This is a genomic window from Brevibacterium sp. Marseille-P9724, from assembly GCF_902500275.1.
Taxonomy (GTDB): domain Bacteria; phylum Actinomycetota; class Actinomycetes; order Actinomycetales; family Brevibacteriaceae; genus Brevibacterium.
In genome coordinates this window covers 1-55,521 of the sequence record NZ_LR722990.1, presented here as the reverse complement: position 1 = coordinate 55,521, position 55,521 = coordinate 1, and the positions used below count along the sequence as shown (strand labels likewise).

The following is a 55,521-nucleotide window of genomic DNA, read 5'->3' as shown; positions in this document are numbered from 1 at the left end:
AGAGATCATGGGCCGGGCTATTGAAGAGCTCGGCTGGAAGCGCAGTTCCTATGTCATTTCGACCAAGCTGTTCTGGGGCATTGAGGACAACGTCAATCTCAAGAACACCCTCAACCGCAAGTATCTGATGCAGGGCATTGACGGCTCGCTTGAGCGCTTGGGGCTTGACTTCGTCGACCTTGTCTTCTGCCACCGTCCAGACCCGGAGACGACCCTGGAGGAAACGGTGTGGGCGATGAGCGACATCGTCTCCAGCGGCAAGGCTCTCTACTGGGGAACCTCCGAATGGTCTGCCGAGGAGATCCGCGGCGCCTACGAAATCGCAGAGCGCCACCACCTGCACAAGCCCTACATGGAACAGCCGCAGTACAACCTGCTCAACCGCACCCGCGTGGAAGACGAATACGCGCGCCTCTATGACGACATCGGGCTGGGCCTGACCACGTGGAGCCCGCTTGCAGGCGGCATCCTCACTGGCAAGTACCTCGACGGCGTTCCCGAAGGTTCACGTGCGACGGCGCAAGGCCACAGCCATTTGGCCGAAGAGTCCGCAAAGCGGGAAACTGCTGACCGGGTGCGCCGCGTTGTCGACATGGCCCGCGACCTCGATGTCACACCGGCGCAGCTGTCATTGGCCTGGCTGCTCAAGAACCCGCGTGTTTCGACGGTCATCACGGGAGCAAGCTCCGTCGAACAGGTCAAGGACAATATGGGTGCGCTCGCGGCCAAGGAGCGCCTTGACGAACGCTCCAAAGCTCAGCTGGACGAGATCTTCAGCTGAATCCGTAAGGCAGAGTGCTCTGCAAGGCGGGGTGCTCTGCACGGACAGTGCCGAAGCATCCGGCTGCCCGGCAGGCTTTACGCACCCGGTGCAGGGTCGATCTGCCAGCGGGTCAGCGGCTCTGCTTCGGCCGTCAGGGCTGACCGGTAGGCGGCTTCACCCGCGGCGTGCACTTTGATGAACGCCGTGATGCGCGACAGAATGCGCGGGTCGTTGATGATTCCGCTGTCGTGTCGGCCGGCAATCCGGGTGAGCATCGCGCGCTGCCGCGACTTCTTCATGCTGGTGTAGATGGGCCGGGCGTGTTCGCTCATGGGTGCGACCGTGTCGTTGCTGCCGCCGACAATGAGCACCGGCGCTGTGACCTTGCTGAAGCCGCGCTTGGCCCACGGGTTGAGGGCGACGACCGCGGAGACGCTTTCGCGCTCCGCGGCGATCAAGGATCCTCCCCCGCCCATGGAATAGCCGACGAAGGCGGTCTTCGCAGGGTCGATGACGCTTGCCCATTCACCGCGGCCGCGTGCGTCGTCGAGTGCGCTGAGGATCTGTTCGGCTCGGTTTTCCGGAAACGCCTTCGGTTCGATTGAACCGGCGGCAAGAACCGCACAGCCGTGGGTGGCAAGCCGTTTGCCGATGATGTGCATTTCCTCCGCCCTGCCCGTATAGCCGGGGAAGGTCACGACCACGGGGCAGCGGTTCTGCGGTTCTCGGGGCCAGAAAAGGGTGGCAGCGCCGTAGCCGGGTGTCCTGACCAGGCGCGACTGGAGGAGTTTGTGGGGTCCGGGAACGCGCACATCAGCGGCGGAAGCGCTGACCGCACCGAACTGTCCCGGCTGTGTGCGGGCAGCGGGCATGACTGTCAGTGCGGCGGCTGCGAGGCTGCCGAGTGCAAATGATCGTCTGCTGACGAACCTGCCGGACATGGCACTCCTGGAATGTGGGGAAGACCCATTCAATGTAACGCCCGCCTGCTTGTTTTCGGCTGAAGTGCCGACCGGGCGTGTTGGTCCGCCCGGCTGTCTGGGGAGGCTCAGGACTGACGAGGCGCCGCCTGCTTCCGCTCGGTCCGCGCCTTTTCGATGAAGGCCCTAATGAGTTCGGGATCCTTCACTCCCCGACTGGATTCCACGCCGGATGACACATCGACGCCGATCGCCCCCGATGAAGCCGCAGCTTGCGCGACGTTGTCGGGTGTCAGGCCTCCGGCGAGGACAAACGGCCCGCGGTCGCGTTCGTGCAGCTGTGTTTGGTCCCAGCGCTGGCCTGCACCCGGCGCGGGAGCATCAAGCAGCAGGAGGTCCTCGCAATAGGCGCCGCTGTGCGCGGCCGGGTCATGGGCAAGCGATACGGCACGCCACAGCTTCAGTTCGGGAGCAGCCGCACGAGCCGCGACGAAGTCAGCACGCTCGTAGTGGCCGTGCAGCTGCAGAGCATCAGCTCCGATCCGCTGGGCCATGCGTGCAGCGTCAGCCGCGTCCATATCGAAGACGACTAGCACAGCCAGCGCTGAGCCCGCCCCGTGAATCCAGGTGACAATCTGTGCGGCGGCAGCCTCGTCCACGTGCCGCGGCGAGGGCCCGTAGTGCATGATGCCCAGCGCATCCGCACCGGCGTCGACGGCAGCCTGCACGTCTGCGCGTGTTTGCACACCGCAGATCTTCACAAAGAGAGATTCGCTCACGGTACTTTTCCTGCGCTTTCGTGTTCGCCGTCGACGTAGACCCAGCGACCGGCGCGTGTCACAAAGGACGAACGTTCACGCATGGTGCCCACCTGGCCGCCCGCACGGTAATGGGCCGCGAATTCGACGATCCCCGACTGATCCCCCACTGCCCCATCCACCGTGTCGAGGATGTCAAGGGAAGTCCATTCCACCTCGGGATCGGGCTGTGTATCAGTCGGCCTAGTGCGGGGGTGCCACGTGCGGAACAGGTAGTCGGCATCATGTAGGGCAAAAGCCGTGAAACGCGAGCGCATGAGCGCTTCAGCCGTGTCCGCTGTGCGAGTTCCCTCGAGCAGGGGCAGACAGCACTCGCTCAGGCTGCTCCCCCGGGGCAGACCACCGCACGGGCACATTTGAGAGGCAGTGTGCAGAATCATCAGCTGGTTTCTATGATCCGGTCGTTTTCGTCTTGGCCCGAGCCTTCCGCGCGACGCCCGCCGATCTTATCGACGATCATGGCAATCGCACCGTCGCCGGTGACATTCGCCGCAGTTCCGAAGCTGTCCAGCGCAATGTAGGCCGCGAACATGAGACCGACTTCCATCTGCCCGAAGCCGAGCATCTGAGTAAGCAGACCGGCAGCCGCGGCAATCGCACCGCCTGGAACGCCCGGCGCTGCGATCATCATGACGCCGAGCATAAGGATGAACGGAAGATATGTGAGGAACGCCGTGTCACCGCCGGTGATCATGAGGACTGCCATGGAGAAGCAGGTGATCTTGATCATCGAACCCGACAGGTGGACGGTCGCGCACAGGGGAACGACGAAACCGGACACGGTGTCCGACACCCCGTTTTTCTTCGCCGAGCGCAGGGTCACCGGGATCGTCGCGGCAGACGATGCCGTGCCAAGTGCGGTGAAATAGGCATCGCGCATGTTCCACAGGGATTTGAGCGGATTGCGCCCGGCGATCGCTCCGGCCGCGGTGTACTGGATGAGCAGCATCAGCACGGTCAGCGCAAACGACACGATGACCACCAGCAGGAACTTCTGCACCACGATGATGGCTGCACCGCTGTGGGAAAGGTCCGCGAAGATGCCGAAGATGAACAGCGGCAGGGCCGGGACGATGACGTTCCGAATGAGGCTTTCGACAATCGAGCGGAACTCGATTGCGCCGCGGTAGAGAACCCGGCTGCGGAACCCGGTCAGGCCAGAGCCGATGATGATCGCCAGAACGAGGGCGCTCATAACACCGATGACGGGTTCGAGCACGATTTCGGTGGCGACTTCCGCAGCTGCCGTCGGATCGGCGGCATCGACTTCGGTAGGTGCGCTGACCACCGTGAAGTAGGGTTCGAAGCCGTCGCCCTCTGCTTCTGCAATGCCCTTGATGTCAGTACCCTCCAGTGAGGAGCGGAACAGCCAGCTGGCGGTGAAGTAGGCCAGCAGGCCCGCAATGAAGGTCGAGGTGTAGGCGATTCCCGCGGTGAGGCCCAGCTGCTTGCCTCCCCCTTTGCCCAGTTCCGCAATTGCCGGGGCTACAAGACCGAAGATGATCAGCGGCACCACGAACGCCAGCAGTCCGGAGAACACGGAATTGTAGGTGGCGAAGATTCCGCCGAGCCATTCCGGCAGGATCGGGCCGGTGAGGATTCCGAGGACGATCGCGATGACGATCCACACCAGAAGCGGGAGTGAACGGGACAGCTTCATTGGTCGTTGTGCTTTCTGCGGTGGGCAAAGAGGCGGATGAGGGGAATACACAGGATTCTAGGAAAACCCTGTGCGGCTGGTGCACTCAGCCACCGCTGGACTCGTCTTCTTCTGCGACCCGTTCGGCCTCTTCGACCATTTCGTCGTGTGTCATGCCGCGCTGGCCGGGCTGACGACGATCAGCCAGTGCCTTGTCCGTCGGCGACTGCGGCATAACGCGGGTGCCGACGGTGCCGGGCTGCTGGCGACCGTGAATCGAAGCGCCGGCGGTTTCTGGCATGAACCATGTGGCCACCAGACCGATGACGCAGGCGAGGATCATGTAGTACGCCGGGAACAGGAGGTCGCCTGTTGCTTTGACGCCGGCTTCGTTGATCAGTCCGGCCGTGCCGCCGAGAGCCGACACTGACAGGTTGTAGGTGACCGAGAAGCCCAGCAGGCGCACATGCGCGGGGAACATCGCGGGGAAAGTCGCCGAAATCGTCGCGAGCATCGGCACGTAGGCAATACCGAGCACTGCGAATCCCACGAGGGCAAAGCCGAAGCCGAGCGACATCATCTTGAACATGGGGATGGCGAGGACACCCACCGCGATTGTGGTGAAGAACCACAGCGGACGACGGCCGAATTTGTCCGATGCCGCACCGAAGATCGGCATGAACAGCACGATGAACAGCTCGCCGACGAGGATCACGATGAGCGATGTCTGCGAATCCATGCCGATCTGCGCCTCGAAGTAGGACGGCATGTAGGTCAGCAGCGTGTAGTTGACCATGTTGACGGTTGCGACCAGCGCAAACAGGATGATGACGTCGCGGCGGTACTCCTTGAACACCGCGCGGAAGCGGTCCATTGTCGAGGTGTCGTCCTCTTCCGGATCTTCCTGGATTTCGTTGAACACCGGGGTGTCCTCAAGCTTCGAGCGCAGGTACCAGCCGATGAAGCCCATGGGCAGTGCGATGAGGAACGGGATCCTCCAGCCGAAGGAGTCCATCTGCTCCGGGGTCACGGTGAACTGGATGATGAGCATGAGTGCCGCACCGATGACATAGCCGGTCAGCGAGCTCGCTTCGAGGAACGAACCGAAGAAGCCGCGACGGCGGTTGGGAGCGTACTCAGCCATGTAGGTGGCGGCTCCGCCGTACTCACCGCCGGTGGAAAAGCCCTGCACCAGACGCAGGACGATGAGCAGGATGGGCGCCCAGATGCCGATCGTCTGATAAGTGGGCAGCAGGCCGATGAGGGTTGTTGCCCCGGCCATGAGCAGAATCGTGGCGGCCAGCACGCCCTTGCGGCCGATCTTGTCGCCCATGGGCCCCCAGAAGAATCCGCCCAGGGGTCTCGCCAGGAAGGAAATGGCGTACGTCGCCATGGTGGCCATGATCTGGTATTCGCCGAGTGCATCGAAGAAGTGATGGGCAATGTACGTTGCGGCGATCGCGTAGACGCCGTAGTCGTACCACTCGGTCATATTGCCGATGGCCGAGGCTGCTGTTGCCCTGCGGACGGTCTTGGGGTCTGCGGCGTGATCTTCGGCTTCACGTGCGTAATCAGATGCGAGCAGTTCCGACGAGTCACTGGACGTACTCATACAAACCTTCCTGTTTGAGACGTCAGTCACTGTAGCGAAGAGCGACGATGTTGGCTAAAACGAGAGGTCTACACGGCTGGTTTTGATCACCTCGCGCGCAAAGCCGTCAAACAGCGCCTGCGCATTGCGTGCGCTGTCTGCTTCAACGCGGTCTGCGTGTTCAACAAGAGCGTCCTTGTCAAAGCCCAGCTTGGCCAGACCGTCAGCTTCCCAACGGCGCACCGAGTCAGCGGACGCCTCAGGATGGAACTGCATGCCCCACGACCGTCCAATGCGGAAAGCCTGGATTTCGCACAGTTCGCTGCTGCCCAGCAGCTGGGCTGTGGTCGGCAGCTCGGTGATGCGGTCCACGTGGCTTTCGATGAAGTGGGCTTTCGGCCCCACCTTGCCGAACACGGGGTCATCGGCAGCATCTGAGGTGAACGTGATTTCGGTTGCGCCCTTTTCGGGTGCCCCGGTTTCGGCCTTCACCGTGCCGCCTGCCACGTGGGCCAGCAGCTGGCCTCCCAGACAGATGCCCAGCTGCGGTTTGTCGGCATCCCACGCGGCGCGTACGAGTTCAGCTTCACGCTCCAGCCACGGAGCCCGGTCGGTTTCATCCGGCATGTACCCGCCGCCCAAGTAGACGAAGCCGTCATAGTCATTGACCACTTCCGGGCCTGGAATGTCGTTGACAGTGCCGTCGGGTCCCGGTCCGATCCGCAGATCAAACTCGATGTGGTGGTCAATGAGGCGTGGGAGCAGTCGCCTGGGCTGTGAATCGATGTCGTTGACGATGATGAGGATGCGGGCCACGATGCTCACTCTCCCGAGCGCAGGAAGCTGCGGTAGCGGTCGTCGTGAGCTTCCAGCACGCGCAGCGCATTGTCGAAGCCGAGCTTTTCAAGGTCTTCTTCTGACCAGGAACGCGAGCGCAGTTCGTCGATGAGCGCCGGATAGGTGCTGGCATTGTCCAGCCCGGTGGGGAAGGAATCCGTTCCGCAGAAGTCCGAGCCGATGCCCACGTGATCAATTCCGATGCGTTCGCGCACGTAGTCGATGTGGTCGGCGACTTCGCTGATTGTGACTTCCGGGGCTGTGCCCGTTTCGCCGTCTTTGACCCACTCGTATCGGTCCTGGGACACGAAGGAGGGCACGAAGGTCAGCATGTGCACTCCCCCGTTGGCCGGCAGTCGGTCGATGATGTCATCGGGCACATTGCGCGGGTGCGAGCACAGGCTCATAGCGTTTGAGTGGGTGAAGAGCACCGGCAGGTCGGTCATGCCAAGCACCTGGTCCATGACACTGGGCGCCACGTGAGACAGGTCCGGGATCATGCCGATCCGGTTCATCTCCGTGACCACTTCCCGGCCGAAGTCGCTCAGTCCCCCATGCACCGCCTCGTCAGTTGCGGAGTCTGCCCAGCTGTGGGTGGTCGACCACGTCAGTGTCATGTAGCGAGCGCCGAGCTTGGCGAACATGCGCAGGGCACCAAGTGATTCGTTGATCTGGTTGCCGCCCTCAACACCGAGCAGACCGCCGATGCGCCCGGCAGCTCGCGCTGCGCGGATGGCTTCCGCTGTTGTCGCCCAGGCGAGGTCAGCCGGATAGGTGCTGATCATGCGGTCAACGAGGTCGATCTGCTCGAGTGTCCAGCGGACAGCTTCGTCGCCCTTGATGGCCGAGTCGACGAACACCGACCAGAACTGTGCGGCGACACCGCCGTCGCGCAGCTGCGGAATATTGGTTTCGACAACCGCGTCGGGCCGGTCGAGATCAGTGACCGATGAGCCGCGGGTTTCGCGCAGCAGATACGGGAGGTCATTGTGGCCATCGAAAATGGGGATGAGTGGAGACGACATCGCGGGTCCTTTCTTCAGTCCGGATGGGGTTAGTCAGGCGTGCAGGTGGGCGCTGATGAGACCGCCGGCTTCGCGCATGATCGGCATGACTTCGAGCACTCGGTCCTCATCTGCCGCCCAGTTGGCGAAGACAGCGTAGGCCACGCGGCGTTCGCGCGTGAACGCGATTCCGGTGTCGGCCCGAACGCTGGAGTCGGTGCCGGTCTTGTTCACAATCCATTCGCCGCGCGTGTAGTAGTAATGCGCGAGCGGATCGGGTTCGAAGTAGGACGCCACCATCGACGTATCCGCCCCAGCGCCGAGCCAGCGGCGCATCATCTCCGAGGTCATCGGGTCGAACAGTTCGTCACGTGACAGCCGCGCCATGTAGTCGCTCAGTTCATAGGCGGTGCCCGATGACAGACGACGGGGTGCTCCTGCCGGTCGCGGCCAGCGCAGGAAATCGTGCAGAGCGGAGTCTTTGTAGCCCAGTGCTTCGATTTCCTTGGCCACGCGGTCCAGGCCGACCCGAGAGATGAGCACGTTTGTGGCGAAGTTGTCACTGAACGCTCCGATGAGCATGCCAACGTCGTGGATTGTGAGGTCCGGCTGGTCCAACAGGTACCAGATGCCGGATTCGTCGACGCGTTCGGCGGCGTTGCGGGTCAGCCGTTCATCCAGTCGCAGTTCGCCGTTGTTCTTCATCTTCAGCGCTGCGTGCAGCAGGAAGATTTTGGCGATCGAGGCGGTTGAGAGCACCCGGTGGGGTTCGTGGCTGAATACCTCTTCGCCCGTGTCGATGTCGATTGCACGTGCCGAGAATTCAACTCCGTCAAGACGTGTGAACAGATCCGCTGTCATTGTGCTGCCTTTCTCCGGCGCTGTTGGCAACCGGCTGTTTAGACGACGTTAAAACTATGCGAAGAGGCTCATGACCTGGCCGGCGGCCAGACCGAAGAACGTACCGGCGAATGCCCCGATGAGGGCGAAGAGAACGCCCACGGGAACAAGTTCGCGGTTGAAGGCACCGGCGACGACGGGGGCGGACGCCACACCGCCGATGTTCGCGGTCGAAGCGACAGCCAGGCTGAACAGCTCCGTTTTGGTGAGTTTGGCGTAGATGATCATGAGGACCATGTGGATGGCCACAACCATGAGCCCTGCGAGCAGGTAGATCGGCGCTTCGAACAGCGATGTGAAGTCCGAACCGGCTGCGATGACGCCGATGATGATGTACAGCATGATGTACGCGACGTCCGAAGCGCCGGCCATCTTCCCGTACCGGGTCGAACCGATCACCAGACCCACGATGCTCACGATCAGGATGGTCCAGGTTGTCGAGTTCACGACGACGCCGATTTCCGGCAGCTTTCCGCCGATCACGGTGGCCAGCGCCGAACCGAACAGCCCGATCGCCAGCACACGCAACAGTGCCACGAGGTCCATTGTGTCGGCATCAGATGCGCTTTCCTCGGCGCCTTCAGCGGTCGATGCGGCATGTGAAGACAGGGCCGCGGTGTCGGCCTTTGTCCACGCGTTGAACTTGTCGGATACGCCGACGGACGAAAACATCACCAGCAGCCACAGGGAGTACACGATGGTGTCGACGATGAGCACGTGACCGAAGATGTTCTCCGGTGGGTTGAGGATGCCCTGCACGGCAGCCATGTTCGCCGAACCACCGGTCCACGAAGCCGCGAGTGCTGCCAGGCCCTTCCATGCTTCGGCATCCAGCACACCTTTGAACACGGCGAAGGTGATGATGAATCCCAGCATGATCGAAACTGCGGTCGCAGCGTAGGTCAGCAGCAGCTTCGGTCCCAGTTTGATGATCTTTCGGACATCGCACTGGAACAGCAGGAGCATGATCATCGCCGGCAGCAGAGCGTCTTTGACTCCTCCGCCAACAGCGTCGATCGAATCAGACTCACCGAAAACCCCGACGGTGTTCAGCAACGCTGCTATCAGGTAGAGAAAGACGAATCCAGGTACGTACCGGAAAACCGGAAGCCCGCGGGCTTTGTCCAGGTAGACGAGAATCGCGGCTATCGCAATGAGCAGGCTGATGAACAGAAAACCGTCAGTGATCATGGCTGCTTAGGGCTTCACTCCTCGCTCGGCTCTATCGTCACAGTGGGCATTGTGCCGTCTTCCGGTGCGCTCAGCTTGGCGCGCACGCCCAAGGGTATCGAACCGGCGTGCGGGTGATGGCCCAGTTCGACCTCCCACACGACCGGCACCCCCGCCTCACCGAAGTACTCCCGCAGAAGCGCCCTGCGGTCGGCATCTTCACCGCAGCTCTCCCACGAACCCAAGACCACCGCACCGGCGCGTTCAAGCCAGCCGATGCGCTTGAGCTGCAGAAGCAGGTTGTCCAGGCGGTACACGTCCTCGTCAACGTCTTCCAGAAAGAGGATGCCCGGCTGATCGGGCGCTCCCGGCTGGAATTCGGGTGCGCCGACCCCGGCAGCGAGCAGACTGAGATTGCCCCCGTAGGTGATTCCCGTGAACTCACCGGCCGTGAGAGTCTGTGCGGACTTGCCCAGGCGGATCTGCTCATCTGACCACGACGAGAACAGCCAGCGTTTGATGTCGGCGCGCACGCGTTCACTGTCACCGAAAACAGCATTGCCGACCATGGGACAGAACAGCGTGGGCACTCCCACGTGGTGCGCCCAGGCCTGGTGCAGGGCGGTGATGTCGCTGGAGCCCGTCAGCAGCTTTGGTCGGCCATCGGGCCTCAGAGCGCTGTCGGCCATGCGCCCGAAGTCGATTTCGTCGAGCAGACGCATGGCTCCATAGCCGCCGCGCAGTGCGATGATCGCCGCCGCTTCAGGATCACACCAGGCTTCCACCAGGTCGCGGCGGCGCTCGTCGTCGCTGCCGGCCAGATACGAGGCGCGAGCGTCGACTTTGCGGAGGTTCTCACCGACCTGCACGTTAAGTCCCCACTGTTCAAGCGCTGCGATTGCCGGTTCGACCGTGCCTTCGGGAGCCGGTCCCGAGGGGGCTACGAGCCACACTCGGTCGCCCGGCGCCAGCGGAGCCTGTTCAGCGAAGGGATTGCGATCAGCCATCGGCGGCGCCTCCTGTTTCCGGTGGTTCGGTGGTGTTTGATGAAGCGGCGCTCACCTGTGCCGCGGGTGCCGGTGCGGTGTTCGACTGCGCGGCCCGCTCAGCGCGGAAGCCGGGCACAGCTGCCAGCAGTCTGCGCGTGTAGTCGTGCTGGGGGTCCAGAAGAACGTCCTCAACCGGACCGTGCTCAACGATTTCACCGCGATACATGACCGCAACCGTATCGGCGATGTTCCAGGCCAGACCGAGGTCGTGGGTGATGACAAGCGCGGTCAGCCCGATGTTCTTCTTCAAAGCCAGGAAAAGAGACAGGATCTCACCGCGCACCGAAGCGTCGAGGGAGGCCACCGGTTCGTCGGCAATGAGCACATCGGGCTCGAGTGCCAGCGCGCTGGCAATAACAACGCGCTGGCGCTGCCCGCCGGAAAGCTCCTGCGGGATGGGCTCGAAGAAGTCCTCCCCGGGGGTCAGCTCCGCAGCTTCCAGGCTTTCGCGCACCCGCGCCCGTTCGTCACCGGTGAACTTCTGCACGCGCAGGCCTTCGGCGACGGACTCATAGACCGAGCGCGAAGGGTTCAGCGATCCCGACGGGTCCTGCAGAATCATCTGCACGTCGCGCCGAAACCTGCGCAGACCGCGCTTGGTGCTCGGCAGGGACTCGCCCTGGAACAGAAGCTCTGATCCGCTGTCGGGCGGCTGCAGGCCCAAGAGCGTGCGCGCAAGCGTAGTCTTGCCCGAACCGGACTGACCGACAACAGCAAGAATCTCAGAGCGGTGCAGCTTGAGGTCAACGTTGTTGACGGCCTTTGTCAACCGCCCGCGAGCCTTAAAGGTGACGTTGAGGCTGCGCGCCTCGAGCACCACCTCGTCAGTCATGGTGTGGGGAGTTTCGACGTCAACTCGGGCCGGGTTGCGGGTGATCGGGTTGAGCCTTGACGCAGGGTCGCCGATGGTGGGGAACGCATCCGCCAGCTGCTGGGTGTAGGGCTCCTCCGGCTTGCTGCAGATCTGCTCGGCGGGGCCGATTTCAACGATTCGCCCGCTCTTCATAATCGCGATCCGCTCACACGCCGTGGCAAGCACGGAGAGGTCGTGCGAAATCATCAGCAGCGAAATTCCGCGAGCCTCGACGAGTTCTCGCAGGCGCGTGAGGATCTGCGCCTGGACGATGACGTCGAGTGCCGTGGTCGGTTCGTCGGCAATGATGATGTCGGGATCGCACGCCAGCGCCATTGCGATCATGACCCGCTGCTTCTGGCCACCGGACAGTTCGTGCGGATATGCCTGGGCGATCTGGGCGTCGAGGTCAACCTGTTCCAGCAGGCTCACCACACGCGCTTTGCGCTCAGCTTCGGACCGCCATTCGTCTTTGACGTGCAGGTTGAGCGCTTCGAGTATCTGCTTGCCCACTGCGCGCACCGGATTGAGCGAGTGCAGGGCACCCTGGAAGACGATCGCGGCTTCTGACCAGCGCACGGCGCGCATCTGGCCGAAGTTCAGTTCGGCAATATCGGTTCCGCCCAGCAGCACCCGTCCAGTCAGAGTCGCATTGTCCGGCAGCAGGCGCAGCACGGAGAGGATCAGCGTGGACTTACCCGAACCGGATTCGCCCGCAATGCCCAGGGTGCTGCCAGCCGGCAGTTCGAGGCTGACGTTCGACACGGCGGGAATGTCGCCGCGAGAGGTTTTCGACGAGTACGTAATCGACACATCGTCAAAAACAAGGTCCTTGCCCAATGCAGCGGCAGATTTTTCTGCTGGACTCATCAGCGGCTCCTGAGTGTCGGATTGGCAATGGCTTCAATGGCGCGGCCCACCAGGGTAAAGGCGAGGACCACCGCGACGATCGCAAGTCCCGGGGTGAGGATGAACCACCAGTAGCCGGAGGTTGCTGCCGAAACATCCATGGCGTTTTTCAGAATGGTTCCCCAGGACTGCTGTGTTGTGTCGCCCAGGCCAAGGAAGGCGAGTGTCGATTCGGCGATGATCGCGCTGCCCACCGTCAGTGTGGTGTTGGCCAACACCAGCGGCATGACCGCCGGCAGCAGGTGCGTGGTGATGATGTGCCAGTGACCGGCGCCTAAGACCTTTGCCCGCTCAATGTAGAGGCGGGATTCGGCCGACAGCGTCTGTGCGCGGACAATGCGCGCTGTCCCCGCCCACGAGGTCACGCCGATCGCAATGACGATTGTGAAGACACCGCGTTCAAGCACGGATGAAAGGACAATTGCCAGCAGCAGCGAGGGCAGCACGAGGAAGAAGTCGATGATCCGCATGATGAGCCCGCCGACCCAGCCGGTGAAGTGACCGGCTGCAATGCCCATGATCGTTCCGATGATCATGGACATCGCGGTGGCGGCCACACCGACGATGAGCGAAACCCTGGCACCCCACACCAGGCGCGCCCACAGTTCGCGACCGTAGTTGTCTGTGCCCAGCGGGTGCTCGGCACTCGGGGGTGCGTAGCGCGGATTATCGAGGTTCTGGGTGACGTCGAGCATTGCACGGTCGGCAATGAGCGGGGCGAACACGGCCACGATGATCACCAGGAGCAGAACGATCGCACCGATGATGCCCGCGCGGTCTTCCAGGAAGATCTTCCAGTTCTTCTTGGCAGCCTCGGCACGCCGGTTCCACGCGAGTGCGCGGGCGCTCGAGGGAACCGCGGCACGCTGTCCAGCGTCATCGGCTGCCGTCTGCTGTTCAGAGGAAGCGTTGCGGGATGTCATTCAGGCCCTCCTGACGCGCGGGTCGAGCTGGCGGTACACGAGGTCAGCCAGCAGGTTCATGATGATGATGGCAGCTGAGAAGACGACGAAGGTCCCCTGCAGCAGAGGGAGATCAGGCCCGGATATCGCCTCGTAGGTCAGCTTCCCCAGCCCGGGCCACGAGAACACGGTTTCGACCGTGAGCGCACCGGCAATCAGGCCGCCGATGTGCATGAACACCAGCGTCACCGTCGGCAGCAGGGCGTTGGGGACGGCGTGCTTGAGGCGGACGTCGTCTTCGCGCAGCCCCTTGGCGCGGGCGGTGGTCAGGTAGTCAGCACTCATCTCACCCAGCAGTGATGCGCGCATCACCATGAGGTACTGCGCGTAGACGACCGCTGTCATCGTGATGACCGGGAGGATGAGGTGCTTGGCGACATCGAGCATATAGTCAATACCGCCCGGTTCGATTCCCGGTGAGACCATGCCGCCGGTCGGCAGCCACTGCAGCCTGCCGGAGAACACCATGAGCAGCAGAAGTGCGAGCCAGAATGTCGGCACGGACCAGAAGATCAGGCTCGTGGAGGTTGTCAGCTTGTCGAACAGCGATCCGCGCTTCCAGGCGGCCAACTGCCCCATCCACAGGCCCAGGCTGATGGCCAGAATCGCTGCGGTGCCGGTCAGCAGCAGGGTCGGCCACGCGTATTCGGCAATGAGGCTGCTGACTGACTGCTTGTAGACGTAGCTGGTGCCCAGGTTCCCGGTGAAGATGCCCACCAGGTAGTCCCAGAACTGGACCAGCACAGGCTTGTCAAGTCCGTATTCAGCGCGCAGCTGTGCCATCTGTTCGGGGCTCATCTGCCTTTCGCGGGCAATCTTCTGCACCGGGTCGCCCGGCAGGATTCGAAAGGCGAAGAAGCCGAGCACAACAACCATGAGGAGGCTGATGAGAGCTCCGCCGACCTTTCTGAGCAGATAATTGAGGTAGTACTGGCCCGCCGGGGGCGCGTCAGTGTCGTCAGGACCGCCGGAAGCTCCGCTCTTGAGCTTCTGCTCTTCGGCCTGTGTTTCTGCGTTCACAGACATGTTTCTGCTTTCCACGCTCTGCTTGGATCTGCGGCAGGGCGTTAACGGTGCTCGAGGCGCCGGTCACCACTCGTGTGTCCGGCGCCTCGAATCTGTGGGCTAGGTGGCCCGTGGTCTCACGCTCGGTCGTCGGCGCTGCGGCGCCGCAGGATCAGCGGGATTGCCACAGCGGCGATCACGACGACCGCTCCGATGCCGATCCACAGTCCTGCCGAGGAGCCGCTTCCCTTGCCGTCGTCGACTTCGTCTGCGGGAGCCGCCGTCAGGAAGCCCCAGTAGCCGGACTGGTTGCCGATCACACCGCCGTCTTCGGGCTGCGTGGTGAAGCCGCCGAAGCGGTCGGAGCGGTAGGCCTCGAGCTGCTTGGGGTACCACAGAGTGATCTGCGGGGCGTCGTCGTAGTGCTGCTGGAGGGCCTGGTGGACGTACTCCTGGCGTTTGCCTTCGTCGAGTTCGGTGTGCTGTTTCTTGTACAGTTCGTCGAACTCCTTGCTGCAGTAGCCGTCCTGCGAGGTCGGGCCGTTGCCCTCAGCGTCTGGACGTGATGCGCAGGTGTTGATCGACAGCTGGTATTCCGGGTCGGGGGTAACCGACCAGCCGGTCACGTAGATGTCGAAGTCACCCTTCATCGTGCGGTCGGAAATCGTGTCGGAGTCGCTGGATTCGGCTTTGATTTCAACTCCGATTTCCTTCAGCCAGGGCGTGATGAACTCTGCAATGGACTGTTCCGTCGGGGTTTCGGCATCTGTCAGCAGGCGCAGGGAGAGCTTCTTGCCGTCCTTTTCGCGGATGCCGCCAGAGCCTTCTTTCCAACCGGCTTCATCGAGCAGCTTCTTGGCCGCTTCGGGATCGTGGGAGACGATCTTGTCGGACTTGGGCAGGTGCCATTTTTCAAAGGATTCGGGAACGAAGCTGGTCGCTTCCGTCGCGTAGTCCTTCATGACCTGTTCGCGCAGGGTGTCGGTGTCGATGCCCAAGCGCAGAGCCTGGCGAACCTTGCCGTCCTTGAGCGCTTCATTGCCGGTTCCGTAGGCTTCGCCTTCAGGGGTTTCAAAGCCGGGGTTGACGCCAAGAGCTGTGAAGCGGCGGGATTCGCCCACATTGGTTTCGATGTTGTCGGCGTTTTCCAGCGCTGACATCTGTTCGGGGGTCAGCCCGGTCACGAAGTCGACGTCACCGGCGCGCAGCGCCTGCACCATGGCGTCGCTGTTGGTGTAGTAGGTGTACTGGATGGTGTCGATCTTCGGCTTGCCCTTCCAGAAGTTCGGATTGGCCTTCAGCGTGATCGACTGGTTGGCTTTGTAGCTGTCCAGAACGTACGGACCGGAGCCTACGACTTCAGAGTCGTTGGCGTCCTTGGCGGGGTCCTTCTTTTTGGACCACACGTGTTCGGGGACGACAGGAATTTCGACACCGGGGTTCGGCGCCTGCGGCGACTTGAGTTTGATGACCACGGTGTGTTCGTCAGAGGCTTCGACCGATTCGAAATTCTCCACCAGCGAGCCGTTGGCCGCACCCATGGCCGAGTCGTCCATGATCTGTTTGTAGGTGTAGACAACGTCGTCTGCCGAAATCGGCTCGCCGTCGGACCACTTCATTCCCTCGCGAATGGTGAACGTCCATTCGTCACCTGAGTCATTGGCGTCCCATTTCTCCGCCAGTCCTTCGGTCGGAGCGAAGTCCTTCGAGTCGTACTGCACGAGGTTTTCGTACACGTAGCGATTGATGGCCGTCGGCGTGAGGTAAATCGAAGTGAACGGGTTGAAATTGTCAACAAGGCCCGATGTGGCAATCCGCATGGTCGTTTCCGACGCCGCCTGCTCGGTCGACTGGGCTGCTGCGGGCAGTGCGGCTCCGGTTGATCCGAGAACCGTCATAGCGGCCACCGCGGCTGCTGCCGTGCACCGTTTGAGAGCTGATCTGAACATATCTTCCTTCCGGCTTGCTTCTTCAGCGCCAGCTTCTTCGCGTGGCGTTTGGGGCGGGCCGAATGTGTGCTGATTCGACCGCCCCTCAGAAGCTGTTTCTGTAAGTTACATCACAGACTCCTGAGTGATCAAAATCATTCGCCGAACAACCTGGTGCGAAGTGCTCGAGTCCCATCCCCCACCCCTGTCGGCATGAAATTCAGCCGAGTACCCTGGAAGTGAGGGCAGCGACGATGATCGGGCCACAAGCTCGAATTCACAGTTGTTCTCACACACAGACATCACAGTGCATGAGGAGCAGTGGTATGAAGGCCGCACGCTTTTACGACCGTAAAGACATCCGCATTGAAGACATCCCCGAACCCGAGCTGAAGCCCGGCACCGTTGCCATTGACGTCGCGTGGTGCGGCATCTGCGGCACGGACCTCCACGAATACCTCGAAGGCCCCATCTTCATCCCGCCGAAGGGCCACCCGCACCCCATTTCGGGCGAAGAGGCGCCGGTCACCATGGGCCACGAATTCTCCGGCACCATCACCGCTCTCGGTGAGGGCGTCACCGGCCTGGAGGTCGGACAGAACGTCGTCGTCGAGCCCTACATCATCGGTGAAGATGTCGACACCGGCGAAGGTCAGGAATACCAGCTGTCCGAAAACATGAACTTCATCGGCCTGGGCGGCCGCGGCGGCGGCCTGTCCGAGAAGATCGTCGTCGAGCAGCGCTGGGTCCACCCCATCGGCGACGTCCCGCTGGACGAAGCCGCTCTTATTGAGCCGCTGTCAGTGGGCCACCATGCCTTTGTCCGCTCCGACGCCAAGTCCGGCGACGTTGCGATCGTCGGCGGCGCAGGACCCATCGGCCTGCTGACGGCAGCCGTGCTCAAGGCTGAGGGTCTGACCGTCTACATTTCGGAACTGTCCGAGGCCCGCAAGGAAATGGCCCGCAACACCGGTGTGGCCGACGAAGTCTTCGACCCCCGCGAAGTCGATGTCGCAGCCAAGGTGAAGGAACTCACCGGCGGCAAGGGCGCTGATGTGGGCTTTGAATGCTCGTCTGTCCCGGTTGTCCTCGACATGCTCATGGACGCCGTTCGCCCCGGCGGTGTCATCGTCAACGTGTCCATTTGGGGCCACAAGCCCGAGGTCGACATGCCGACTCTGGTTCTCAAGGAAATCGACCTGCGCGGAACCATCGGCTACTCGAACGACCACCCGGCCACCATCAAGCTGGTGCAGGAAGGCAAGCTCGACCTGTCGAAGTTCATCACCGCCCGCATCAAGCTTGAGGAACTGGTTGACAAGGGCTTCGACCAGCTCATCAACAACAATGAGCAGCACGTGAAGATTCTCGTAGACCCGAACGCCTGATCGGTTCAGGGCTGAACGAAGCTCAAACAGATGATCCGGCCCGGCGGGAAACCAGTACGGTTTCCCACCGGGCCGACGGCTGCTGGTTCAATAGCCTTAACCGATCTCGTCAAACAAAGTGAGAGCCATGGAGCGCTTCATCATCACCGTCGCCTGCGCAGATACACCGGGCATAGTCCACGCCGTCACGGAGGTCCTCGTTGGCTTAGGCGGGAACATTGTCGAGTCCCAGCAGTTCACCTCGCCGGACTCCGGAACATTCTTCCTGCGCGTTGAAGTCGACGCACCGTGCAGCCGCGACCAGCTGGAAGCAGCAATGACGCCGGTCAGGGAGCGCTTCAGCATGGAGCTTGGCCTGCACCGCAAGGCCGACAGGGTGCGCACTCTCATCATGTGTTCAAAAGACCCGCGGACCCTCAACGAAGTGCTGTTCGATCACCACCTGGGCCAGCTCAACATCGATGTGCCGCTCGTGGCGTCGAACCACATGGACCTGAAGAAGCACGCCGACTTCTACGGCATCGACTACGAGCACGTCCCGATCACCAAGGACACGAAAGCCAATGCCGAAGCTCGCCTGCTGGAACTCATCGAGGAACATGACATCGAGCTGGTCATCCTCGCCCGCTATATGCAGATCCTGTCAGACGACCTCGCAGAGAGGCTGGCGGGGCGAGTCATCAACATCCACCACTCGTTCCTGCCTGCATTCAAGGGGGCCCGCCCCTACCATCAGGCACACGCGCGCGGCGTAAAGCTCATCGGTGCCACGGCCCACTATGTGACGGCCGACCTTGACGAAGGCCCGATCATCGAACAGAACGTCGTACGCGTCGACCACAGCAAGTCACCGGGTGAGCTCATCGCCATCGGCCGCAATGTTGAGGGGCGGACTCTGGCTCAGGCGGTGCGCTGGCACGCCGACCACCGTGTGCTCATGGACGGAACCCGCACCGTCGTGTTCAGCTGATACACCCCTCTTCAGCCCTTGTCGGAGAACATACGACATAGTTTTGTTGCGTTATAAGATGAGGTTAGCCTAACCTAATGTTTCGTCTCTTTAATCCAGATCGAAACAGAGGAACCCTGTGTCTCCATTCCCCACCGCTCGCGCCAGGCGAGCTCTCGCAGCAGCGGCAATCGCCGGCTCACTCGCATTCACCCTCGCTGCCTGCGGCACCGAGCAGTCCGGCAGCAGCGGCAGCCAAACACAGGCCGCCACGGCCACTGACGAATTCCCGGTCACGGTCGAGCACGCATTCGGCAAGACCACCGTCGAGCAGAACCCTCAGCGAGTGGCGACGGTCGGATGGGCCAACCACGAAGTCCCGTTGGCCCTCGGAATTGTGCCGGTCGGAATGTCGAAGGCCACGTGGGGAGATGATGATGGCAACGGCATCATGCCGTGGAACGAAGAGAAGCTCTCGGAACTCGGCGGAGAAGCGCCGGTCCTCTTCGACGAAACCGACGGCATCCCGTTTGAGGAAGTTGCCAACACAAAGCCCGATGTCATCCTCGCGTCCTATTCCGGGCTGACGAAGGAAGACTACGAAACCCTCAGCAAGATCGCCCCGGTTGTGGCCTACCCCGACATTCCCTGGGGAACGTCGATGAAGGACATGACGGAGATGAACGCTGCGGCCCTGGGACGAAAGGCCGATGGCGAAAAGCTTGTTCAGGACGCTGAAAAGAAGGTTGCCGACGCTCTCGACAAGCATCCAGACCTGAAGGGCAAGAAGGTGCTGTTCACGTCGTTCAGCGGTACCGAGGATTCATCTAAGGTCGGCTTCTTCTCAACAACAGATCCCCGCATGGGCTTTTTGGCTGAACACGGCCTTGCCGCACCGGACTACGTCAAGAGCGAATCCGAGAAGAGCGATGAGTTCTGGCTCGAGGTGTCAGCGGAGAAGCCCGAGGTGTTCAAGGACGCCGACCTCGTTGTGTCGTACTCGTCAGGCAGCAAGGAAGACGACGAAAAGCAGTTGAAGAGCATGCAGTCCGATCCGCTCCTGTCGAAGATCCCCGCAATCGCCGACGGCCGTGTCGCATTCCTTGAGAACGGACCTGTGGGAGCAGCCGCAAACCCGTCGCCGCTGTCGATTCCGTGGGGCATTGACCGCTACTTCGAACAGCTGAATGAAGGCCTCAAGGGCTGACGCGAAGCCGCTGAGTTCGCTTGCTTCGTCAGCAGGCGGCCTCAAGTCGGCAACGGCGATTGTCCTGCTCATTGGCCTTGTGGCCGCTGCCGCGGTGTGCTCGCTGATGTTCGGAGTGCGAAGCATTTCGGCTTCTGACGCACTCGGCGCTCTGACCGGCGGCACGTCAACTGCCGGCGAGGCAGCCGCGGCGGTCAGGATTCCGCGCACCGCGCTGGCCATGAGCGTCGGTGCGGCGCTTGCCGCGGCGGGAACCACACTGCAGGCTGTCACCCGCAATCCGCTGGCGGACCCCGGCATCTTCGGGATACTCGCGGGTGCCGCACTGGCTGTATCAGCTTCTATGGCGTTCACCGGAATGTCGCTTCCCGCTCCTACTATGGCCGTCGCCATTGTGGGAGCGTTCGTCGCGGCCGCCTTCGTCTACGCCGTCGGGTCCCTGGGCCGAGGCGGTGCAACTCCCCTGAAGCTCGCTTTGTCGGGAGCTGCGACCGCCGCTGCCCTGTCGAGCCTGACCAGCGCTGTCATACTTCCGCGGGAAGACGTCATGGACCGGTTCCGCTTCTGGCAGATCGGCTCTGTAGGAGGCGCCGAGTGGTCGTCGCTCACGGCCGCCGCTCCCCTGCTCGTAATCGGCGCTGTCATCGTGTGGATGTCCGCTCCCGGACTGAACGCTCTGGCTTTGGGCGATGAAGCGGCGACTGGCCTGGGCGTACCAGCGAGCAGAACCCGACTGCTTGCCGTCATCGGCGCGGTGATCCTGTGCGGAACCGCTGTCGCGGTCGCAGGGCCGGTCGGATTCATCGGGCTCATCGTTCCCCACACCCTGCGCCTGCTTCTGGGTACAGATCACAGACTTCTCATTCCAGCCTCGTTCCTGGGAGGTGCCGTAATCCTCACCGCGGCGGACACCCTCGGGCGCGTTGTCGGCCGACCCAGTGAGATTGCGGTCGGCATCATCACGCCCTTGTTGGGGGCACCTCTGTTCATTTGGCTGGCTCGGCGAGCGAAAGGAGGCGGACTGTGACTGCTGCTATCACCCAAAGTCTGCGCTCTGCTCGCCGGTCAGCGCGCTTGAGCGCAGCGGTCCGGTTGACGTCTCTTACAGCAGTGGTCCTCGTCCTGTGGTTCTGCAGCCTCATGATCGGCGATGTGTTCTATTCCCCTGGCGAAGTCTGGGCCGTTCTCACCGGCCACACCGTCCCCGGCGCATCGTTTGCCGTTGGCGACCTGCGGCTGCCGCGCGCCACGGTCGGCGCGGCCGTCGGGGCTGCATTCGGCGTCTCGGGCGCACTGTTCCAGACTCTGCTTCGCAATCAGCTGGCCTCACCGGACATCATCGGAATCTCCAGCGCGGCCTCGGCCGCCGGCGCAACGGCAATCGTGTTCTTACACTGGGGAACCGCGGCTGTATCTGCGTCTTCGCTGATCTTCTCGCTTGTCGTTGCCGCGGCGGTCTTCTGGTTGGTGCCACGACCTCGTTCGGGACCGAAACTCATCCTCATCGGCATCGGTGTTGGCGCCGTGATGCAGTCGTGGACGTCCTATGTTCTGTCACGAGCTGCCGCATGGGATGCTCCGGCGGCGGTTCGGTGGCTGACAGGTTCTCTCAACAGCGTGAGCTTTGAACAGGGCTGGCCCGCCCTCATCGCAGCGGCCGCTGCTCTGAGTGTGGGAGTTCTCGGCTCGAATCGCCTAGCACTGCTGCAATTCGGCGATGACACGGTCGAAGCTCTGGGCGTCCGCTCACGGATGCTCCGACCAGCACTGCTGATGGCCGCAGTTCTGGTCCTTGCGGCCGCTGCATCCGTCGCGGGCCCCATCGCGTTCGCGGCTTTCATGGCCGGTCCGATTGCATCCCGGCTCTTCCCTGCCGGGACGTCTCTCATCCTTCCTTCCGGTCTGGTGGGTGCGGCACTCATTCTCACCGCCGACGCGATCGGCCAATTCGCGTTCGGGACGCGCTATCCCGTCGGCGTCGTCACCGGCGCACTCGGCGCTCCGCTCCTCATTGCCCTGCTCATCCGCACTCGAAAATGACACACCGAAACAGAAAGGCCTGATCGACGATGACTGTGCTCTCCTCACCCCCGTCGCCCGAAGACGCTTGGAGCCTGTCGGCTGAGAACCTCAGCTCGGGCCACGGCGATCGCCGCATCGTCGACTCGGTGAACCATGAATTCGCCGCAGGGCGGATCACATCAATCATCGGCCCCAACGGCTGCGGCAAGTCGACTCTCCTGCGAACACTTGCCCGCCTCATCAAGCCCAGTGGCGGGACTGTGAAGCTGGCCAGACGGACACTATCTGACTTCGGGACGAAGGAGCTGGCCCGCAGGGTTGCGATGCTGCCGCAGACGCCGACCGCGCCTGAGGGCATATCGGTGTTCGACCTCGTCGGGCGCGGAAGAACACCTCACCAGGGACTCTTCGGCCGCTGGAGTGCCGAGGACTTCGAGGCAACAGCGCGCGCACTGGAGGACACGAAGACCGCAGATCTCGCAGACCGCCCTGTCGACGAGCTGTCCGGCGGCCAGCGCCAGCGCGTGTGGATTGCCATGGCGCTTGCCCAGCAGACAGATGTGCTGCTGCTCGATGAGCCGACGACGTATCTGGATCTGAAACACCAGCTTGAGGTGCTCGACCTGCTGACAGATCTCAACCAGCAGCGCGGCACAACGATCATCATGGTTCTCCATGACCTCAACCTCGCAGCCCGGTACTCGGATGAGCTTGTCGCAATGCGCAGCGGAACTGTCAAGCGCGCTGGAAGCTCTCACGATGTCATCACCGATGCAGCGCTGCGGGAAGTCTTTGACCTCGAAGCGTCAATCGTCGCTGATCCTGTATCGGGATTGCCGTCGATCATGCCCATCGGCCGCCACCACGCTGGCGGCTTCATCCGCCAATCACACATCAACGCACCCCACTGATAGAAGGAGCACCCATGTACCTGCCGTTTCGCGTCAGCGTTCTGCGCAGCGAGCGCATCACCCCGAACTTTCAGCGGGTGACGTTCACAGGTGTCGACCAGATGGGACCGGCGCGGGTGACCCGCGACCTGCGCATCAAGATCATCCTCCCGGGACCACCAGGCCTTCCAGATCTGCCTGAGTCCCCGGAAGCGATCCACGTCAGAAGGGCCCTGCCGGCAGACGAGCGCGGAATCATGCGAACATACAGCGTTCGCGACTTCCGCCGTCCCGAAGACCCGGACCAGGGAACGCAGGACCGAGCAGAGCTCGACATCGACTTCGTTCTCCACACCGACGAGCACGGACACTCCGGCCCCGCCTCGCGCTGGGCAGAAGAAGCCAAGCCGGGCGATGAGCTGTACGTAATCGCCCCGAGCATCGACGATGATTCAGGCGCTGGTATTGAGTTCTCGCCCGGAGACTGCAAGACCGTGCAGCTGTACGGTGACGAAACCGCGTTGCCGGCCATTGCCAAGACTCTCTCGGAATGGCCGGAGGGCACCATAGGGGAAGCCTTCATCGAGGTCCCGACCGAGGCCGACAAGCAGAGCATCGACGCTCCTGCTGGTGTCAGGATCCACTGGCTCGTCCGCGAAAGCGACAATGCCGACCACGGCGACCTCCTGATCAGCGCACTCGAAGCAGCTGCACCCATCGCGCAGTCTGGCAACGAACCCAGCGACCAGCTGAAACTCGATGTTCCTGCTGACGACGCGAGCGCAATGGTATGGGAAACACCGCAGTTCTCGCGCAGCGGAGAGGACCTCACCCCTGTCGAGCACGCCGAAGCAGACGATGTCTACTACTGGATTGCCGGAGAATCCGGGGCGGTCACTGCCATGCGGCGCCTGCTCGTTCAAGGGCGTGGAGTCCCACGCCAGTGCGTGTCGTTCATGGGCTATTGGAAGAAGGGCGTTGCCCATAAGGGATAAGGCAGTTCACAGCGTTTCCAACGCCTAGCCCTTTGCGCGCCACGCCGAGGGTTACATGTCAGCCCACACCGCTTGAGCACCGGAATGTCCAAACAACGACTGCAAAGTGCACCACGAGTAGGGACCCAGGCCAGCCATGGGTTCACTTGAGCAATGACTTCGGCAGGCGGTGGACTGCTACAGCGCCGATTGCGGTGAACGGGTGCAGCGGGTCAGGGTTTTCTGAACCGGTGGGTCCGCCCAACTCTGAGTGCACCAGAGCACTCATGACGACGTAGGCGTCTTCGCGAGAATAGCCGTTGTCCTCAACGAGGAAGTCGAAGACGTCTTCATAGCCGCGCTGAATCGAATCCTGTACGGGGCTGCCCAGCCCGATGAAGACCCATTCGTCTTCTGTTTCGATGCGCGGGGCCCGGTGCTTTACACCCTTGATGAGGTCGACGGACACAATCGCCGTGCCCTGTGCTTCGATCGCAACGAAGCTGGATTCACCGCGGGACATAATGGCGTGGATGTCGCCGATCGACAGGAGCGCACCGGGCACGTCCACCGGCAGGTAGACGGTTGAGCCGGGCTTGGCATCGGTGAGGTCCATGTTGCCGCCGTTTGCGAAGCTGGGCATGACGACGGAGCCTTCGCCTTCGGCGGGCGCGGTGCCGATGCAGCCGATCATCGGCAGGGCATCGACTTCCAGTCCATCGAGCAGGGTCACCTTGCCGTTCTTCACTGGGATGCGGCGGGCCATCTGGTCCTGGCCCATGCGCTCGGCCAGGGCGCCGGCACCGGGCAGGTACACCGAGTAGCCGAACTCGGTCAGCTCAATGTCGTGGATGTGGACTGCGAGGGTATCCCCCGGCTCTGCGCCTTCGACGTAGACCGGTCCGGTGACGGGGTTGATCTGTACTGTGATCTGGTCGAGGGTTTTGCCTTCGTACAGCTGGTCGTAGACCTCGTCGTCAGTTTCAAAGCCGATGGTTTCACCAGTTCCCGGTTTGATCCTGAGGACTGGTTCGATGGCGGCGCTGAAAGAGCCTTTGCCGTTTTCGTTGGAGAGGAAATGGTCAATCGTTGTCATGGCTCAACCATCGCCGATTTCACGGCAGCGTGACCGGTGGATTTGCCATGCGGACCCTCACTGCTCACCGTGCACAATCAGAGTGCACAGCTTTTCCAGGCGCGTGCGCACCTGCTCAAGGTCAACCTCGCCCGCGGCCAGCTGCAGCATGAAGCCGTCGCAGGCACCAGCCAGCAAAGAGGCAAAGCCGTCGATATCTTCTTCAGCGACATGGCCCTCGGCAGCGAGGGCACCCAGCCATGTTTCGAAGCGGCCGATGCCGAGCCGGTAGAGCCGCTCCAGAAGTCGCCTCGGAGCTTCGTCAGCTTTGAGTCCAAAGCCCCGGCCCACCTGCTCCGCCCAGGCGCTGACCAGATGCGAAACCTCGTCAGCGCTCGGCGGCAGGAACTGCATCGCGCACTCCGTGAGCCGCTGCTGTGGCGGCAGTGACGAGTCTTCGATATTGAGGTCGGGGATGGTGCGCTGCATGAGACGCTCCGATACAGCAAACGCAAGATCACTCTGCGCTGGAAAGTAGTAGCGAAGAGTGCTCGCCCCAATCCCCGCTCGTTCGGCAACCGCACGCACGCTGAGCGCACCTGGCCCGCTTTCATGCGCCAACTGCAGTGCTGCCTCGAGAATCTGTTCGCGCCTATCAGCCACTTAGACCCCCACCTGGCTGAGAAACTGGTGTCCGTTTTTCTGTTGACAACCTAGCACGCTGTGCCAGTACACTGAACTAGCACGGTGTACCAATCGCGGAGGAACCATGATCGAAGCACTTCAGAACTTCACGCAGTCACTGCCCGAATGGGCCCGATGGGCCGGAGTCATGCTCATTGCCGCACTGCCTTTCGTTGAATCCTACGGCGGATCCGCTGTGGGCATCATCGCTGGCGTCCACCCTGTTGTCGCGGTGACTTCCGCAGTCATCGGCAACACAGTGTCAATGCTCGTTCTGGTTTTCGGCGCACACAGTCTGCGTCGCCGCTTTGCCAAACGCGAACCCAAACGCAGCACACAGCGTCTGCGCAAAATGTTCGACCGCTGGGGCGTTCCCGGCGTCAGCCTGCTCGGGCAGACGGTCCTGCCCAGTCAGATCACATCAATGGCAATGGTTTCCTTTGGCGCTTCGCGCAATGTTGTTGCCGTATGGCAGATCATTTCGATTGCCGTGTGGGGCATCCTGTTTGGGGTTCTGACAGTCGCTGGATTCAATCTTCTGGGCTGAAGACGGACTCAGGCAGCCCTCTTGACCGCACCACGCCCGAGGTGAACGCACGGTATTGTCCGTGCGTTCACCTCGGGCTTGCCGCCGGGCCAACCACCGGCCAGCATCCAGCCACTCTTTGCGCGTGCAATAGGTCCGATGAACAATCTTCTGAGGAGCACAGCATGAGCTTCGCGAGCACTGTCGGCCGCTTCGCGATCGGCACGGCTGTCCTTACCGCCCTGGCTGTGTCTGGTGCCGCACCGGCTTCAGCGGCACCAGACCAGACGGAACAGATCATGGCAGGCGGCGCCTCGACGACGGAATCAAAGGCAGCCGTCCCTCAGCACTTTGGCAGCCCACCGGATGTCGAGAGCATTCGCGCTGTCTACGACGGCGGCGGAAGCTCACTTCCGCAGACGACAACTGAACTCACAGTTGCGGCCGCTGTTGCCGGCGGTCTGCTGACCACCGGTGCCGCGGCGGTGTTCGCCGGTCGGCGCAAACGCACAGCCGCCGAAGCCTGAGATTCAAAACCGCGAGACTCTAATGTGGAAGTCCGCCGTTCACAGTGGCGAATTGACGCGAAGTTAACTTCACGCTCGCTTCGCAGATAGCCCGCGGTCAAGCCCCTTCGATGAGGTTGTAGAGACAGGCAACTACAACTTGAAGGAACGCAATGAGCTTCGCATCAACCGCTCGCAGAGCACTCGGCGGCGCGGTCGTCTGCACTGTGGCCGGCTCCACGGGCTTCGCCGCACCCGCCATGGCCGAACCGCAGTCCGAACCGCGCAACATCATCATCATGATCGGCGACGGCATGGGCTTCAACCACGTTGACGCCTCCAGCCTCTACACAAACGGCAAAACCAACTGGCAGATTCAGGGCAAGCCCGGAGAGAAGATAGCCAAGCAGGACGGCTACGGAAAAACACCGTCGCAGGTATACGAGGGCTTCGACGTGCAGCTTTCTATGAAGCACCCCTCACTCGACTCCCCCGAATACAAGAGCGAAGACGCCTGGGGCGATTTCGGCTGGGCCAACAACAACCCCACAGATTCGGCAGCCTCGGGCACCGCACTTGCCACCGGCAAGAAAACCCACAACGGCTACCTGGGCATCGACGGAAAGAAGAACCCCGTCAAGAACGCCGCTGAGCACGCGCACGAAACCGGCCGGGCAACCGGCGTCGTGTCATCGGTGCCTTTCGGCCATGCGACCCCAGCAGCATGGGGCGCTCACGTCAACAGCCGCAAAGACAACCACAAAATCGCGCAGCAGATGATCGACGGTTCGCTCGACGTGGTCATGGGCGCAGGCCACCCGAAGTTCGACGATGACGCCAAGCCGCGCGAAGCAAAGTGGGACTGGCTGACAGAAGATCAGTACACCGGCCTTCAAAAGGACGGTTCGGGACGCACATTCGTCGAGGATTCAAACGGCATTGACGCCATTGCCCGCGGAGAAAACGTTCCCGAACGCCTGTTCGGCCTCGCTCCCGTCGCCGAAACACTCCAGTTCAACCGATCCAGCCTGGCTGCAGCCGAACCGCGAAACACCAACAACGGTCGCGTTGACGGTCAGCCGATCACCGGCGACGCACCTCTGCCGGGCGAGGCAAAGAAGAACGACGTCGTATCGCTGGAGAACATGACAAAGGCCGCTTTGAACGTCCTGTCGCAGGACGAAGACGGCTTCTTCACCATGATCGAAGGAGGTGCAATCGACTGGGCCGGCCACGGCAACGCCACCGTCGGCAACCTGGAAGAAATGGACGACTTCAACAAGTCCGTGGAAGCCGTCACCGACTGGGTTGAAAAGAACTCCAGTTGGGAGGAAACCCTCCTGATTGTGACCGCGGATCACGAAACCGGCTACCTCAACGGTGCTGTGAACAGCTCCACCGACGAAGAAGCTGCCGGTGAGGGCACGCCCAGTGAGGGTGCGACCGATGACAGCACATCTGACGACAGCGCCACTGAAGAGAATCCTGCTGCCCCTGCTGCTTTCGGTGTTCCTGCGGCAGCGGCACCGTCGCCTTCGGAAGCAGACAAGGCGGACACCAAACAGTGGGCGCCGATGACTGGTGAGAAGGGCGCCCTCCCCGTCGACAGCTGGAACTCCCCAGAGCACACCAATCACCTGGTTCCGTTCTTCACCCAGGGCGCTGGTGCTGACAGCGTCGGCAATTACGTGAAAGGCACCGACCCCGTGCGCGGGGACTACATCGACAACACCGACGTAGCCAACATTTCGTTCGACCTTATGAAGGAATCGAGCGAAGACCCCTCTGATAAGCCCACCAAGCAGCCGGAGGGCAGCGATTCCGAGAAACCGGCAGAGGAACCCCGCGAAGACGAACAGTCAAACAGCGAGGCACCGCGGAACGAGCAGCGTGAGGACGACGATTCCTCACCGGCTTCGGATGACGAGGCATCGGAAACACCCGCTGCAGCGGGCACCAGCTCGAACAGCGGCGACGGTGCGCTCCCCCGCACAGGTACGGAGATCGGCGCAGCAGCTGCAATCGCAGCAGGCCTGTTGGCAGCTGGCACCGCAGCCGTGCTGGTCGGCAGGCGCAAGCGCGAAGCTGCCGACGCCTGATCGACGGGCTCAGTCAACAGCAGCCTGATATAAGGGCGGGCCTCGGGAAACCCGAGGCCCGCCCTTTGCATGCCCAAAGAGTCTGAGTGAATCCTGACCTCTACTTGCAAGTTCGAACAAAATCACGAAAATGGTAGCTAATACGACACTTGACAACACACTGAGGTCCTGTTTATGAAGAAACTTCTCGCTGCGGCAGCCATTGTCTGCATTGGCTTCGCCAGCTCCATCACCACGGCGGCGCCTGCCAACGCAGACAGCAGACGCTGGCCCCTCTGCCTCGATGATCCGCGGCTTCTCAATATCAGCCCCTCGCCTATAACAGAAACTCAGCTGAAACAGCAGGGTGCAAAGATCACCGTCAACGCCAAAGGCCTGCGCCCGAACACACTGGGAGTGGCTTTGGTGATCAAGGGCAAGCTTCAGACGACCGACGACCTACTGGAAAAGGCGCGCGAAGAGGCAGGCGGCGAGCTTAGCGCCTCTCGGTTAGAAGAATTCAAAGCCCTTAAGGCTATGAACATCTCGCACGCAAACCCCAACAATTATATATTCGATGACATTGACCCGAACAACACCGGTGTTATCGCGCGCACAGGGTACGTCGTCTCTGATGAAAGCGGCACGGTTTCGTTTACTTTCGGCGGCGCAGAAGAGGCAAAAGAAAAATCACCGCTGAGTGCCGAACAAGAAGAACTCGTCAATGAATTGAATACGACCCCGTGGTCATCGCAGCTTCCAGAAAGCAAAGACGACGATTATCGGGGCGATTACACTGTGCTGCTGGCCCTTCCAAGAAGCGGCCCGTATGACCTGTACGGACTTGCTTTCGATGAAAACAACTCCCTGGTCCCGATTCCCCTCGACCGCATGTACGAAGATGAGTACAAACCGATCATCGACAACCGTGAGGCCATGCTTCGCGAACAGGGGGTGTCAGAAGATCGATCGCGCGGTTATGCTGAATTCACACCGGTTCTAGGCTGCACCGGCTTCACAGTCACCGACGCTCCGCCTGAGACACCGGAACCTGACGAAACCCCAACACCTGAACCTTCGCCCACACCGAGCGAAAGCTCGACGCCGGAGCCTTCGCCGACGCCGAGTGAGAGTTCAACGCCCAGCGAAACCCCAACACCGGAACCGAGCGAAAGCAGCACTCCCACGCCGGAGCCGTCACCGACGCCGAGTGAGAGTTCAACGCCTAGCGAAACCCCAACGCCGGAACCGAGCGAGAGCAGCACTCCTACTCCCGCACCGGAACCAAAGGAATCCACCCCTCCAACCCCGGGTGATTCCTCACCGAGTACCATGCCGCGCACAGGCGCTCAGATCATGGGCGCACTCGCGGCAGCAGGAACGCTCCTGGCAGTGGGAACAGCCATCACCGTGCTCTCACGCCGCCGTTCACAGCGCCAGTGATAACCACAGCCCACGGGCACTGACCCAGCAGCAGCCTGAGAGGGGCCAAGCCCCTCTCAGGCTCAGCAGGAACGCAAACCATAAACGCCGCGCGTGGAACTGTGGAACCGAACAACATCATCAGAAGGAACTACACCTAGAAGCTCAGTGCTGTCAGGGACAGCTACAGCAACCCAAGGGATCTCTCCATGAAGAAACTCATTGCAAGCGCCGCTGTTGTCTGCACTGCACTTGCCAGCACGATCGCCGCAACAACACCAGCTCAAGCACAAGCTGCGTCGGCACTGTGTTTGAATTCGCCGGGGTTCATCAACACTGCGCCCATGCCCGTCACCGAAACCCAGTTCCGACAGGACGGCGTCACCATTACCGCTAAGGGACTGCCTCGAAACCCCAAGGCGCTTGGCCAAATGGTTGTGGTCAAAGGCGATTTGAGAAATCACCCCTACGTAGATGAACTCACTGAAGACAGCAGTCCAGAGATGCAGCAGTTCGCTTCCCTGATGAAGGAAACGAACATGAAGTTTTTCACTTTCAGTTCTACTTTAAGCGGCTTTTTCTTCGAGACCATTGATCCCGAAAGGATCGTCCATTTTCAGTATTTCACTCCGAGGCCTGACGGAACCGTATCCTTCACCTTTGGTGGAAAAGAACAGAACCAGCGGAGCTCGCCTGTTCCACCTGAATTAGAACAGGCGCTTAGAAACGAGTATGGCGACAAAGCTGACGACTTAATAGCTGGACTTAACGACAGCGCACCGGATTTCCCCAGGGCAGCAAACGACACTGTAGACGTCAAGGGCACCTATTCCATCGGCTTCAATCTCAGCTCAGACTCCTTTGGAGAATCTGACGGAAGCTTCCCTGTAGGGCCTTATAGCTTCTTCTTCGACGGAACTTCGGCTTCGACAAGTTTTGGAGCAGTAGAATTCGAACCAGACTTCGGCGAAAGCTACGCTGAAGAGTTTGACAATGAAGATGTCAAGCAGTATTTTCGCGATTCCAGCCAGAAGCTAAAGAACAGGGTGGAATCGCTTGAAAGAAAAGGACTGCCGCGCGATGGCATCGTTAGGCATATTTCTACCCTTACTGCATGTTCCTCTTTTGCGGTGAGCGACGACCCAACTGCGGATCCTTCACCAGCCCCAAGTGAAGACGAGCCTGAAACACCCGCGCCTTCGCCTAACCCAAGTGAAGACCCGACGCAGGCGCCCTCACCCACTCCAAGCGATGAGGAAGCTCCGACACCTGACCCTTCGCACAGCGACAGCTCTAACCCAGAGCCAACCCCAAGCGAAACCCCGACCCCAACACCTGAACCCTCGCCAACGCCAAGTGAGAGTTCAGCGCCGAGCGAAACCCCAGCTCCGGAACCGAGCGAGACCAGCGCTCCCACCCCTGAAGGTGATGAGACCCCGGTACCGGACCCGTCACCCAGTCCGAGCGTTGAAGAAACTCGGTCACCTGAACCTTCGCCAACGCCAAGTGAGAGTTCAACGCCGGGCGAAGCGCCGACTCCGGAACCGAGCGAGACCAGCGCTCCCACCCCCGCACCAGCGCCAAAGGAATCCACAACACCGACCCCGGGTGACTCACCGAGCGCCATGCCTCGAACAGGCACCCACATCATGGGAGCACTCGCAGCCGCAGGCACACTCCTAGCACTGGGAACAGCCATCACCCTGCTGTCACGCCGCCGTTCACAGCGCCAGTGATAACCACACCGCATACCGGAACCCTTAAATCATGTACAGGAAAGTCCCTATGAAGAAACTTCTCGCTGCCGCAGGCATCGTCTGCATTGGCTTTGCCAGCTGCATCACCACGGCGGCGCCTGCCAACGCAGACAGCAGGCGCTGGCCCCTCTGCCTCGACGATCCGCGGCTTGTCAGCATCAGCCCTTCGCCTATAACAGAAACGCAGCTGAAACAGCAGGGTGCAAAGATCACCGTCAACGCCAAAGGCCTGCCCCCAAACACACTGGGACTAGCTCTGGTGATCAAAAACAAGCTTCAGACGGCAGACGACCTATTTGAACCGGTTCGCGACCAAGTTGACGACGCTGGACTACAAGAATTCAAAGCTTTTAAAGCTATGAACATCTCGCACTCAGACTCCAACGAGTATTTGTTCGGTGACATTGACCTGGCCGACAGCGGCGTTATTGCGCGCAGGGGGTACGTCGTCTCTGATGAAAGCGGCACTGCTTCGTTTACTTTCGGCGGCACTGAAGAGGTCAGAGAAGAATCATCCCTCACTCCCGAACAAGAAGAACTAGCGGGGCAATTGAGGGCAACGTCGTGGTCATCGCAGCTTCCTGAAAGCGAAGCCGATGATTACACGGGCGACTACAGTGTACTGCTGCTCATTCCGAGAAACAGCGTGCATGACCTGTACCAGCTCGCTTTCGATGAAAACAACTCCCTCGTCCCGGTCGGTCTCGAAGGCCCGACCGACGGTCCGATAGACGATAAGCACAAAGCTGTCGTCAAGCAGCGTGAGGAAATCCTTCGCGGGCAAGGAGTGTCAGAAGATCTAACTCGCCGTTACGCTAGCTATATGCCGGCCGTAGCCTGCACCGGGTTCAAAGTGACCGACACTCCGCCTGAGACACCCGAACCTGACGCAACCCCAACACCTGAGCCTTCGCCCACGCCGAGTGAGAGTTCAACGCCAAACGAAACGCCAAAGCCAGAACCCAGCGAAAGCAGCACTCCGACACCTGATGCGGAGGAGACTCCAACTCCCGAGCCTGGCGGCAACAACACACCCACGCCCGCACCGGAACCAAAGGAATCCACAACACCAGCCCCGGGTGATTCCTCACCGAGCGCTATGCCGCGAACAGGCACCCACATCATGGGAGCACTCGCAGCCGCAGGCACACTCCTAGCACTGGGAACAGCCATCACTGTGCTCTCACGCCGCCGTTCACAGCGCCAGTGATAGCCACACCGCATACCGGAACCTTTGAAACACGTACAGGAAAGTCCCTATGAAGAAACTTCTCGCTGCCACGGCCGCCACCTGCATCGGTCTGATGAGCCCACTGCTCAGCATGGCAACCCCAGCGCAAGCCCAAGCACAGTCAGGGTTTTGCCTGTCCGCGCCGGGGTTCTTCGAGCTCAACCCCTCGCCCGCTACTGAGAGTCAGCTCAAAGAGCAAGGCGTTACCCTCACTGCTAAAGGCCTCCCTCCAAACGCAATTGTCCACATAACTCTCACGCGGGGCGATCTCGTCAAGGCCAGCGAAATTTACGACAATGATGAATTGCCCCCTGATTCTCCTCTGGTTGGTTTGCCGACAGCTGATCGCGACGAAATCTGGGACGACGAAGAGATTCCCTTCAGCCGCGGCATCATTTTCACTGATGAGTCAGGAACTGCCTCCTTTACTTACGGCGGCAAAGACAACAACGATAGGAAGTTGAGGCTGCCCGCCGAGTTCGAAGAATATCGCGAGGAAATCGAAAAAGAAGCTTGGAACCCAACTCTTCTCAAAAGCAAGTCCGGCGGCCACACTGGAAGTTATTCTTTCAGAATAGCTGTCGAGGACCCAATAGGATATAACAACATATTATTTTCTCTTGCCGACAATAAAGTCTCAGCGATTTCTGAAGACGAGTACAAAAAGCAATGGGAAGACCGTCTATCAGATTTGCTGAAACCTGGCATGTCTAAAGACGAAATCAACGAGCTCGAAGAATCTTTGGAGCTTGAACGAATTAATTCCACGTCTACGCATGCCTGCAGCTCGTTCGCGGTAGGTGAAGACAAGCCTGAAACACCCGCGCCTTCGCCTAACCCAAGTGAAGACCCGACGACAGAGCCCTCGCCCACTCCAAGCGCTGAGGAAACTCCGACACCTGATCCTTCACCCAGCGACAGCTCTACCCCAGAGCCAACCCCAAGTGAAACCCCGACCTCAACACCTGAACCTTCGCCAACGCCAAGTGAGAGTTCAACGCCAAGCGAAACACCGACTCCCGAACCGAGTGAGAGCAGCACTCCGACGGCCGCATCGGAACCAAAGGAATCCACCCCTCCAACCCCGGGTGATTCCTCACCGAGCGCTATGCCGCGAACAGGCACCCACATCATGGGAGCACTCGCAGCCGCAGGCACACTCCTGGCACTGGGAACAGCCATCACCGTGCTCTCACGCCGCCGTTCACAGCGCCAGTGATAACCACAGCCCACGGCCACTGATGCAGTGACGGGCCTGAGAGGGGCCACACCAAGCCCCTCTCAGGCCTGTCACGCTCGACGGCATGACGCACGCTGCCCACCCGGGGCGTCCGCTGGCAACCGCCGCTGTCCCAACCGAAACGACGCTTTACAGCAAAAGGCTTTGTCACATTGCAATCTGCCGATTCAGCTTCCACTTCGAAGCTCATCCCTACTTGCAGATCCTTTTTGCGCGCGCTCCTGTCAATACTGAGCTGTTTTACGGTTCTGGCTGTCACCGCATGCGGTTCGAACACGGCCACTGCACCCAACTCAACCGGCACTGAATCTGCTGCGAAGTCCCCTCTGCAACTGGGCGTTGAAATTGTCAGCGAACACCCGTGGGACTCAAGCAGCTTCACCCAGGGCCTCGAGGTTGTCGATGACGGCAGCCTGCTTGTTGGAACCGGCATGAACGGCAAGTCGCGGATCTACCACACAACGGCAGATGACCAGCAGACCAACAACCGACCGCTCCCTGCCAAGTTCTTCGGGGAAGGTGTGACCCAGCACAACGGCAAGGGCACCTCGTCTGTTTGGCAGCTGACCTGGCAGCAGAACGTTGCGTTTATGCGACACCCAGACACGTTAGAAGTCATCACCACCAAGACCTACGAGGGTGAAGGCTGGGGTCTGTGTTCGGACGGGGAACGACTGGTGATGAGCGACGGGTCGGCCACCTTGACGTTCCGAAACCCTGACAGCTTCGATCCTGAGGGCACTGTTGACGTAACCCTGGAAGGAAAGCCTGCACGAGGACTCAATGAGCTGGACTGCGACCCAAGCGCAGATCCGCAAGGTTCACCCGCAGTGTGGGCTAACGTCTGGCAAAGCGACGATATTTACCGCATCGACCCACACAGCGGCGAGGTTACAGCAGTTGTCGACACACAGGGCGCTTTTAAGGCCGCGCGCAGACCAGGTGCGGACGTCCTCAACGGAATCGCCAAGATTCCAGACACCGACCGTTACTACCTCACGGGCAAATACTGGGACACCCTTTATGAGGTTCGCTTTGTCCCGGTAGGCGATTAAGTGGTGCTCTCCACCTCGTCAATCGACAGAACCAAGGGCCAGCCGCCGCACCTCACTGCGGAACAACTCCGAGGTGTTTCGTTCCCAAGCGTGCGGCACGCACGCCGTTGAGAATGACGACGATTTCAACGAGTTCGTGGACAAGCACTACTCCGGCGAGGTTGAGCAGCCCGAAGATCGCGATCGGGAAGAGAGCGAGAACCGTCGCCAGCGACAGGGCAATGTTGACGGTCATGATCCTTCTGCCGCGGCGCGCATGCAAGAGCGCAGCCGGGATCAGCCGCAGATCGTGCCCCGTCAGGGCGATATCCGCTGATTCCACAGCAGCTGCCGACCCAGTGGCGCCCATCGCAATCCCAACCGTTGCCGTTGCGAGCGCGGGAGCATCGTTGATGCCGTCGCCGACCATCGCGGTTGGCTGCTGGTCATTGAGCCCGGCAATAGCGTCGGCCTTGTCAGTGGGCAGCTGCTCGGCACGAACTTGGTCTATGCCTGCTTCTGCTGCGAGCGCCAGCGCGGTGCGGCGGTTGTCGCCGGTGAGCATGATCGTGTCGACGCCATTTTCGGCCAGAATCGAGATGGTTTCTTTGGCTTCTGGCCGCAGTTCATCGCGTACTCCGATCAGGCCAACAATCGTACCGTCGGCTTCGACCACGACAACTGTCATACCGGCTTCGGCAAGCTCTTCTGCGGCAGCACTGAGACTGCTTGGATCAATCCAACGCGGGCTGCCCACCCGAACATCTGTGCCGCCAACAGTGCCGCGGATGCCGTGTCCGGCATCTTCACTGATCCCCGTCGCCGCTGGAGCTGCTGGTACGGCTTCGACAATGGCCGCAGCCAGCGGATGTGTGCTTGTCGCCTCGACCGCGGCGGCCCACGCCAACACCTGGGTCTGCGTGGTGTTCGCGGCAGTGCGGACTTCTGCGACTTTGGGGTGCCCTTGTGTCAGTGTGCCGGTTTTGTCGAAGGCCACCTGGCCCACGGTGCCGAACTGTTCAAAAGCAGCGCCGGATTTGATGACCACTCCGAGTTTGGATGCCGAACCGATGGCGCTGATGACAGTCACCGGCACTGCTATGGCAAGTGCGCACGGCGATGCTGCGACCAGCACGATGAGCGCGCGCTCAACCCAGGTCCACGGGTCACCGACGATGAAGCCGAAGGCGGCTACCAGGGCCGCGGCTATGAGCGAAATGGGCACCAGCGGCCTAGCAATTCGGTCCGCAAGCCTAGCCCGTGAACCCTTGCGCGCGTGCGCTTGTTCTACGAGGGCCACGATCTGTGTAAGCGAGTTGTCACACCCGTCCGCAGTCGCCTTGACCACGAGCGAACCCGAGCCGTTGACGGTGCCGGCTGTGACCTCATCGCCTTCAGCAACTGCGACAGGAATCGCTTCGCCGGTAACGGCACTAGCGTCAATATGCGACCGGCCTTCGAGAATCAATCCGTCGGTGGCAATCCGCTCCCCCGCGCCGATGATCAGCCGATCGTCTTCTCGAAGGTCGGCTACGGGAACCGTGTGCACTTCATCGCCGTGCACCACCCGGGCCGTCTGGGGAACCAGGGAAAGAAGCTCTCGCAGGCCTGCCTTTGCGCGATCCATCGCGCGATCTTCCAGTGCTTCGGCGAGTGAGAACAGGAAAGCGAGGGCGGCCGCCTCGGCGACGTGCCCGAGGGCGACTGCGCCGACTGCTGCGATGGTCATGAGCAGGCCGACACCGACTTTGCCGCGCACTGCTCCCCTGAGCGCACCGGGCACGAAAGTCCATGCGCCTGCCAGCAGAGCGATAGATTCCAGGACCGTCGCCAGCAGCGTCTGGCCCGCAAGGCCAAGAGCAAAGCCGACGATGAGGAACAAGCCTGAAATTGCCGACGGAAGCAGGGCGGGGTCACGCCACCACTTCGGGGCCGTCTCTATTTCCTCACCGGGGACGATGGGCCGGGCAGGTGTTTCTGTTCTGCAGCACACGTCGCTCATCGGGCACTCCTCATCAAAGCTGGACATATAAACGACTGCCTATATGTCCAGCTTACAATATAAAAGCCCCTGCTTATATGAGGGGATGGTCCGCTGCGCGCTTTGCCGACTGGCCAACGGGATCAGTGCGCCATCCTGCCTGGTCACACGCTTTGTCCCGATAGAATGGAAGCGGTACGCGAGCCCTCACAGATGTCGGCAACTACCACCGGCATCCGCCCGAGAGCTGGCCGAATTCGAAAGAATGGAAACGCAATGACGCAGACTCCACACACGCCCAAGAGGAATCAGAAGCTTCTGAAGAGCAAAGCCGACTTCAATCGCGAAGACCTGGCAGCGTTCTTGGAAAACTTGGCCACACGCATTCGCGCAGGCGATATGACCCTCGGCACCGGCGAAGGTGCGGTGTCCATGGAGCTTCCTGGAACATTTCGCACGACAATGGAAGTGACTGATTCGCACCGACGTCGCGGCATTGAGCGCGAACTTGAGCTCGAAATCGAATGGCTTGTCGATGACACCGGCGCGCCTGTCGATGAGGACGGCCAGGCTTCGGGCTTCGCAGTTTCCTAAGCGGTCGAAGCCACCGGGCCGCGCGACGATGCGCTAAGCGGCTTTGCTTGCACCCCGTTTGCATCGGGGCGCACCTGTCACTCCGGCCGCGCGGTCGAGCCGACCAGATGGGTATTGACGATGCCGACGGCTTCCATGAGCGCGAACATCGTCGTGGGTCCGACAAACACGAAGCCTCTCTTGCGCAGCGCCTTGGCGAGAGCTTTTGATTCCGGCGAGGTGGTGGGCACCTCGTCTGCCGTTCTCGGGACAGGCTGGACCTCCGGCTGGTACGACCAGATAAGGTCAGCTAATCCCTCGTCGGCGCGCAGATCGAGTGTTGCCTGCGCGTTGGTGATTGTGGCGTCGATTTTGCGCCGATTGCGCACGATCCCGGCATCTGCCATCAGGCGTTCCCGGTCTGCGTCGTTGTATGCGGCAACGATTTCAGGATCAAAGCCGTCAAAAGCCGCCCGGAAGTTCTCACGTTTGCGCAGAATCGTCACCCATGACAGGCCTGACTGGAACGCTTCCAAACTGAGCCGCTCGAACAAGCCCTGCTCATCCCTGACCGGCCGACCCCATTCCCTGTCGTAGTAGTCCCGCAGCAGAGGGTCCGAGGCAGCCCATGGCGGGCGGATGATTCCATCGTCGCCGATGACAAGAGATTCATTCATGCGGCTGGCCTCCTCGAAACTGCTCCGCGATGGGCTGAAGATAGAAGCCCGAAGCTCGGCAGGCCGCAAAGGCGCACTGCAGAATAAACGAACGGCGCAGGCAGCGAACCTGCCTACTCATAATGAGTCCACATTCGAAGGACATGGACGATGCGTTCTTGGGCGTCAACCTCATAGACAAGGCGATGCTGGATATTGATTCGCCGCGAATAGCAGCCGGCCAGATCTCCAACCAGCTTCTCAGAACGCGGTGGCGCAGCGAAGGGATCAGCGGCAAGCACCTTCAGCAGCGACTGTGCTTTTGGCTTCAATCCGGATGAGGCCAACTTTTTCGCGTCTTTCTGCGCCTGCCGTGAATAGACCAAGCGCCAATCAGTCACCAGTCAAGCTCTTCCGACGCCGCACTGATTCCTTCAGCCCGAGCCGCACGGATCGAGTCGGTCATCCCTGGAATTGAGGCCAAAAACAGGCTCTCCTGCACCGCCCGCCAGTCGTCCTCACCTACCAAGACCGCATTACCGCGTTGACCCGTGATGGTCAGCGGCTCGGACTCGCTGTTGACCTGATCGATCAGGCGATACAAGTTGGCGCGCGCCGAGGTGACACTCACAGCAGTCATGTCATCAACACCTCCAGAGTGATCGTACGCTTTTACGTACGTCCCGGCAAGGGGTTGATAACAAGGCACCGCCAGTCTGCGCCCCTTCAAGAGCACTCACCCTAATTCAGTCAAACCAGTTTGACACTGTCGAGATCATCGTTGTCATTTTTGGAGATTTGGCGGTGGCCAACGCCAATGCGCTCTGCAAGCTGAGCTTATGTTGAGCTGACTTTCTCGCGCAGGTGCTCGTCAGACCTATCGTTAACCAACGGAGTGTTCTCTTTGTACCAGCGTTGCCGGATACTACATCTCGTCAATAACCAAAGTTCTCTCTTCAGCCACGACCAGCACCTCGACCCCCTTGAGGGCTTCACTGAGGACGTCATTGACAACCCACTCGAGCGAATCAAGGGCGTCCTCTCCCCCGCTGACGGCTTCAGCCTCGCAGTCATTCACCCGGATGAGCGCGGCCCCGCCGATGGGCACAACGCCATCATCGTCAGAGCCGTGCTCTTCAACAATTCGCGCCCATGCGGAATCCAGCGCGTTCGGCGTGATGACACGTACCCGAACCCGGTAGGCAAGGTCTTGAGTCGTGTGCCGGTCAAACCAGTCGTCGGACACTTTCCAGATTGTCATGGTTCAAGTATCAAACTGAGCAGGTGAGGTCGCAATGAGCGTGGCGCTTCGTTGCTCAAAGGGCACAACCACCACAGACCACCCGGCACAATATGCCGCCACTTCCAGTCGGCGTACTCCACAAGATACCCACTGCACCTAGCGTCTAACCTAATTTCGTATTACGATTAAGGGCATGAAGACCATCAAAGGAAAGCCAGTCAGCGAAAAGCAGATTGAGGCTTGGGCAGCCGAAGCAGAACGCGGCTATGACGTGGAGACCCTGCGCTCTCGGGGGCGCAAACCTCGTGACGAGGCGGCGGCAAAGGTTGTCTCTATTCGCCTCTCGCCCAGCGAAATTTCTGATCTGGATAACTATGCCGCCGCCCACGGCTGGTCGAGATCTCAAGCAATCCGCGAAGTATTGAGGAACGCAATCTAAGGTGGAAGTTCACCGGAGCGCAACAAAGCACGGCATAGAGCCGGCAGATTCTGTGATTGCAGCAACGTCCGGCTGCGCTTTCAAGGCTCCACTTGACGACGAGACCCCTCAACGAGAGCTTCGCCTCGGATTCGACAACTCAACACGACTGCTCGAGCTGGTTGTCCTTATTTGGGACGACGGATCAGAAACCGTCATTCACTCGATGAAGGCTCGAAAACAGTACCGGACCCTGCTCGACTAATCGCCAAGATAGCCAGGAGCTCCATTGTCTCCTGCACTAAACTCGCACTCATGGAACTCGTGACATACAGGCACGATGACGCGCCCACTCGAGAAGAGCTTGTTTCGCTCTACGGTTCCGTCGGCTGGACAGTCTATACGCGCACCCCCGAACGGCTCGAAGCGGCGATTGGTGCTTCACTTCGGGTCGTCACAGCGAGGGTGGGCGACGAACTCGTGGGACTCGCCCGCATCGTCGGCGATGGGCTCACGATCGCCTATTTACAGGACATTCTCGTGCGGCCGAGCCACCATCGACGCGGGATTGGCCGCGAGCTCTTCTCGCGCGCATTCGAGCCCTACGACGAGGTGCGCCAAAAGGTGCTCATGACCGACTGCGGGCAGGCCACTCGCTCGTTCTACGAAGCCATGGGCTTCACTGAGACCCACGACCTCGGCGAACTCAGCGAACAGGCGCGCGTTTTTGTGCACTTCAGCTGAGCGGACTTCACTCGTCGAAAACCAGCTCGACGGACTGAACCCAGTGAGTTAGTGATTCCAAAGATGGACGGCATCGTCGCCCGACAGTATAACTAGGGCGGTGCCGGACAAAGCTTCCTCAGCGGCGCGGATGCGATTGCCATCGGCAAGGAAGGCCATGCCGGCAAAAACCCGAACCGCCCAATTCCTCCTTCCATCCGAGCCATGCGCACCACCATGTCACTCATGCCAAACGGCTCCACCCACACGAAAAGGGCGGCCCCGGCGAACTCCGGGGCCGCCCTCAAGCGGCCATTCAGCCGATCAGCCAAAAGCTGAACGACGCACTCGGCTACACGTTAAACCGGAACTCGACCGCGTTCCGGCACTGAGAACCATCGCGTTCACTGGCGTGCGTGCCGTTGATGCGCTCGCCGGCCAGCCAGCGGCTGAGCACGTCGATCCACATGCCCAGAGGACCGATTCAGCCAAGAATCGCCTCGCAGGCGGTGACGATCGCCGATGCGGCACTGATTGCTTCCCTGACGTCCTGGAGGGTCGCCGTCGGCTGATCATCACTGGGATACTCTGTCGCGTTGCGCACTTGGCGCATCCATTCGAACTCCTCGAGTGCAGCGTCCTCGATGAACTCGGCGGCGGCCACTCCCGTGTTCCGATGGGCTCCGCCAACCGGGCGCACCCGCAATCCCTTCGTGGCCAGAACGGCGACGAGCGCCTTGCGCGCAGCGTCGTAAGCCGCCGTGAACGCCATGGCCTGGTCATCGGAGCCGGCCAGCGCCTCAGCGGTGCGGACGTGTTGTTTCGCCATCTCGATCACCGTCACCGCATAATCCCTGTTTACCGCGACCCTCTCCAGCCGTCGGCTCGCGAGCATCCGAGCGATGACGTCAGACATGAAGATTCCCAGTCATCACGTCGAAGCTAGGGCGTGAACGCAACGTCGCCACGAACGGCGTCGGGTCATCCGTCTCCCATTCCTCGATGGACAGCCTGGTCACGTTCACCGGCACATCGAGTCGCTCTCCGACCTCGGAAGCGATCGCCACCAACACCCGGCGCGGAGCAGAACCCAGGACAAGGACATCGATATCGTTCGGGAACTCCCCTGCCTCGCCGGCTCGTCGGGCTGCCCAGGATCCGTAGATCAGTACGCGCTCGATGCCCTCCACACCATCGAACTGCTCACGGAGAACGGGCACGGGCCCATAGGTGGCGTCGACAATCTCGCGCATGGGCCTGAACAGCGGATGCTCGTCATCGGCTCGCACAAGTCGATTGCGCCCTTCATGACGGTCCCGGAGAATGCCGCTCTCCACGAGCCGCCCCACCTCACGATGAACCACTGGGCCACTGACGCCGGTGCGGCGGCCGAGCTCAGCCAGTGAGAACTCCCGGTCGGGATGACTCAGGGATTCCGCAAGGATCGCCCCGACCGCGTCGGAGCGCACGAATGGAGTCAACTGCGAGCCAGGAACCTTCACAAAACGTGAATATATCTTCCACTTATGGGAAGTGTCAACGGTGCGCGTCAGACGTTGAACCGGAATTCCAGCGAGTTCTGGCACGTAGGACCCTGCAGCCAGCGACTACCAAGCCCGCCCGCGCAGGTCGACGTCTCCGTCAGGCCATGTCTCGAGCGGGGCGATTGGCAGGATGAGGATCGGCGGGCCGAGCTCGCCCACGACAGATTCGCCATCACGCCCGATCGACTTCTCGCGAGCAAGAATCCTCTTCCAACCACACGACTCGTAGAATGGGACGACTTGCTCTCGACAGCCCAAGTAGCCGAACGCGAGGCGACCGCGATCGCGCATCGATTGCGCTGCCCAGCTCATGAGTTCGTGCCCGAGACCCATCCCTCTCGCGTCACCGGAGATCAAGACACCGCCGACTCCCGCGATCGCGAGGGTCTCCGTACCGACAGCGATCTCGCGGCGTGCCCATCCCACGTGGCCAATGACGCGGCCTTCGATCCGCGCCATGATGTGGACATCATGTGACGCGTAGCCGTATGGCTGTTGCGGATCCCACTCTCCGAACTCCTTGAGATACTCGCTGTCGAACAGCTGTCGAAGCCCACGCAGATCGGCCTCAGTGACTTCCTGGTGGGCGAGGACCTCGATCGAATGACGCTTCACGCGTCCACATTCCAAGGGTCCACGAGTTCGACGCCGGTGTGCTGAAAATCCTTCACATTGCGCGTAGCGCAGGTTGCCCCGTGTGCTAGGCAGATCGCGGCGATTTGGGCGTCGGCGGTACTTATCGGCGCGCCTGCGGCCTCTCGCGACGCGAGCACCTCCGCGTATTGCTTCGCCGCGTCAGCATCGAAAGCAAGCAAGGACTGGCTCGCCCGATACGGCGCTACTGCTTCCTCGATTCCATGCGCCAGCTCGTCTTTGCGTCGGCCTTCCGGGAGCTTTCGGACACCGGCAAGCAGCTCCGCAAGAGTGATGGATGTGATCGCGACGTCACCGGTCAGCGCCACAAGCCATTCGACGACACGAGGCTCCGGCGAGGGCCGAAACATCTCCGAAATGATATTGGTGTCGAGGACGATCATTCGAAGTACGCCGCCCTTGCAACATCGTCGCGCGTCGGAACCGGGAGCTCCTTGACCCCACCGACTTCCCGCGCCACGCCCAGAAGAGCCATGCCGATGTGCGGCCGTCGAGCCGCCTTTGTCAGGATGTCACGAACCTCGGCTTCCATGGACCGCCCGTTCTCCTTCGCCTGAGATGCGAGCTGTTGCTTCACGTGGTCATCGAGACCACGCACGATGATAGATGCCATCAGAGCCACCTCCTTGTGCTATCAACAATGATTGCTGCGATGGTGCAATGCGGGAACCAACAACCGGAAGCACTCAAGAACGATGCCTACGCTATAACTTCAATAGCAAGTAGGCGGCACGAACACGTTACACCGCGAGGTTACATTCACTCACGCGACCTGCAGTGGAGTAATAGCAGCGACCGTGTTCTTCAGAGCGCGACGCTTCAACCGCAGCTCGTAGTTCGACTGCAGATTCATCCAAAACTCCTCGGACGTCCCGAAATACCGCGCCAGTCGTATCGCCGTATCTGCAGTGATACCTCGCTTGCCATGCACGATCTCGTTGATCCGACGAGGCGGCACCCCGATCGAAACGGCAAGCTTGTTCTGCGTAATCCCGAAACCCTCGATGAAGTCCTCCAGCAGGATCTCTCCCGGGTGGATCGGCTCGATCAGGTCGTCCTCAGTGGTAGTCGACGAGTTCGACATCTTCTGCACCTCCATCTCTCCAGATGAAGCAGATACGCCATTGCGCGTTCACTCGGATGCTGTGCTGTCCACGCCGGTCGCCGACGAGACGCTCCAGCCGGTTCCCGGGCGGGATTCGCAGATCATCAACGTCCTTCGCCGCGTGAATCAGCTCGAGCTTCCGCATGGCCGCCCGCTGCACAGTCCGGTCAATACGCTTGACGTACTGCTCATGCCAGATGCGCTCGGTGTCCTTGTTGCCAAACGATCTGATCACGGCGTGATTTTATAACGGAGACCATCAATAACGCTACACGTTAAACCGGAATTCGACCAAGTTCAGGCACGTTCCAACCTCTGTCACCGGATCCGCACAGCTGGTTGCCCGGTGATGTCCGTGTGTACGTTCACGCCTCCGCAGATGTTCGCTGGATCAGCGTGATCAACGACTGCGCCAGAGACGACACCTGACTCGATTCACGATCCCAGTCGACCTGCCCCTCGCCTAGGTACTCGCGAGCGGCAGCAAGAAGCAGATCCGCCCCAGCGGGATCGACGCGCCTCGCCGCAACAGCTGCCGCCTGATCCTTGGCGACTATCGCTCCGGTCTCCACGGTATGAAGCGCACGCGCCAGCGTCAGAAGAACATTGCGCGGCTCGCCATCCAGATCGTCGACGAGCGCCGGCAGTGCAGCCAGTTGCGCGTCCTTCAGGAGCGCGAAGGGCACATCAGTGACCAGAGTGTCCAGCGCCGCCCCGTGCAGCACCCGGTGCGATGCCAAAGCTGTCGCCAGCAGGATCACCACATCCGGATCGCGCTCCGGCTCGGACACATAGCCCTGGACGAAGTCGCCCCTGAGTCACTCCCCGAACTGGAAGTCACGCCACGGCGCAGCGACCAACGGCTTGAGGTCAGCCGTGACCAAGCTCGTCACCTCAAGCGGGCGACGGCTCGCGACTTCCGGGAACGCCTCGGCATGCCCCTTCCACCCCGAGAGCCCGAGCAACGTGGAGATCAACGATGCCCGATCTTGAGGCGTCAACGATCTGCGCGTCACCAGCAGCAGATCTACATCGCTCTCCGGGCCGAGACCCGTCGACGTACTGGAGCCGTAGAGGTACACCCCGACGATCCCGCCGGGGTCGATTGCGAGCACTCTGTCGAGAACAGTCCGGATCAGATCGTCCATATCAGTGAAGGCTACGTGCCAGAATCCGCTCGGCAGCATGGGTCGTTTCGTTCCAGCCGGAAACGCGGCGCTCAGATGTTGAAGTGAAACTCACCCACACGGGAGAACGACTCAGACACCCTTCTGACCAGGGTCATTTATACATTGAACCTGAACTCCACCCCCAGTTCCGGTACATGCAGCCATCACAGGCTGGCCAGCCGTTCAAGCCGATGTTCGATGAGGGCCTGAGCCCGATCGCATTGGTTCAGAAGCCGATCGCCTTCATCGACACGCTCATGTAGGGCGATGACGGGCCCGGCGTCGGCCTCTTGGAGGGCAAGCTCACCGAGGTCGGCCAGTTCGGCGGCGGCGGCCTCCTGCTGCTCATGGTGGTGGGTGCGCAGCAACTCGAGCCGGCTGGCGCGCTCACGCCAGTAGGCCACACGGGATTGCCGATCGAGAGAGGTCCGACCCTCCATCCAGTCCCGCAGCTGAGCGCCGATGACGTCGTCGGGGACACCAGTGGCGATCTGACCCTCATCAGGGTCAGGCAGGTCGGCGGGCACATGCGACAGGAGGACGACAGGCGTGGTGCCCAGCGCCACTGCCAGGGCGACGAGGTCGTCGACCGTGGCCGGTGCCTCTCCGGCTTCGATGGCCCGGATGTCGGCCGATGTCATCCGGTGACCGAGATGCCGGACCGTCTCGGCCAGTTCGTCGACGGTGAGTCCAGCGGCCTCACGCTGGTCAGCGACGGCCGCGGAGACAGCGAGCGAAGTCGGAGGAAGAGTCGGCATGACACCTCAGTGTAGAAGCCGGTACAGACATCTGCTCTGTTCGGAAATGAGTGGAAGCCGGGGAGGTCGCCAGGAAGAAGAATGAAGGGCAATGCCGAGCCGCAACGGCATTCCGGAGATCGGCCCTGCGGGCCGGTCCAGGCCTCAAGAGGCTGAAGTGCGCACCGGCCTGCGGCCGGCTGGTTGGTCAGAAGGAAGGGAAGCAGGGGGCTGTACCCAGTGCTGGGTACAGACGTTTCCGCAGGTCAGAGGGGGTGGTTGCCTATTGGCGTACCCAGCTTGTACCCAGTAGCAATTTTACTGGGTACAGGTGTTTGCCCAGGTCAGAGCATGTATTTAGGGGTGTTGCACCCAATGTACCCAGTAAAAATTGGTTACGCACACACATGCACGCATGTTTACGCTCCGCAGGGTATCCACATCGTATTTTCCAATTAGAAAACTCTTCCAATTGGGTACATTGGGTACAGAGGAGTCAAACACCCGCTCTGACCAGGCATTATGCCTGTACCCAGTGGATTCTCCGCTGGGTACAGCATTGCCGCGGAGTTCCGCCAATACCGGGGCTGACCAGGGACTGTGCGTGTACCCAGCACTGGGTACACGGGTCAGATGATGGATCACTCCCCACCTCCTGACTGCCCAACCCGCCCGGAGGGTCCGCACTCCCCCGACTCAGGCCAAGCCCAGCGCCCGCAGGGATCGGGGCCCACGTCGCAGCGGGCGGATAGAGTCCGGGGCTCCAGGAATCACTCAGCCCCTTCGGTGTCCAGTTGCGCCAGCGCCTCCTGCGCATCGATGGCTGCCTGGTAAGACTGCATGTACTCGTCCTGAAGCTGACGCAGGCGCAGTTCATACTGCTCGATCTCCCGCTCCAGCTCGATGCGACGCAGGGTCGCCTGGTCCTCTGGAGCAACCATCGGCTCCAGCGGCAGGTCGAGGATATGGGCGATGTACACCGCCTCGTTGAGCCGGATCGCCCGATCTCCCGACTCCATCTTCGTGATGGCTGTCGTGTTGAGCTCACTCCCCTGCAGCCGTGAGAGCAGGCGGGCAAGCCCAGCCTGCGTCATGCCGGCGGCTCGCCTCTGGTCACGCAACCTGCGTGCGAACAGCTCTTCGGGCGTCTGTGACATCAACTCATCCTTCGATCGTTACCGTCAATCTGCTCTAATCGCATGTTGCATGACCGAGAGTTGCTCAAATCGGTGCTTGTTGGGTATGATTGGGGCAAGGCTTCACCCGGATGGTGGAGCCGAACCAGGCACATGCCAGAGCGGTGAGCCCTTCGATGGGCGACGCGGCCGGGAAGTCGGAACCGGACGGAGCTCGACCCCGCAGGATGCGGAGAGCAGTCGAGACATCTCAGCGATAATCACCACTATTGAAAGGTTCCGACTAATGTGCACGACCCCATCGACTCCAGACCGCCTCTACTCCGTGCGTGAACTGCAGGAGCTGGGCTACGGCTCGAAGAATACGATCCGTCGGCGAATCGCCGAGGGCGTTGTCCCCGCTCTCATGGTTGCCAACACCGTGAAGATCCGTGAGACGGACCTGAAGTATCTCGCCGTCCCCATCAACGCCGATCAGGCCACGGCATGAGCACCGCCGCGCCTGAGGCCCGGCACGGGCCACTTTCTCGGAAGACGACCTCGACGCCTCGAGGGGTTAATACTCATTTTGTGTGTACAGGATAGGGGTCTTGGCCAGTAGTCCGTAGGGCTTCAGGGATGTGTACATGCTCTGAAAGCATGCGGGGTGACCGGTTCTAGGAATCAGCCCCGATGTGGTGTATGCGCAAACAAGCTCGTCAAGAACGGTAAGACCACCGCTGGACGGACGCGCTGGCGCTGCAAATCCTGCGGCGCTTCGACAACCCAACACCGGCCGGATATCACCCGGCACGCTGAGTTCCAGGCGTTCTTGTCCTGGCTGTCCGGTCCTGCTGGGATCAACCGGCTCGACGTGAGCGCATCGACGTTTAGACGCCAAACGGCTTGGTGCTGGAACGTCACACCGACCATCGTGCCGACTGGCGAAATCCATCACCAGATCATGCTCGATGGCACCTATTTCAACGGCTGGTGCGTCCTCATCGCTCATACCGGCTGCCATGTCATCGACTGGCAGTGGTGCGACCGGGAAAAGCTCGCCTCCTGGACAGCGCTACTGGCCCGGATCCCGGCACCGGCCTACGCGATCGTCGATGGCAACGGGCCGTTGCCGAAGGCTTTGAAGAACTGCTGGCCGGATACGAAGATCCAACGCTGCTTCTTCCACATCCGTAACGCCGCCCACCGGCATCTGACACGCACACCGAAACTGCCAGCCAACCAGCAACTCCTAGCCCTGTACAAGGCCCTTTCCACCGTGAGCAGCCTGGATGAAGCAGCCGCCTGGACGGCCTCGTTCCTCAGCTGGGAAGCGACCTGGCAGACGTTTCTCAATCACCGCACCTACGCCAGGAAGAACACACCCCGGCCAGCGCACGCGAATCCGAACCAGAAATGGTGGCACACCCACATTCGAACCCGACGCGCACACAAACTGATCACCGGGCTCCTGGCCGACAACGAACTGTTCACCTGGCTAGATCCCGACGCACCGAAACCTGTTGCTGCGACCACGAACCCGTTAGAAGGCGGTCCGAACAAAGCAATCAAGGACTTCCTCAGACACCACCGCGGACTCACCGCCGACCATGCCCGCCGCGGCGTCGACTGGCTGCTCTACCAGCACACCGAACACCCCGCGACCCCTGGAGCTTCGTCACCGAAGCCCACTGGAACCCGCCCAGAACAAGGCCACAAGCCCCTACCGATGAGCTCATCGGGCCAGCCGCCTACGACACCGCTTTCAGCTACGAAGACGGCATCGGAATCCAACAAGGATGGGCCGGCAGACACCACTGACACGCCGAACCCATACACACATTTTGAGCATTAACCCACCGGTGAGGTGGACTCCACCACGGCCGACGAGCCGAGGGCCACGACCTATGCGGTCTCCGTCCAGGCGTGGTCGCCGTACCTGGAGGTCTGGACGGTCGACGGCACCGAGGTCACGCACGACAAGATCAACTGCCTCGGGCAGAAGGACTCGGTGGCCGGGACACTCGCCGACAGCTCGATCAGATGGGAGGGCAATAACCCGATGCCGGGTGCCGGGCCCACGTCACCGACCTCGATCGAGGTGACCGACGACAGCCTGCACGTCGTCGGTGAGCGGGAAACCGCGGTGATCGACCTCGAGGGCCAGAAGGAGCAGCACATCGACAAGTGCAAGGACGCCGGCGAGACCGTCGGGAAGATCGTCTTGGGATGAGGGGTGCTCAACAGGGTCTACCCGATGGGACAGACAGCATGACCCCTCGAACCCCGTCCAAAGAGGTCGGGTTCGGGGCCCTTCGACACAACTGATTGAGAGGTCTAGAGATGAATGGACAGAAAAAGGGCCAGACGGTCGGGTACGTACGAGTCAGCGCCGCCGACCAGAACGAGGCACGGCAGGTCGAGGCCATCGGCGAGGTCGACCGGCTGTTCGCCGAAAAGGTCTCGGGGAAGAACGTCGACGACCGGGCGCAGCTCGAGGAGATGGTCGCCTACGTCCGCGACGGCGACGTCGTCCGAGTGAAGAGCCCGGACCGGCTGTCGCGCTCGACGACCGACCTCCTCTCGCTCGTCAAGGAGCTGCAGGGCAAAGGCGTCGCCGTCGAGTTCGTCGACAGCCCGGAGCTGAACACCGACACTCCGCAGGGCGAGTTCATGCTCACGATCCTCGCCGCGGTCGCCCAGCTTGAGCGGGCGACCATCAGGGAGCGCCAGGCCGAGGGCATCGCGATCGCCAAGGCGCGTGGCGTCTACGAGAGGGAGCAGAAGCTCACCGACGGGCAGATCTTCAGTGCGCGTGAGCTCATCGCCCGCGGCGTGCCGAAGGCGGCGGTCGCACGAGAGCTCGGCGTCAGCAGGCAGACGCTATACACGGCGCTGGCCGGCGAGGGCAAGTATGGGGTCGATCAGACCCACAACGAGATGGAGCGGGAATGAACGACATCACGAACCAAATCCAGCGCTTCGACCGGCTGCGCGAGCGCATCGACACCGCGGGACTGGCGCAACAGGTCGTTCGCGAGGCCACCGAACTCGGGCATACCCAGACGTTCACGGCGACGCTGTCGGAGGACCTGTGCATCGAGGCCGCCGCCGAGATCGGCCTCGACGGAAGCGTGGAGGCCGTCACGATCTACCGTTCGGAGGGCGGACAGCGCGTGGATCCGGCCGCGGTCGACCCGGGCAGCGGGCTCTGGCGGGCGATGGAGGTCTGGTAGGAACGGTTCCGCACCACGTGGACCGAATGAGCGTCCCGGAGGGACGCCGCAGGGCTGTAATAGTAGCTGCGGCCAGATCGGCTTCTTTCTGCGGTCTCCAGGCTGAGGCTGAGCACCGCACCCTCGACGTGGTGAGGGTGCGGTGCTTGGCTGACTCAGGCGTGCTCATTGACGAGGCGGACGAAGCGGTCAACGTAGTTCTGGAGGAACTCGACGGTGCGCTCGGCTGTGATTCGCCCCGTATCGTCGATCAGAGTCGGTGACTGGCCAAGGAAGACTTCGGGTTGGCCGAGGGTGGGCATGTCGAAGTAGGACAGGGCCAGGCGCAGGTTCTTCTGGGAGCTGTAGCCGCCCATGCGTCCGACGGAATGGCTGATGATCCCGGCCGGGAGATTCTTCCAGGCGACGTCGCTGTTGGGCTTGGAGCCGATGTCGATGGCGTTCTTCAGGCAGGCCGGGATGGTGCGGTTGTTCTCGGCGGTGACGAACAGGACCCCATCGGAGGCCTTGATGGTCTCGCGGAACCGCGTGTACTCCTCCGGCGTGGCCTTGTCGGTGACCTCGGGGTCGTCGTAGTCGAAGTCATAGAGCGGCAGGTCGCGGATCTCGACGATGCGCGAGTCATAGCCCTCGGGGAAGTATGTGATGGTCTCGTGGGCGATCTTGCGCGCGTAGGAGCCGCGGCGCAGGCTGCCGACGATCACGGAGATGTTCTTGGTCATGTGGTGCCTTTCGTTTGGGAACAGGTTGGTCGGTCGACGGGTCTCAGAAGTCCCAGTCGGCGTCGCTGGTGTCCTCGCCCTTCCCGATGACGTAGGAGGATCCGGACCCGGAGAAGAAGTCGTGGTTTTCATCAGCGCTCGGTGCCAGGGCGGCGAGGATTTCCGGATTGACTTCGGTCTCTTCCGAGCTGAAACGTGCAGGGTAGCCGAGGTTCATCAGTGCCTTGTTCGCGTTGTAGCGCACGAACACTGCCACGTCGTCCATCAGCCCCAGCGGCTCGTACAGTTCACCTGAGTAGGCGAGCTCCAGCTCGTAGAGGACTTCAAGCAGCTCGTAGGTGAACTCGCGCATCTCGTCATGCCGTGCAGAGGACTGAGACTCGATGCCGCGCTGATATTTGTAGCCGGAGTAGTAGCCGTGCACGGCCTTATCCCGCAGGATGAGGCGGATCATGTCCGCGGTGTTGGTCAGTGTGGCGTGCACGGAGAAATGCAATGGCAGGTAGAACCCTGCGTAGAGCAGCAGTGAGGACAGCAGAGTAGAGGAGACCTTCCGTTTGAGCGGGTCGTTGCCGTAGTAGTGTTTCAGTACCATTTTGCACCGCTGCTGAAGCAGGTCGTTGTCCACGGCCCACCGGTAGGCGTCGTCGATCTCCGGAGTGCTCGTCAGGGTGGAGAACACCGAAGAGTAGGACCGGGCGTGCACCGACTGCATGAACGCGATGTTGGTGTAGACGGCCTCTTCGTGTTCGGTGCGAGCATCCTGGATCTGACAGATCTCGCCGACTGTGGCTTGCACCGTGTCAAGCATCGTCAGCCCGGTGAAGACACGCATCGTGAGAGTTCGTTCCTTCTCGGTGAGCCTCTGCCAGGCGGGGATGTCGTTGGACAGTGGCACCTTCTCGGGCAGCCAGAAGTTCGCGGTGAGCCGGTTCCATACCTCGAGGTCTTTCTCGTCGCCGACGCGGTTCCAATTGATCGGTCGCAGCCTGGCCAATGGGTCGTGGCGGTATGCGGGCGGGGTCACCGAGGTCTCGGAGAGCGGGCGGGTGGGGTTAGTGGTCGTCATGCGGGTTCCTTGGGTATGGGCTGGATTGGGTCAGAGTGTGCAGGAGACGCAGTTCTCGATCTCGGTACCTTCGAGTGCTGGTTGGCGCAGTCGGATGTAGTAGAGGGTTTTGATGCCTTTGCGCCAGGCGTAGATCTGCGCGCGGTTGATGTCGCGAGTCGTGGCAGTGTCGCGGAAGAACAGGGTGAGCGAGAGCCCCTGGTCGACGTGTCGGGTGGCTGCGGCGTAGGTGTCGATGATCTTCTCGTAGCCGATCTCGTAGGCGTCTTGATAGAAGCCGACGTTGTCATCACTCATGTGCGGGGCCGGGTAGTAGACGCGGCCGAGCTTGCCCTCCTTGCGGATCTCGATCTTCGCCGCGACCGGATGGATCGAAGCGGTCGCGTTGTTCACATACGAGATCGAACCGGTGGGCGGGACGGCCTGCAGGTAGGCGTTGTAGATTCCGTGCTGTTTCACCGACTCGCGCAGCCGTTCCCAGTCCTCGCGGGAAGGGATGGTCACGCCTGCGTCTGCGAATAGTTCGCGCACCCGCTGAGTGGCGGGTTGCCAGTCATGTTGGGTGTATTTGTCGAAGAAGGAGCCGTCGGCGTAGGTCGAGTCCTCGAAGCCGGCGAAGGTCTTACCGCGCTCAATCGCGATTTGATTCGATGCGCGGATCGCGTGATAGGTGATGGTAAGGAAGTAGATGTCAGTGAAGTCAATGCCTTCTTCGCTGCCGTAGTGGATGCGCTGGGAGGCGAGGTAGCCGTGCAGGTTCATCTGGCCCAGTCCGATTGCGTGGCTGGTCTCGTTCCCGTTCGCCACGGATGGGACGGCATCGACGTTAGTCTGGTCGGAGACACTGGTCAGTGCCCGCACCGCGGTCTCCACGGTCGACCCCAGGTTCGAGGAGTTCATGGCCTGAGCGATGTTGAGTGAGCCGAGGTTGCAGGAGATGTCTTGGCCGATTTCCTGGTACCCGATAGCGGAGTCGTAGGTCGAAGGCGTGTTGGTCTGCAGGATCTCGGAGCAGAGGTTGGACATGTTGATGCGACCTGCCAGCGGATTGGCACGGTTGACGGTGTCTTCGAAGAGCACATAGGGGTATCCGGACTCGAATTGGAGCTCGGCGAGGGTCTTGAAGAACTCCCGGGCGCTGACCGCGTTCTTTCGAATCCGCGGGTTCGCCACGAGCTCGTCATAGTGGTCGCTCACCGACAGGTCTGACAACGGCGTACCGTATTCGCGCTGCACGTCGTAGGGGCTGAAGAGGTGCATGTCCCGGTTCTCCTTGGCCAGTTGGAAGGTCACATCCGGGATGACGACGCCCAGGGAGAGGGTCTTGATGCGGATCTTCTCGTCGGCGTTCTCGCGCTTGGTGTCGAGGAAGCGCAGGATGTCGGGGTGGTGGGCATGCAGGTAGACCGCGCCTGCGCCCTGCCTAGCGCCAAGCTGATTGGCGTAGGAGAACGAGTCCTCGAGGATCTTCATCACAGGCACCACGCCGGAGGCCTGGTTCTCGATTCGTTTGATCGGAGCACCGACCTCACGCAGGTTCGACAGCAACAGCGCCACGCCCCCGCCACGCTTGGACAGCTGCAAGGCGGAGTTCACGCTGCGACCGATGGACTCTAAGTTGTCCTCCACCCGCAGCAGGAAGCAGGAGACCAGCTCTCCGCGCTGGGCCTTCCCCGCGTTGAGGAAAGTCGGCGTCGCAGGCTGGAAGCGACCGGAGAGCATCTCGTCGACCAGCCCGGTGGCCAGTTGCTCGTCGCCCTGACCGAGGTAGAGCGCGGTAGCGACCACCCGTTCTTCGAACCCTTCAAGATAGGTGGTGCCGTCGAAGGTTTTCAGAGCATACGAGGTGAAGAATTTGAAGGCTCCCAAGAAAGTGGCGAACTGGTGCCCCACGGAATGGGCGCGCTCGTGCAGTGCGCATAGAAATTCCGGGGTGTAGGCTGCCAGGAATTCGGACTCGTAGTAATCGTGGTCCACTAGCCACTCCAGGCGCTCGGCCGCCGAGGAGAAGACCTTGGTGTTCGGGACCACATGCTGGCGGAGGTACTCGGCGGCGGCCTGACGGTCCTTGTCGAACTGGATCGAGCCGTCGGAGGCGAACAGGTTCAGTTCGGCATTGAGCGCGTGGTAGTCCTTCCGCGCTCCGATGCCGGTGCGCACGGGAACCTCTGAGGCGATGGTGGTCATGCGGTTGTCCTTTCGTTGTTGACCTGGTCCCAGAAGCGGGACAGGCCGGTGTTGACGGTGTCGATGTCGCGCTGGGTTCCCAGCAGCTCGAAGCGGTAGAGCTCCGGCACCTGGCACTTGCGCGCGATGATGGGCCCGGCCAGGCAGTAGTGCTCGCCGAAGTTCGTGTTCCCCGCGGTGATCACCCCGCGCAGCAGAGCGCGGTTGGCCGGGTCGTTCAGGAAGGCGATCACCTGCTTCGGAACCGCACCCGCCTGTTCCCCGCCGCCGTAGGTCGGCACGACCAGGACGAAGGGCCGGACCACCCGAATCATGCCCTCCACCCGCGGGCGCAGCGGGATGCGCACAGCCGGCCGATCAAGCTGCTCGACGAACCGGCGGGTGTTCTCCGAGACGCTTGAGAAGAACACCAGATCCGGCGACTGGTCCGGCGCGAGTTCACGCACCGGTGCCGGGCCTTTGGACGGTGTCAGCATGGCGGACCTCCTCGCTCTCGGCTCGTGGCACACGACGCCACCAACCACTAGATGTTGTACCCCTCGGTGTTCAGGGTGTCGTATCTAGTAGTAACACTGTTGCGACTCCCTTGTCTACGCCACGCCAAAGTTTGCAACTACGCTCTGCCGAACATTACGCTGTGGGGGTCGAGAGGAGGAGGCATGGCAGAGCGCGACGAGGGTGCATGGATGGAAGCGATCGCCCTGTTCCAGTCAGCGCGCGAGGGCGAGCACGAGGCCGCCGCGCAACTGCTGCGCACAACTTCGGACCCGGAGGCCGTGGTGCTGAGCCTGCTGCGGATGCTCCGGGTCTACCTGCGCGGGGAGGAGCCCGAGAAACTCGACCGATTCATCGACGCCTCCCACCGCGCCGGCCCACCGCCTGCGCCCGGCGCGGGGCCTCGGCTGCCTCCGCTGGCCTGAGGAGACCTAGGTGTACTTCCCCGTGAGGTTGTGAACGCGGTCGGCTGGTGAGAGTCCCCCGATGGCGGTGTGGGCTCGGTGGTGATTGTAGTCATGTAAGAACGCTGCGTACGAATCCTCGCGAGCACTCTCACTGGC

The 55,521-nt window shown here is 61.3% G+C and carries 61 protein-coding genes and 2 pseudogenes (1 of these 63 only partly in view); 26 read left to right on the top strand and 37 right to left on the bottom strand.

The features are described 5' to 3' along the window. Positions 1-781, top strand: partial view of an aldo/keto reductase gene (locus tag GC119_RS00315; RefSeq protein WP_226829135.1) — the 3' portion only. Its footprint begins 197 nt before the window's first position; only the last 781 of its 978 coding nucleotides appear in the window; the start codon falls outside the window, past its left edge; it ends in the stop codon at positions 779-781. Between the two features lie 77 nt (positions 782-858). Here the strand turns inward: GC119_RS00315 and GC119_RS00310 are convergent, their stop codons facing one another. From GC119_RS00310 to GC119_RS00245, 14 genes are all read right to left on the bottom strand, one after another. Further along, positions 859-1,704, bottom strand: coding sequence for a dienelactone hydrolase family protein (locus GC119_RS00310; protein WP_151952222.1), 846 nt, complete (start codon positions 1,702-1,704; stop codon positions 859-861). A gap of 107 nt (positions 1,705-1,811) precedes the next feature. After that, positions 1,812-2,462 (bottom strand): phosphoribosylanthranilate isomerase, encoded by a 651-nt coding sequence (locus GC119_RS00305; RefSeq protein WP_151952221.1) that lies wholly within the window; start codon positions 2,460-2,462, stop codon positions 1,812-1,814. Continuing rightward, a complete protein-coding gene (locus GC119_RS00300) occupies positions 2,459-2,881 on the bottom strand; it encodes a YchJ family protein (protein WP_226829133.1) in 423 nt (140 codons plus the stop codon). The genes GC119_RS00305 and GC119_RS00300 overlap by 4 nt, the downstream gene beginning before the upstream one ends. Next, on the bottom strand, positions 2,881-4,161 hold the full coding sequence (locus tag GC119_RS00295) for a dicarboxylate/amino acid:cation symporter (RefSeq protein WP_151952220.1): 1,281 nt from the start codon (positions 4,159-4,161) through the stop codon (positions 2,881-2,883). The genes GC119_RS00300 and GC119_RS00295 overlap by 1 nt, the downstream gene beginning before the upstream one ends. An 85-nt stretch (positions 4,162-4,246) precedes the next feature. Next, a complete protein-coding gene (locus GC119_RS00290; protein ID WP_151952219.1) occupies positions 4,247-5,752 on the bottom strand; it encodes an MFS transporter in 1,506 nt (501 codons plus the stop codon). Positions 5,753-5,806: 54 nt separating this feature from the next. Next, positions 5,807-6,556: a type 1 glutamine amidotransferase gene (locus GC119_RS00285; protein WP_151952218.1), complete on the bottom strand. Its 750-nt coding sequence runs from the start codon at positions 6,554-6,556 to the stop codon at positions 5,807-5,809. Beyond that, positions 6,553-7,593 (bottom strand): dipeptidase, encoded by a 1,041-nt coding sequence (locus GC119_RS00280; RefSeq protein WP_151952217.1) that lies wholly within the window; start codon positions 7,591-7,593, stop codon positions 6,553-6,555. Before GC119_RS00280 ends, GC119_RS00285 begins: the two co-directional genes overlap by 4 nt. Before the next feature lie 33 nt (positions 7,594-7,626). Further along, positions 7,627-8,433: a serine hydrolase gene (locus GC119_RS00275; RefSeq protein ID WP_151952216.1), complete on the bottom strand. Its 807-nt coding sequence runs from the start codon at positions 8,431-8,433 to the stop codon at positions 7,627-7,629. Between the two features lie 54 nt (positions 8,434-8,487). Further along, positions 8,488-9,663, bottom strand: coding sequence for a DUF819 domain-containing protein (locus tag GC119_RS00270; RefSeq protein WP_151952215.1), 1,176 nt, complete (start codon positions 9,661-9,663; stop codon positions 8,488-8,490). A 14-nt stretch (positions 9,664-9,677) separates the two neighbouring features. Continuing rightward, positions 9,678-10,649, bottom strand: coding sequence for a S66 peptidase family protein (locus GC119_RS00265; RefSeq protein ID WP_151952214.1), 972 nt, complete (start codon positions 10,647-10,649; stop codon positions 9,678-9,680). Beyond that, positions 10,642-12,414: an ABC transporter ATP-binding protein gene (locus tag GC119_RS00260; RefSeq protein WP_151952213.1), complete on the bottom strand. Its 1,773-nt coding sequence runs from the start codon at positions 12,412-12,414 to the stop codon at positions 10,642-10,644. Before GC119_RS00260 ends, GC119_RS00265 begins: the two co-directional genes overlap by 8 nt. Next, a complete protein-coding gene (locus tag GC119_RS00255; protein ID WP_176745891.1) occupies positions 12,414-13,376 on the bottom strand; it encodes an ABC transporter permease in 963 nt (320 codons plus the stop codon). Before GC119_RS00255 ends, GC119_RS00260 begins: the two co-directional genes overlap by 1 nt. Then, positions 13,377-14,441: an ABC transporter permease gene (locus GC119_RS00250; protein WP_070574002.1), complete on the bottom strand. Its 1,065-nt coding sequence runs from the start codon at positions 14,439-14,441 to the stop codon at positions 13,377-13,379. It lies immediately after the preceding gene. Between the two features lie 116 nt (positions 14,442-14,557). Next, a complete protein-coding gene (locus GC119_RS00245; RefSeq protein ID WP_083304115.1) occupies positions 14,558-16,369 on the bottom strand; it encodes an ABC transporter substrate-binding protein in 1,812 nt (603 codons plus the stop codon). Positions 16,370-16,674: 305 nt separating this feature from the next. On the opposite strand from GC119_RS00245, the gene GC119_RS00240 reads away from it, so the two are divergent. The 7 genes from GC119_RS00240 (at position 16,675) to GC119_RS00210 (ending at position 23,799) form a co-directional block, all read left to right on the top strand. Continuing rightward, positions 16,675-17,736, top strand: a complete 1,062-nt coding sequence (locus GC119_RS00240; RefSeq protein ID WP_151952212.1) for a 2,3-butanediol dehydrogenase — start codon at positions 16,675-16,677, stop codon at positions 17,734-17,736. A gap of 127 nt (positions 17,737-17,863) precedes the next feature. Next, the gene (gene purU / locus GC119_RS00235) at positions 17,864-18,706 is read left to right on the top strand and encodes a formyltetrahydrofolate deformylase (RefSeq protein WP_070574008.1); all 843 of its coding nucleotides are present in this window, start codon (positions 17,864-17,866) and stop codon (positions 18,704-18,706) included. Between the two features lie 118 nt (positions 18,707-18,824). Then, complete coding sequence (locus GC119_RS00230) at positions 18,825-19,892, top strand: iron-siderophore ABC transporter substrate-binding protein (RefSeq protein WP_070777698.1); 1,068 nt, start codon at positions 18,825-18,827, stop codon at positions 19,890-19,892. Then, a complete protein-coding gene (locus GC119_RS00225) occupies positions 19,873-20,919 on the top strand; it encodes a FecCD family ABC transporter permease (RefSeq protein WP_141759583.1) in 1,047 nt (348 codons plus the stop codon). Before GC119_RS00230 ends, GC119_RS00225 begins: the two co-directional genes overlap by 20 nt. Further along, positions 20,916-21,932 (top strand): FecCD family ABC transporter permease, encoded by a 1,017-nt coding sequence (locus GC119_RS00220; RefSeq protein WP_226829131.1) that lies wholly within the window; start codon positions 20,916-20,918, stop codon positions 21,930-21,932. Before GC119_RS00225 ends, GC119_RS00220 begins: the two co-directional genes overlap by 4 nt. Before the next feature lie 29 nt (positions 21,933-21,961). Then, entirely contained in the window at positions 21,962-22,825 is an 864-nt protein-coding gene (locus GC119_RS00215) for an ABC transporter ATP-binding protein (RefSeq protein WP_151952211.1), read from the top strand. Between the two features lie 14 nt (positions 22,826-22,839). Then, positions 22,840-23,799 carry a siderophore-interacting protein gene (locus GC119_RS00210; RefSeq protein WP_070777699.1) on the top strand — a complete coding sequence of 320 codons (960 nt, stop codon included), beginning with the start codon at positions 22,840-22,842 and terminating at the stop codon, positions 23,797-23,799. A gap of 142 nt (positions 23,800-23,941) precedes the next feature. Here the strand turns inward: GC119_RS00210 and GC119_RS00205 are convergent, their stop codons facing one another. Next, a complete protein-coding gene (locus GC119_RS00205; RefSeq protein ID WP_151952210.1) occupies positions 23,942-24,874 on the bottom strand; it encodes an acetamidase/formamidase family protein in 933 nt (310 codons plus the stop codon). Between the two features lie 57 nt (positions 24,875-24,931). Then, positions 24,932-25,516: a TetR/AcrR family transcriptional regulator gene (locus tag GC119_RS00200; protein WP_070777701.1), complete on the bottom strand. Its 585-nt coding sequence runs from the start codon at positions 25,514-25,516 to the stop codon at positions 24,932-24,934. 106 nt (positions 25,517-25,622) lie between these two features. Here GC119_RS00200 and GC119_RS00195 point away from each other — a divergent pair, with 106 nt between their 5' ends. The 8 genes from GC119_RS00195 to GC119_RS00155 all read left to right on the top strand — a co-directional run bounded on the left by GC119_RS00195 (position 25,623) and on the right by GC119_RS00155 (position 35,352). Continuing rightward, a complete protein-coding gene (locus tag GC119_RS00195; protein WP_070574020.1) occupies positions 25,623-26,084 on the top strand; it encodes a hypothetical protein in 462 nt (153 codons plus the stop codon). Between the two features lie 164 nt (positions 26,085-26,248). Continuing rightward, positions 26,249-26,590, top strand: coding sequence for an LPXTG cell wall anchor domain-containing protein (locus tag GC119_RS00190; RefSeq protein ID WP_070574022.1), 342 nt, complete (start codon positions 26,249-26,251; stop codon positions 26,588-26,590). A 152-nt stretch (positions 26,591-26,742) separates the two neighbouring features. Further along, complete coding sequence (locus GC119_RS00185) at positions 26,743-28,668, top strand: alkaline phosphatase (RefSeq protein ID WP_070574024.1); 1,926 nt, start codon at positions 26,743-26,745, stop codon at positions 28,666-28,668. Positions 28,669-28,842: 174 nt separating this feature from the next. Beyond that, positions 28,843-30,090, top strand: coding sequence for a hypothetical protein (locus GC119_RS10880; RefSeq protein WP_070574026.1), 1,248 nt, complete (start codon positions 28,843-28,845; stop codon positions 30,088-30,090). A gap of 323 nt (positions 30,091-30,413) precedes the next feature. Beyond that, entirely contained in the window at positions 30,414-31,805 is a 1,392-nt protein-coding gene (locus tag GC119_RS00175) for a hypothetical protein (protein WP_151952209.1), read from the top strand. A gap of 49 nt (positions 31,806-31,854) precedes the next feature. Beyond that, positions 31,855-33,036, top strand: coding sequence for a hypothetical protein (locus GC119_RS00170; RefSeq protein ID WP_070776804.1), 1,182 nt, complete (start codon positions 31,855-31,857; stop codon positions 33,034-33,036). Positions 33,037-33,085: 49 nt separating this feature from the next. Next, positions 33,086-34,276, top strand: coding sequence for a hypothetical protein (locus tag GC119_RS10875; RefSeq protein WP_176745892.1), 1,191 nt, complete (start codon positions 33,086-33,088; stop codon positions 34,274-34,276). A gap of 230 nt (positions 34,277-34,506) precedes the next feature. Then, on the top strand, positions 34,507-35,352 hold the full coding sequence (locus GC119_RS00155) for a glutaminyl-peptide cyclotransferase (RefSeq protein WP_226829129.1): 846 nt from the start codon (positions 34,507-34,509) through the stop codon (positions 35,350-35,352). Between the two features lie 52 nt (positions 35,353-35,404). Here the strand turns inward: GC119_RS00155 and GC119_RS00150 are convergent, their stop codons facing one another. Further along, complete coding sequence (locus tag GC119_RS00150; protein WP_070776803.1) at positions 35,405-37,333, bottom strand: heavy metal translocating P-type ATPase; 1,929 nt, start codon at positions 37,331-37,333, stop codon at positions 35,405-35,407. A 255-nt stretch (positions 37,334-37,588) separates the two neighbouring features. Between GC119_RS00150 and GC119_RS00145 the strand changes: the two genes are divergently transcribed. Further along, positions 37,589-37,906: an amphi-Trp domain-containing protein gene (locus GC119_RS00145; RefSeq protein WP_070576558.1), complete on the top strand. Its 318-nt coding sequence runs from the start codon at positions 37,589-37,591 to the stop codon at positions 37,904-37,906. Positions 37,907-37,983: 77 nt separating this feature from the next. Here GC119_RS00145 and GC119_RS00140 read toward each other — a convergent pair whose 3' ends face one another. The 4 genes from GC119_RS00140 to GC119_RS00125 form a co-directional block, all read right to left on the bottom strand. After that, a complete protein-coding gene (locus GC119_RS00140) occupies positions 37,984-38,562 on the bottom strand; it encodes a DNA-3-methyladenine glycosylase I (RefSeq protein ID WP_070576551.1) in 579 nt (192 codons plus the stop codon). 113 nt (positions 38,563-38,675) lie between these two features. Next, on the bottom strand, positions 38,676-38,942 hold the full coding sequence (locus GC119_RS00135; RefSeq protein WP_083304257.1) for a Txe/YoeB family addiction module toxin: 267 nt from the start codon (positions 38,940-38,942) through the stop codon (positions 38,676-38,678). Continuing rightward, positions 38,939-39,181 (bottom strand): type II toxin-antitoxin system Phd/YefM family antitoxin, encoded by a 243-nt coding sequence (locus GC119_RS00130; protein ID WP_070576585.1) that lies wholly within the window; start codon positions 39,179-39,181, stop codon positions 38,939-38,941. The genes GC119_RS00135 and GC119_RS00130 overlap by 4 nt, the downstream gene beginning before the upstream one ends. Positions 39,182-39,466: 285 nt before the next feature. Continuing rightward, positions 39,467-39,802 carry an XRE family transcriptional regulator gene (locus GC119_RS00125; RefSeq protein WP_070576548.1) on the bottom strand — a complete coding sequence of 112 codons (336 nt, stop codon included), beginning with the start codon at positions 39,800-39,802 and terminating at the stop codon, positions 39,467-39,469. Between the two features lie 175 nt (positions 39,803-39,977). Here GC119_RS00125 and GC119_RS00120 point away from each other — a divergent pair, with 175 nt between their 5' ends. Genes GC119_RS00120 through GC119_RS00110 form a run of 3 tightly spaced genes read left to right on the top strand, consistent with a single transcriptional unit; the run spans position 39,978 to position 40,946 of the window. Beyond that, complete coding sequence (locus GC119_RS00120; RefSeq protein WP_070576545.1) at positions 39,978-40,223, top strand: ribbon-helix-helix domain-containing protein; 246 nt, start codon at positions 39,978-39,980, stop codon at positions 40,221-40,223. 52 nt (positions 40,224-40,275) lie between these two features. Beyond that, positions 40,276-40,467 (top strand): hypothetical protein, encoded by a 192-nt coding sequence (locus GC119_RS00115; RefSeq protein WP_319643746.1) that lies wholly within the window; start codon positions 40,276-40,278, stop codon positions 40,465-40,467. Between the two features lie 50 nt (positions 40,468-40,517). After that, positions 40,518-40,946 carry a GNAT family N-acetyltransferase gene (locus tag GC119_RS00110; protein ID WP_070576536.1) on the top strand — a complete coding sequence of 143 codons (429 nt, stop codon included), beginning with the start codon at positions 40,518-40,520 and terminating at the stop codon, positions 40,944-40,946. Between the two features lie 463 nt (positions 40,947-41,409). Here GC119_RS00110 and GC119_RS00105 read toward each other — a convergent pair whose 3' ends face one another. The 11 genes from GC119_RS00105 to GC119_RS00055 all read right to left on the bottom strand — a co-directional run bounded on the left by GC119_RS00105 (position 41,410) and on the right by GC119_RS00055 (position 47,291). Then, positions 41,410-41,841 (bottom strand): HEPN domain-containing protein, encoded by a 432-nt coding sequence (locus GC119_RS00105; protein ID WP_070576533.1) that lies wholly within the window; start codon positions 41,839-41,841, stop codon positions 41,410-41,412. Continuing rightward, on the bottom strand, positions 41,834-42,427 hold the full coding sequence (locus tag GC119_RS00100) for a hypothetical protein (RefSeq protein WP_070776802.1): 594 nt from the start codon (positions 42,425-42,427) through the stop codon (positions 41,834-41,836). The genes GC119_RS00105 and GC119_RS00100 overlap by 8 nt, the downstream gene beginning before the upstream one ends. A gap of 105 nt (positions 42,428-42,532) precedes the next feature. Beyond that, positions 42,533-43,084 carry a GNAT family N-acetyltransferase gene (locus GC119_RS00095; RefSeq protein WP_141750262.1) on the bottom strand — a complete coding sequence of 184 codons (552 nt, stop codon included), beginning with the start codon at positions 43,082-43,084 and terminating at the stop codon, positions 42,533-42,535. Further along, on the bottom strand, positions 43,081-43,506 hold the full coding sequence (locus tag GC119_RS00090) for a type II toxin-antitoxin system VapC family toxin (protein WP_070576522.1): 426 nt from the start codon (positions 43,504-43,506) through the stop codon (positions 43,081-43,083). Before GC119_RS00090 ends, GC119_RS00095 begins: the two co-directional genes overlap by 4 nt. Continuing rightward, positions 43,503-43,736 carry a FitA-like ribbon-helix-helix domain-containing protein gene (locus tag GC119_RS00085; RefSeq protein WP_070576519.1) on the bottom strand — a complete coding sequence of 78 codons (234 nt, stop codon included), beginning with the start codon at positions 43,734-43,736 and terminating at the stop codon, positions 43,503-43,505. Before GC119_RS00085 ends, GC119_RS00090 begins: the two co-directional genes overlap by 4 nt. Before the next feature lie 150 nt (positions 43,737-43,886). Further along, complete coding sequence (locus tag GC119_RS00080) at positions 43,887-44,207, bottom strand: HigA family addiction module antitoxin (protein ID WP_070576575.1); 321 nt, start codon at positions 44,205-44,207, stop codon at positions 43,887-43,889. Then, positions 44,182-44,463, bottom strand: a complete 282-nt coding sequence (locus GC119_RS00075) for a type II toxin-antitoxin system RelE/ParE family toxin (protein ID WP_083304254.1) — start codon at positions 44,461-44,463, stop codon at positions 44,182-44,184. The genes GC119_RS00080 and GC119_RS00075 overlap by 26 nt, the downstream gene beginning before the upstream one ends. Before the next feature lie 130 nt (positions 44,464-44,593). Beyond that, positions 44,594-45,019, bottom strand: coding sequence for an aminoglycoside adenylyltransferase domain-containing protein (locus GC119_RS00070; RefSeq protein WP_070576510.1), 426 nt, complete (start codon positions 45,017-45,019; stop codon positions 44,594-44,596). A gap of 27 nt (positions 45,020-45,046) precedes the next feature. Then, a complete protein-coding gene (locus tag GC119_RS00065) occupies positions 45,047-45,376 on the bottom strand; it encodes a nucleotidyltransferase domain-containing protein (protein ID WP_176747328.1) in 330 nt (109 codons plus the stop codon). Between the two features lie 185 nt (positions 45,377-45,561). After that, a complete protein-coding gene (locus tag GC119_RS00060; RefSeq protein WP_070576503.1) occupies positions 45,562-46,155 on the bottom strand; it encodes a helix-turn-helix domain-containing protein in 594 nt (197 codons plus the stop codon). A 749-nt stretch (positions 46,156-46,904) separates the two neighbouring features. Beyond that, entirely contained in the window at positions 46,905-47,291 is a 387-nt protein-coding gene (locus GC119_RS00055) for a helix-turn-helix transcriptional regulator (protein WP_070576499.1), read from the bottom strand. Between the two features lie 265 nt (positions 47,292-47,556). On the opposite strand from GC119_RS00055, the gene GC119_RS00050 reads away from it, so the two are divergent. The 5 genes and pseudogenes from GC119_RS00050 to GC119_RS00030 all read left to right on the top strand — a co-directional run bounded on the left by GC119_RS00050 (position 47,557) and on the right by GC119_RS00030 (position 50,485). Beyond that, entirely contained in the window at positions 47,557-47,760 is a 204-nt protein-coding gene (locus GC119_RS00050; protein ID WP_070576496.1) for a hypothetical protein, read from the top strand. Between the two features lie 156 nt (positions 47,761-47,916). Then, positions 47,917-49,070, top strand: a pseudogene (locus GC119_RS00045) (IS1249 family transposase). Positions 49,071-49,116: 46 nt separating this feature from the next. Further along, complete coding sequence (locus tag GC119_RS00040; protein WP_070576489.1) at positions 49,117-49,482, top strand: hypothetical protein; 366 nt, start codon at positions 49,117-49,119, stop codon at positions 49,480-49,482. 110 nt (positions 49,483-49,592) lie between these two features. Further along, positions 49,593-50,204: a recombinase family protein gene (locus GC119_RS00035; protein ID WP_070576485.1), complete on the top strand. Its 612-nt coding sequence runs from the start codon at positions 49,593-49,595 to the stop codon at positions 50,202-50,204. Further along, positions 50,201-50,485 carry a hypothetical protein gene (locus GC119_RS00030; protein WP_070576482.1) on the top strand — a complete coding sequence of 95 codons (285 nt, stop codon included), beginning with the start codon at positions 50,201-50,203 and terminating at the stop codon, positions 50,483-50,485. The genes GC119_RS00035 and GC119_RS00030 overlap by 4 nt, the downstream gene beginning before the upstream one ends. A 155-nt stretch (positions 50,486-50,640) precedes the next feature. Here GC119_RS00030 and GC119_RS00025 read toward each other — a convergent pair whose 3' ends face one another. Genes GC119_RS00025 through nrdI form a run of 4 tightly spaced genes read right to left on the bottom strand, consistent with a single transcriptional unit; the run spans position 50,641 to position 54,939 of the window. Then, positions 50,641-51,207, bottom strand: coding sequence for an NADPH-dependent FMN reductase (locus tag GC119_RS00025; RefSeq protein WP_070576477.1), 567 nt, complete (start codon positions 51,205-51,207; stop codon positions 50,641-50,643). 43 nt (positions 51,208-51,250) lie between these two features. Continuing rightward, entirely contained in the window at positions 51,251-52,276 is a 1,026-nt protein-coding gene (gene nrdF, locus GC119_RS00020; RefSeq protein WP_083304253.1) for a class 1b ribonucleoside-diphosphate reductase subunit beta, read from the bottom strand. A 30-nt stretch (positions 52,277-52,306) separates the two neighbouring features. Beyond that, positions 52,307-54,463, bottom strand: coding sequence for a class 1b ribonucleoside-diphosphate reductase subunit alpha (nrdE, locus tag GC119_RS00015; RefSeq protein WP_070576474.1), 2,157 nt, complete (start codon positions 54,461-54,463; stop codon positions 52,307-52,309). Next, positions 54,460-54,939: a class Ib ribonucleoside-diphosphate reductase assembly flavoprotein NrdI gene (gene nrdI / locus GC119_RS00010; protein ID WP_070576471.1), complete on the bottom strand. Its 480-nt coding sequence runs from the start codon at positions 54,937-54,939 to the stop codon at positions 54,460-54,462. Before nrdI ends, nrdE begins: the two co-directional genes overlap by 4 nt. Before the next feature lie 183 nt (positions 54,940-55,122). Between nrdI and GC119_RS00005 the strand changes: the two genes are divergently transcribed. Then, positions 55,123-55,383 (top strand): hypothetical protein, encoded by a 261-nt coding sequence (locus tag GC119_RS00005; protein ID WP_083304252.1) that lies wholly within the window; start codon positions 55,123-55,125, stop codon positions 55,381-55,383. A 6-nt stretch (positions 55,384-55,389) separates the two neighbouring features. Here GC119_RS00005 and GC119_RS10990 read toward each other — a convergent pair. Then, positions 55,390-55,521, bottom strand: a pseudogene (locus GC119_RS10990) (IS481 family transposase); the annotation flags it as partial.

Excerpts from the sequence above, each read along its gene's own strand:
- GC119_RS00025 (WP_070576477.1), bottom strand. The coding sequence starts at position 51,207 with ATGACCAAGAACATCTCCGTGATCGTCGGCAGCCTGCGCCGCGGCTCC.
- GC119_RS00150 (WP_070776803.1), bottom strand. The coding sequence starts at position 37,333 with ATGAGCGACGTGTGCTGCAGAACAGAAACACCTGCCCGGCCCATCGTC.
- GC119_RS00140 (WP_070576551.1), bottom strand. The coding sequence starts at position 38,562 with ATGAATGAATCTCTTGTCATCGGCGACGATGGAATCATCCGCCCGCCA.
- GC119_RS00065 (WP_176747328.1), bottom strand. The coding sequence starts at position 45,376 with ATGGACGATCTGATCCGGACTGTTCTCGACAGAGTGCTCGCAATCGAC.
- GC119_RS00060 (WP_070576503.1), bottom strand. The coding sequence starts at position 46,155 with ATGCCGACTCTTCCTCCGACTTCGCTCGCTGTCTCCGCGGCCGTCGCT.
- GC119_RS00080 (WP_070576575.1), bottom strand. The coding sequence starts at position 44,207 with ATGTCGAACTCGTCGACTACCACTGAGGACGACCTGATCGAGCCGATC.
- GC119_RS00290 (WP_151952219.1), bottom strand. The coding sequence starts at position 5,752 with ATGAGTACGTCCAGTGACTCGTCGGAACTGCTCGCATCTGATTACGCA.
- GC119_RS00310 (WP_151952222.1), bottom strand. The coding sequence starts at position 1,704 with ATGTCCGGCAGGTTCGTCAGCAGACGATCATTTGCACTCGGCAGCCTC.
- GC119_RS00055 (WP_070576499.1), bottom strand. The coding sequence starts at position 47,291 with ATGTCACAGACGCCCGAAGAGCTGTTCGCACGCAGGTTGCGTGACCAG.
- nrdI (WP_070576471.1), bottom strand. The coding sequence starts at position 54,939 with ATGCTGACACCGTCCAAAGGCCCGGCACCGGTGCGTGAACTCGCGCCG.
- GC119_RS00090 (WP_070576522.1), bottom strand. The coding sequence starts at position 43,506 with ATGATCGTCCTCGACACCAATATCATTTCGGAGATGTTTCGGCCCTCG.
- GC119_RS00145 (WP_070576558.1), top strand. The coding sequence starts at position 37,589 with ATGACGCAGACTCCACACACGCCCAAGAGGAATCAGAAGCTTCTGAAG.
- GC119_RS00265 (WP_151952214.1), bottom strand. The coding sequence starts at position 10,649 with ATGGCTGATCGCAATCCCTTCGCTGAACAGGCTCCGCTGGCGCCGGGC.
- GC119_RS00215 (WP_151952211.1), top strand. The coding sequence starts at position 21,962 with ATGACTGTGCTCTCCTCACCCCCGTCGCCCGAAGACGCTTGGAGCCTG.
- GC119_RS00110 (WP_070576536.1), top strand. The coding sequence starts at position 40,518 with ATGGAACTCGTGACATACAGGCACGATGACGCGCCCACTCGAGAAGAG.
- GC119_RS00175 (WP_151952209.1), top strand. The coding sequence starts at position 30,414 with ATGCCCGTCACCGAAACCCAGTTCCGACAGGACGGCGTCACCATTACC.
- GC119_RS00030 (WP_070576482.1), top strand. The coding sequence starts at position 50,201 with ATGAACGACATCACGAACCAAATCCAGCGCTTCGACCGGCTGCGCGAG.
- GC119_RS00295 (WP_151952220.1), bottom strand. The coding sequence starts at position 4,161 with ATGAAGCTGTCCCGTTCACTCCCGCTTCTGGTGTGGATCGTCATCGCG.
- GC119_RS00105 (WP_070576533.1), bottom strand. The coding sequence starts at position 41,841 with ATGTCTGACGTCATCGCTCGGATGCTCGCGAGCCGACGGCTGGAGAGG.
- GC119_RS00005 (WP_083304252.1), top strand. The coding sequence starts at position 55,123 with ATGGCAGAGCGCGACGAGGGTGCATGGATGGAAGCGATCGCCCTGTTC.
- GC119_RS00050 (WP_070576496.1), top strand. The coding sequence starts at position 47,557 with ATGTGCACGACCCCATCGACTCCAGACCGCCTCTACTCCGTGCGTGAA.
- GC119_RS00225 (WP_141759583.1), top strand. The coding sequence starts at position 19,873 with ATGAAGGCCTCAAGGGCTGACGCGAAGCCGCTGAGTTCGCTTGCTTCG.
- GC119_RS10880 (WP_070574026.1), top strand. The coding sequence starts at position 28,843 with ATGAAGAAACTTCTCGCTGCGGCAGCCATTGTCTGCATTGGCTTCGCC.
- GC119_RS00185 (WP_070574024.1), top strand. The coding sequence starts at position 26,743 with ATGAGCTTCGCATCAACCGCTCGCAGAGCACTCGGCGGCGCGGTCGTC.
- nrdF (WP_083304253.1), bottom strand. The coding sequence starts at position 52,276 with ATGACGACCACTAACCCCACCCGCCCGCTCTCCGAGACCTCGGTGACC.
- GC119_RS00240 (WP_151952212.1), top strand. The coding sequence starts at position 16,675 with ATGAAGGCCGCACGCTTTTACGACCGTAAAGACATCCGCATTGAAGAC.
- GC119_RS00035 (WP_070576485.1), top strand. The coding sequence starts at position 49,593 with ATGAATGGACAGAAAAAGGGCCAGACGGTCGGGTACGTACGAGTCAGC.
- GC119_RS10875 (WP_176745892.1), top strand. The coding sequence starts at position 33,086 with ATGAAGAAACTTCTCGCTGCCACGGCCGCCACCTGCATCGGTCTGATG.
- GC119_RS00270 (WP_151952215.1), bottom strand. The coding sequence starts at position 9,663 with ATGATCACTGACGGTTTTCTGTTCATCAGCCTGCTCATTGCGATAGCC.
- GC119_RS00210 (WP_070777699.1), top strand. The coding sequence starts at position 22,840 with ATGTACCTGCCGTTTCGCGTCAGCGTTCTGCGCAGCGAGCGCATCACC.
- GC119_RS00205 (WP_151952210.1), bottom strand. The coding sequence starts at position 24,874 with ATGACAACGATTGACCATTTCCTCTCCAACGAAAACGGCAAAGGCTCT.
- GC119_RS00190 (WP_070574022.1), top strand. The coding sequence starts at position 26,249 with ATGAGCTTCGCGAGCACTGTCGGCCGCTTCGCGATCGGCACGGCTGTC.
- GC119_RS00255 (WP_176745891.1), bottom strand. The coding sequence starts at position 13,376 with ATGACATCCCGCAACGCTTCCTCTGAACAGCAGACGGCAGCCGATGAC.
- GC119_RS00250 (WP_070574002.1), bottom strand. The coding sequence starts at position 14,441 with ATGTCTGTGAACGCAGAAACACAGGCCGAAGAGCAGAAGCTCAAGAGC.
- GC119_RS00195 (WP_070574020.1), top strand. The coding sequence starts at position 25,623 with ATGATCGAAGCACTTCAGAACTTCACGCAGTCACTGCCCGAATGGGCC.
- nrdE (WP_070576474.1), bottom strand. The coding sequence starts at position 54,463 with ATGACCACCATCGCCTCAGAGGTTCCCGTGCGCACCGGCATCGGAGCG.
- GC119_RS00300 (WP_226829133.1), bottom strand. The coding sequence starts at position 2,881 with ATGATTCTGCACACTGCCTCTCAAATGTGCCCGTGCGGTGGTCTGCCC.
- GC119_RS00280 (WP_151952217.1), bottom strand. The coding sequence starts at position 7,593 with ATGTCGTCTCCACTCATCCCCATTTTCGATGGCCACAATGACCTCCCG.
- GC119_RS00085 (WP_070576519.1), bottom strand. The coding sequence starts at position 43,736 with ATGGCATCTATCATCGTGCGTGGTCTCGATGACCACGTGAAGCAACAG.
- purU (WP_070574008.1), top strand. The coding sequence starts at position 17,864 with ATGGAGCGCTTCATCATCACCGTCGCCTGCGCAGATACACCGGGCATA.
- GC119_RS00130 (WP_070576585.1), bottom strand. The coding sequence starts at position 39,181 with ATGACTGCTGTGAGTGTCACCTCGGCGCGCGCCAACTTGTATCGCCTG.
- GC119_RS00120 (WP_070576545.1), top strand. The coding sequence starts at position 39,978 with ATGAAGACCATCAAAGGAAAGCCAGTCAGCGAAAAGCAGATTGAGGCT.
- GC119_RS00170 (WP_070776804.1), top strand. The coding sequence starts at position 31,855 with ATGAAGAAACTTCTCGCTGCCGCAGGCATCGTCTGCATTGGCTTTGCC.
- GC119_RS00125 (WP_070576548.1), bottom strand. The coding sequence starts at position 39,802 with ATGACAATCTGGAAAGTGTCCGACGACTGGTTTGACCGGCACACGACT.
- GC119_RS00275 (WP_151952216.1), bottom strand. The coding sequence starts at position 8,433 with ATGACAGCGGATCTGTTCACACGTCTTGACGGAGTTGAATTCTCGGCA.
- GC119_RS00245 (WP_083304115.1), bottom strand. The coding sequence starts at position 16,369 with ATGTTCAGATCAGCTCTCAAACGGTGCACGGCAGCAGCCGCGGTGGCC.
- GC119_RS00260 (WP_151952213.1), bottom strand. The coding sequence starts at position 12,414 with ATGAGTCCAGCAGAAAAATCTGCCGCTGCATTGGGCAAGGACCTTGTT.